Annotated in this window: 52 protein-coding genes, 1 tRNA gene and 2 pseudogenes (2 of these 55 only partly in view); 31 read left to right on the plus strand and 24 right to left on the minus strand. The window is 61.4% G+C overall.

Translation table 11 applies throughout. The features are described from left to right. The 3 genes from AC0L17_RS07260 to AC0L17_RS07270 form a co-directional block, all read left to right on the plus strand. Positions 1-501: the 3' portion of a DsbA family oxidoreductase gene (locus AC0L17_RS07260; RefSeq protein WP_473515309.1), read on the plus strand. It extends 180 nt beyond the left edge of the window; the window shows 501 of its 681 coding nt (coding positions 181-681); its start codon lies beyond the left edge, outside the window; the stop codon is at positions 499-501. A 516-nt stretch (positions 502-1,017) separates the two neighbouring features. Then, positions 1,018-2,922 carry an ABC transporter ATP-binding protein/permease gene (locus tag AC0L17_RS07265; RefSeq protein WP_473515310.1) on the plus strand — a complete coding sequence of 635 codons (1,905 nt, stop codon included), beginning with the start codon at positions 1,018-1,020 and terminating at the stop codon, positions 2,920-2,922. A gap of 422 nt (positions 2,923-3,344) precedes the next feature. Then, positions 3,345-7,733: a hypothetical protein gene (locus tag AC0L17_RS07270; RefSeq protein ID WP_473515311.1), complete on the plus strand. Its 4,389-nt coding sequence runs from the start codon at positions 3,345-3,347 to the stop codon at positions 7,731-7,733. A gap of 145 nt (positions 7,734-7,878) precedes the next feature. On the opposite strand, the gene gor is transcribed toward AC0L17_RS07270, so the two are convergent. From gor to rpiA, 3 genes are all read right to left on the minus strand, one after another. After that, positions 7,879-9,267 carry a glutathione-disulfide reductase gene (gene gor, locus AC0L17_RS07275; RefSeq protein ID WP_473515312.1) on the minus strand — a complete coding sequence of 463 codons (1,389 nt, stop codon included), beginning with the start codon at positions 9,265-9,267 and terminating at the stop codon, positions 7,879-7,881. A gap of 145 nt (positions 9,268-9,412) precedes the next feature. Continuing rightward, complete coding sequence (locus tag AC0L17_RS07280) at positions 9,413-9,979, minus strand: DUF2059 domain-containing protein (protein WP_473493217.1); 567 nt, start codon at positions 9,977-9,979, stop codon at positions 9,413-9,415. Further along, complete coding sequence (rpiA, locus tag AC0L17_RS07285) at positions 9,966-10,694, minus strand: ribose-5-phosphate isomerase RpiA (RefSeq protein ID WP_473515313.1); 729 nt, start codon at positions 10,692-10,694, stop codon at positions 9,966-9,968. Before rpiA ends, AC0L17_RS07280 begins: the two co-directional genes overlap by 14 nt. A 151-nt stretch (positions 10,695-10,845) precedes the next feature. Between rpiA and AC0L17_RS07290 the strand changes: the two genes are divergently transcribed. From AC0L17_RS07290 to AC0L17_RS07320, 7 genes are all read left to right on the plus strand, one after another. After that, entirely contained in the window at positions 10,846-11,529 is a 684-nt protein-coding gene (locus AC0L17_RS07290; protein ID WP_473493218.1) for a phosphoglycolate phosphatase, read from the plus strand. Positions 11,530-11,657: 128 nt separating this feature from the next. After that, positions 11,658-11,732: transfer RNA gene (locus AC0L17_RS07295), tRNA-Val, on the plus strand. Positions 11,733-12,179: 447 nt separating this feature from the next. Further along, complete coding sequence (locus AC0L17_RS07300; protein WP_473515314.1) at positions 12,180-13,442, plus strand: ABC transporter substrate-binding protein; 1,263 nt, start codon at positions 12,180-12,182, stop codon at positions 13,440-13,442. A gap of 69 nt (positions 13,443-13,511) precedes the next feature. Further along, on the plus strand, positions 13,512-14,579 hold the full coding sequence (locus AC0L17_RS07305) for a carbohydrate ABC transporter permease (protein WP_473515315.1): 1,068 nt from the start codon (positions 13,512-13,514) through the stop codon (positions 14,577-14,579). A 1-nt stretch (position 14,580) separates the two neighbouring features. After that, positions 14,581-15,456, plus strand: a complete 876-nt coding sequence (locus tag AC0L17_RS07310; protein ID WP_473515316.1) for a carbohydrate ABC transporter permease — start codon at positions 14,581-14,583, stop codon at positions 15,454-15,456. Positions 15,457-15,599: 143 nt separating this feature from the next. Continuing rightward, positions 15,600-16,679 carry an ABC transporter ATP-binding protein gene (locus tag AC0L17_RS07315; protein ID WP_473515317.1) on the plus strand — a complete coding sequence of 360 codons (1,080 nt, stop codon included), beginning with the start codon at positions 15,600-15,602 and terminating at the stop codon, positions 16,677-16,679. A gap of 128 nt (positions 16,680-16,807) precedes the next feature. Beyond that, positions 16,808-17,065 (plus strand): PepSY domain-containing protein, encoded by a 258-nt coding sequence (locus tag AC0L17_RS07320; RefSeq protein WP_473515318.1) that lies wholly within the window; start codon positions 16,808-16,810, stop codon positions 17,063-17,065. 93 nt (positions 17,066-17,158) lie between these two features. Here the strand turns inward: AC0L17_RS07320 and AC0L17_RS07325 are convergent, their stop codons facing one another. Then, a complete protein-coding gene (locus AC0L17_RS07325) occupies positions 17,159-19,051 on the minus strand; it encodes a L,D-transpeptidase family protein (RefSeq protein WP_473515319.1) in 1,893 nt (630 codons plus the stop codon). A gap of 344 nt (positions 19,052-19,395) precedes the next feature. After that, positions 19,396-20,307: an alpha/beta hydrolase gene (locus tag AC0L17_RS07330; RefSeq protein WP_473515320.1), complete on the minus strand. Its 912-nt coding sequence runs from the start codon at positions 20,305-20,307 to the stop codon at positions 19,396-19,398. 47 nt (positions 20,308-20,354) lie between these two features. Here AC0L17_RS07330 and AC0L17_RS07335 point away from each other — a divergent pair, with 47 nt between their 5' ends. Then, positions 20,355-20,807, plus strand: a complete 453-nt coding sequence (locus AC0L17_RS07335) for a MarR family winged helix-turn-helix transcriptional regulator (RefSeq protein WP_077378063.1) — start codon at positions 20,355-20,357, stop codon at positions 20,805-20,807. A 5-nt stretch (positions 20,808-20,812) separates the two neighbouring features. On the opposite strand, the pseudogene AC0L17_RS07340 reads toward AC0L17_RS07335, so the two are convergent. After that, a pseudogene (locus tag AC0L17_RS07340) lies at positions 20,813-21,423 on the minus strand (pyridoxamine 5'-phosphate oxidase family protein). A gap of 48 nt (positions 21,424-21,471) precedes the next feature. Here AC0L17_RS07340 and AC0L17_RS07345 point away from each other — a divergent pair. Further along, positions 21,472-22,002 (plus strand): nuclear transport factor 2 family protein, encoded by a 531-nt coding sequence (locus AC0L17_RS07345; protein WP_473515321.1) that lies wholly within the window; start codon positions 21,472-21,474, stop codon positions 22,000-22,002. Between the two features lie 23 nt (positions 22,003-22,025). Here AC0L17_RS07345 and AC0L17_RS07350 read toward each other — a convergent pair whose 3' ends face one another. Further along, positions 22,026-22,379, minus strand: coding sequence for a gamma-butyrobetaine hydroxylase family protein (locus tag AC0L17_RS07350; protein ID WP_292592261.1), 354 nt, complete (start codon positions 22,377-22,379; stop codon positions 22,026-22,028). A gap of 195 nt (positions 22,380-22,574) precedes the next feature. On the opposite strand from AC0L17_RS07350, the gene moaA reads away from it, so the two are divergent. The 9 genes from moaA to AC0L17_RS07395 all read left to right on the plus strand — a co-directional run bounded on the left by moaA (position 22,575) and on the right by AC0L17_RS07395 (position 30,115). Then, on the plus strand, positions 22,575-23,570 hold the full coding sequence (moaA, locus tag AC0L17_RS07355) for a GTP 3',8-cyclase MoaA (RefSeq protein ID WP_027151755.1): 996 nt from the start codon (positions 22,575-22,577) through the stop codon (positions 23,568-23,570). 147 nt (positions 23,571-23,717) lie between these two features. Next, entirely contained in the window at positions 23,718-24,638 is a 921-nt protein-coding gene (locus AC0L17_RS07360) for a DMT family transporter (protein WP_027151756.1), read from the plus strand. A 61-nt stretch (positions 24,639-24,699) separates the two neighbouring features. Continuing rightward, a complete protein-coding gene (gene mobB / locus AC0L17_RS07365) occupies positions 24,700-25,209 on the plus strand; it encodes a molybdopterin-guanine dinucleotide biosynthesis protein B (protein WP_473493228.1) in 510 nt (169 codons plus the stop codon). 214 nt (positions 25,210-25,423) lie between these two features. Continuing rightward, complete coding sequence (locus tag AC0L17_RS07370; RefSeq protein ID WP_473515362.1) at positions 25,424-26,206, plus strand: ABC transporter substrate-binding protein; 783 nt, start codon at positions 25,424-25,426, stop codon at positions 26,204-26,206. A 113-nt stretch (positions 26,207-26,319) separates the two neighbouring features. Beyond that, positions 26,320-27,033, plus strand: coding sequence for an ABC transporter permease (locus AC0L17_RS07375; RefSeq protein WP_287220749.1), 714 nt, complete (start codon positions 26,320-26,322; stop codon positions 27,031-27,033). After that, the gene (locus AC0L17_RS07380; protein ID WP_128172519.1) at positions 27,030-27,863 is read left to right on the plus strand and encodes an ABC transporter permease; all 834 of its coding nucleotides are present in this window, start codon (positions 27,030-27,032) and stop codon (positions 27,861-27,863) included. Before AC0L17_RS07375 ends, AC0L17_RS07380 begins: the two co-directional genes overlap by 4 nt. A 62-nt stretch (positions 27,864-27,925) precedes the next feature. Continuing rightward, positions 27,926-28,795 carry an NAD(P)-dependent oxidoreductase gene (locus AC0L17_RS07385; protein WP_473513588.1) on the plus strand — a complete coding sequence of 290 codons (870 nt, stop codon included), beginning with the start codon at positions 27,926-27,928 and terminating at the stop codon, positions 28,793-28,795. An 8-nt stretch (positions 28,796-28,803) separates the two neighbouring features. Beyond that, on the plus strand, positions 28,804-29,505 hold the full coding sequence (locus tag AC0L17_RS07390; protein WP_473515322.1) for a DNA alkylation repair protein: 702 nt from the start codon (positions 28,804-28,806) through the stop codon (positions 29,503-29,505). Continuing rightward, on the plus strand, positions 29,468-30,115 hold the full coding sequence (locus AC0L17_RS07395) for a GNAT family N-acetyltransferase (protein ID WP_473515323.1): 648 nt from the start codon (positions 29,468-29,470) through the stop codon (positions 30,113-30,115). Before AC0L17_RS07390 ends, AC0L17_RS07395 begins: the two co-directional genes overlap by 38 nt. On the opposite strand, the gene AC0L17_RS07400 is transcribed toward AC0L17_RS07395, so the two are convergent. After that, the gene (locus tag AC0L17_RS07400) at positions 30,061-31,416 is read right to left on the minus strand and encodes a DUF7986 domain-containing protein (protein WP_473515324.1); all 1,356 of its coding nucleotides are present in this window, start codon (positions 31,414-31,416) and stop codon (positions 30,061-30,063) included. The two genes, AC0L17_RS07395 and AC0L17_RS07400, sit on opposite strands and share 55 nt — an antisense overlap. 310 nt (positions 31,417-31,726) lie before the next feature. Between AC0L17_RS07400 and AC0L17_RS07405 the strand changes: the two genes are divergently transcribed. After that, positions 31,727-32,293, plus strand: coding sequence for a DUF3299 domain-containing protein (locus AC0L17_RS07405; RefSeq protein ID WP_473515325.1), 567 nt, complete (start codon positions 31,727-31,729; stop codon positions 32,291-32,293). A gap of 11 nt (positions 32,294-32,304) precedes the next feature. Here AC0L17_RS07405 and AC0L17_RS07410 read toward each other — a convergent pair whose 3' ends face one another. From AC0L17_RS07410 to AC0L17_RS07425, 4 genes are all read right to left on the minus strand, one after another. After that, the gene (locus AC0L17_RS07410; protein WP_006333679.1) at positions 32,305-32,796 is read right to left on the minus strand and encodes an Lrp/AsnC family transcriptional regulator; all 492 of its coding nucleotides are present in this window, start codon (positions 32,794-32,796) and stop codon (positions 32,305-32,307) included. A gap of 120 nt (positions 32,797-32,916) precedes the next feature. Continuing rightward, positions 32,917-33,534 carry a uracil-DNA glycosylase family protein gene (locus AC0L17_RS07415; protein WP_473515326.1) on the minus strand — a complete coding sequence of 206 codons (618 nt, stop codon included), beginning with the start codon at positions 33,532-33,534 and terminating at the stop codon, positions 32,917-32,919. Positions 33,535-33,550: 16 nt separating this feature from the next. Next, a complete protein-coding gene (locus AC0L17_RS07420) occupies positions 33,551-34,162 on the minus strand; it encodes a glutathione S-transferase (RefSeq protein ID WP_473515327.1) in 612 nt (203 codons plus the stop codon). Positions 34,163-34,254: 92 nt separating this feature from the next. Continuing rightward, positions 34,255-34,878 (minus strand): thermonuclease family protein, encoded by a 624-nt coding sequence (locus AC0L17_RS07425; protein WP_473515328.1) that lies wholly within the window; start codon positions 34,876-34,878, stop codon positions 34,255-34,257. A 75-nt stretch (positions 34,879-34,953) separates the two neighbouring features. On the opposite strand from AC0L17_RS07425, the gene AC0L17_RS07430 reads away from it, so the two are divergent. After that, a complete protein-coding gene (locus AC0L17_RS07430) occupies positions 34,954-36,474 on the plus strand; it encodes an ATP-binding protein (protein ID WP_473515329.1) in 1,521 nt (506 codons plus the stop codon). 20 nt (positions 36,475-36,494) lie between these two features. Here AC0L17_RS07430 and AC0L17_RS07435 read toward each other — a convergent pair whose 3' ends face one another. After that, on the minus strand, positions 36,495-37,490 hold the full coding sequence (locus tag AC0L17_RS07435) for a nicotinate-nucleotide--dimethylbenzimidazole phosphoribosyltransferase (RefSeq protein ID WP_473515363.1): 996 nt from the start codon (positions 37,488-37,490) through the stop codon (positions 36,495-36,497). 184 nt (positions 37,491-37,674) lie between these two features. On the opposite strand from AC0L17_RS07435, the gene AC0L17_RS07440 reads away from it, so the two are divergent. Beyond that, entirely contained in the window at positions 37,675-37,908 is a 234-nt protein-coding gene (locus AC0L17_RS07440; protein ID WP_473515330.1) for a DUF1289 domain-containing protein, read from the plus strand. Between the two features lie 7 nt (positions 37,909-37,915). Then, positions 37,916-38,620, plus strand: a complete 705-nt coding sequence (locus AC0L17_RS07445; RefSeq protein WP_473515331.1) for a TIGR02281 family clan AA aspartic protease — start codon at positions 37,916-37,918, stop codon at positions 38,618-38,620. A 124-nt stretch (positions 38,621-38,744) separates the two neighbouring features. On the opposite strand, the pseudogene AC0L17_RS07450 reads toward AC0L17_RS07445, so the two are convergent. Continuing rightward, positions 38,745-39,002, minus strand: a pseudogene (locus tag AC0L17_RS07450) (Tn3 family transposase); the annotation flags it as partial. Between the two features lie 134 nt (positions 39,003-39,136). Here AC0L17_RS07450 and AC0L17_RS07455 point away from each other — a divergent pair. Then, entirely contained in the window at positions 39,137-41,326 is a 2,190-nt protein-coding gene (locus AC0L17_RS07455; RefSeq protein ID WP_473515332.1) for an adenylate/guanylate cyclase domain-containing protein, read from the plus strand. A gap of 137 nt (positions 41,327-41,463) precedes the next feature. Here AC0L17_RS07455 and AC0L17_RS07460 read toward each other — a convergent pair whose 3' ends face one another. The 3 genes from AC0L17_RS07460 to AC0L17_RS07470 form a co-directional block, all read right to left on the minus strand. Continuing rightward, entirely contained in the window at positions 41,464-43,062 is a 1,599-nt protein-coding gene (locus AC0L17_RS07460; RefSeq protein ID WP_473515333.1) for an ABC transporter substrate-binding protein, read from the minus strand. Positions 43,063-43,612: 550 nt separating this feature from the next. Further along, positions 43,613-44,605, minus strand: a complete 993-nt coding sequence (dusA, locus tag AC0L17_RS07465; protein ID WP_473515364.1) for a tRNA dihydrouridine(20/20a) synthase DusA — start codon at positions 44,603-44,605, stop codon at positions 43,613-43,615. A gap of 241 nt (positions 44,606-44,846) precedes the next feature. After that, positions 44,847-45,773 (minus strand): LysR family transcriptional regulator, encoded by a 927-nt coding sequence (locus AC0L17_RS07470; protein WP_473515334.1) that lies wholly within the window; start codon positions 45,771-45,773, stop codon positions 44,847-44,849. Between the two features lie 131 nt (positions 45,774-45,904). Here AC0L17_RS07470 and AC0L17_RS07475 point away from each other — a divergent pair, with 131 nt between their 5' ends. Beyond that, entirely contained in the window at positions 45,905-46,441 is a 537-nt protein-coding gene (locus AC0L17_RS07475) for a phosphoribosyl-AMP cyclohydrolase (protein WP_473515335.1), read from the plus strand. 113 nt (positions 46,442-46,554) lie between these two features. Here the strand turns inward: AC0L17_RS07475 and AC0L17_RS07480 are convergent, their stop codons facing one another. The 3 genes from AC0L17_RS07480 to AC0L17_RS07490 are packed head-to-tail and all read right to left on the minus strand — an operon-like array spanning position 46,555 to position 48,095. Beyond that, complete coding sequence (locus tag AC0L17_RS07480; protein ID WP_473515336.1) at positions 46,555-46,926, minus strand: hypothetical protein; 372 nt, start codon at positions 46,924-46,926, stop codon at positions 46,555-46,557. Next, positions 46,919-47,182, minus strand: a complete 264-nt coding sequence (locus tag AC0L17_RS07485; RefSeq protein ID WP_473515337.1) for a hypothetical protein — start codon at positions 47,180-47,182, stop codon at positions 46,919-46,921. The genes AC0L17_RS07480 and AC0L17_RS07485 overlap by 8 nt, the downstream gene beginning before the upstream one ends. A 25-nt stretch (positions 47,183-47,207) precedes the next feature. Continuing rightward, on the minus strand, positions 47,208-48,095 hold the full coding sequence (locus AC0L17_RS07490; RefSeq protein ID WP_473515338.1) for a LysR family transcriptional regulator: 888 nt from the start codon (positions 48,093-48,095) through the stop codon (positions 47,208-47,210). Positions 48,096-48,270: 175 nt separating this feature from the next. Between AC0L17_RS07490 and AC0L17_RS07495 the strand changes: the two genes are divergently transcribed. From AC0L17_RS07495 to AC0L17_RS07505, 3 genes are all read left to right on the plus strand, one after another. Next, entirely contained in the window at positions 48,271-48,681 is a 411-nt protein-coding gene (locus tag AC0L17_RS07495) for a DoxX family protein (protein ID WP_473515339.1), read from the plus strand. 65 nt (positions 48,682-48,746) lie between these two features. Continuing rightward, the gene (locus tag AC0L17_RS07500) at positions 48,747-49,622 is read left to right on the plus strand and encodes a pirin family protein (RefSeq protein ID WP_473515340.1); all 876 of its coding nucleotides are present in this window, start codon (positions 48,747-48,749) and stop codon (positions 49,620-49,622) included. 209 nt (positions 49,623-49,831) lie between these two features. Further along, positions 49,832-51,067 carry an aminotransferase class V-fold PLP-dependent enzyme gene (locus tag AC0L17_RS07505; RefSeq protein ID WP_473515341.1) on the plus strand — a complete coding sequence of 412 codons (1,236 nt, stop codon included), beginning with the start codon at positions 49,832-49,834 and terminating at the stop codon, positions 51,065-51,067. Positions 51,068-51,155: 88 nt separating this feature from the next. On the opposite strand, the gene AC0L17_RS07510 is transcribed toward AC0L17_RS07505, so the two are convergent. The 4 genes from AC0L17_RS07510 to AC0L17_RS07525 form a co-directional block, all read right to left on the minus strand. Further along, positions 51,156-52,484 carry an aspartate aminotransferase family protein gene (locus AC0L17_RS07510; protein WP_473515342.1) on the minus strand — a complete coding sequence of 443 codons (1,329 nt, stop codon included), beginning with the start codon at positions 52,482-52,484 and terminating at the stop codon, positions 51,156-51,158. An 85-nt stretch (positions 52,485-52,569) separates the two neighbouring features. Next, entirely contained in the window at positions 52,570-53,757 is a 1,188-nt protein-coding gene (locus AC0L17_RS07515; protein ID WP_473515343.1) for a phosphotransferase enzyme family protein, read from the minus strand. 129 nt (positions 53,758-53,886) lie between these two features. Beyond that, complete coding sequence (locus tag AC0L17_RS07520) at positions 53,887-54,555, minus strand: haloacid dehalogenase type II (protein ID WP_473515344.1); 669 nt, start codon at positions 54,553-54,555, stop codon at positions 53,887-53,889. 192 nt (positions 54,556-54,747) lie between these two features. Continuing rightward, positions 54,748-55,644, minus strand: coding sequence for a LysR family transcriptional regulator (locus tag AC0L17_RS07525; RefSeq protein WP_473515345.1), 897 nt, complete (start codon positions 55,642-55,644; stop codon positions 54,748-54,750). A gap of 75 nt (positions 55,645-55,719) precedes the next feature. Here AC0L17_RS07525 and AC0L17_RS07530 point away from each other — a divergent pair, with 75 nt between their 5' ends. After that, positions 55,720-55,966, plus strand: partial view of a four-carbon acid sugar kinase family protein gene (locus tag AC0L17_RS07530; protein WP_473515346.1) — the 5' end (the start) only. 911 nt of this gene lie beyond the right edge of the window; the window shows 247 of its 1,158 coding nt (coding positions 1-247); the start codon lies at positions 55,720-55,722; its stop codon lies off the right edge, out of view.

Raw genomic sequence — 55,966 nt, forward strand, 5'->3', positions numbered from 1 at the left:
GAATACATGATGGCTAAGTTCGGCAGCGACGAACGCGTCAGCGAGATCCACGCCCGCATCGAGCCATTGGGGGAGGCCGAGGGCATCAACTTCGCCTTCGCCGCCATCAAGGTTGCGCCCAACACGCTGGACGCGCACCGCGTCATCCGCTGGGCTGGTGCCGCCGGCGAGGTCATGCAGAACCGGCTGGTGCGACGTCTGTTCCAGTTGAATTTCGAGGAAGGCGCCAATCTCGGCGATCATGTCGTGCTGATCAACGCCGCCCGCGAGGCCGGCATGGATGCGTCCGTCGTCGAGACGCTTTTGCCGACGGACGCCGATGTCGAGGCGGTGCGCACCGAAATCGCCACTGCTTCGCGCATGGGTATCACGGGCGTGCCGTGCTTTCTGCTTGAGGGCAAGTATGCGGTGATGGGCGCGCAAGACGTTGACACGCTCAGCGACGCCATTCGCCAGGTTGCGGCGGCGAAGGCGCGGGGCGAGTTGGAGAAAGCGACCTGATGGACGTCCTTCCATAGGCGCGTTTGGCGACATTGCCACAGCAGCCAACGCCCTCCGGGCCAACGCCCCTCCGGTCACTTTCCGGCTGCTGCCAGGTCGATAAGGCAACAAGGATGACGGCGTATCTTTGCGTCGATTCGTCTTCCGCAGCTTAAAAATCGGCCGATCGACCACGCTCTTGCCTCACAAAACTGTGCAAAAGCTTTCCCTTGGGGAAGATGCTGACGCTTGCATACGTGAAGCAGCAACTTCTTGAAATGATAGAGATAATCTGCGTCGAGAGCAGCATCGCATCGCGTTGCCGCTGTTGCTTAATGGCAACGGCCAGGGGTTCAATCCTCCACAAGCCCGAGAAAAGATAATTGAAAATGATCAATTGGTGTTACTGTCTGTAACAAAACTAAAAGAGGTTTGGGCGGGATTGTGATTCGGGTCGGCAGACCAGATCGACATTCAATATCGGAAAAATACCTCCGCGGCGCCGCAAGGTCGCCGCTCCTGACACCGGTTTCCTCGATGCGCAGCTTCTGGGGACTGATGCGGGCCTACTGGTTCTCGGACCGCTGGGTGGAGGCCTGGACGCTGACGCTGGTCATCGCGCTGTTTACCGCGTTGTCCAGCAAGGCTGGCGTCTGGTTCGCCGAAGCGTCCGGGGAACTGGTCAACTCGATCGCCTTCTACCACGATGCCGCAAACACCACGCCGCTCGCATCGCTGCTCACCAACGCCGGCGTGCTCATCCTTCTGGTCGTGCTCAAGGACGCGGGCTTTACCGGCATCCGCACTTTTGTTTCCGCGACACTGCATCGCAAATGGCGCGGTTGGCTGGACAGCCGTTTCAACGCAGCGCTTCTCGACACCAATCACACGCATTTCCATGCCCAGCACGGTTCCTCCGGCGCTGCTGCTCCCGACAACATCGACCAGCGCGTTCAAGAATCGATCAAGGACATGACCGGCGGAGCCATCGGCCTCGCCATGGGGGTCATGGCTGTCGCCACATCGCTGTTTTTCGTCGGCCAGAAACTGCTTGAAACCTCGGCAGAGGTGAAAGGGCTGGAGTTCCTCGGCAGCTATGGCAGCGCGGTCCTGGCTTTCCTGGCGGTCGCCATTTACGTGCCGCTGAACACCTGGATCGCGGTGAAGCTCGGCAGGTTGCTGGAACGGCTCAACATCCGGATGCAGCAATCCGAAGGCAGTTATCGCGGCGAGCTGACCACGTTCCTGCGCCGCAGTTTCCACGTCGCCGCCTCCCAGGGCGAGAATGTGCAGAGGACCATGCACGACCGGCTTTATGTCGACATCGACCGCACCTGGGCAAGGCTGAACATCGTCAACACCAGCTATCGTTCTTTCGAGCTGGTCTACACTTTCATCGGCGCCCGCATTGTCGCCTATGCGCCGGGCCTGGTGCCGTACATCCACAACCGTTTCGACCTCAAGGGCTACATAACCGGCTCCGAGATGGTCAACTCGCTCATCGGTCAATGTTCGTGGTTCATCCATGTCATGCCTTCCATTGCGGCGCTGCGCGCCAACAGCCAACGCGTGACCGAACTCGCCAACGCGATCGAAAACGTCCAGCACCCGCAGGAATTCTACAGTCTCACCGGCTGTTCCGATTTCCGCTACGACCGTCAGAACCCGGTTTTCGGCTTGACCATTCAGAAACTCGAGCTGAGCCATCAGGGCGAGGACGCCACGCCCTTCCTGAGTGCTGCGAATTTGCGCTTCCGGCGTGGCGAATGGACGTTCCTGAAGGGCGAATCCGGCTGCGGCAAGACATCGCTGATCAAGGCTATCAACGGTCTGTGGCCCTATGGCCGCGGCTCCATCGTCTTCCCGGAAGGGGTCGAAAGTTTCTACGCCGCCCAGGAGGTCAAGCTGCAGCAGGTCTCGCTGAAGCAACTGGTCTGCCTGCCCGGTTCAGAGCGCGATCACACCGACCCGCAGGTCGCATCGGCTCTGCACAAAGCCGGCCTCGGCGATTTCATCGAACACATGGCCGATGAAAGCCGTGACGGAATGAGCTGGGACCAGGTGCTTTCGGGCGGCCAGAAACAGAAGCTGGTTGTCGCTCGTATCGTGCTGCAGCAGCCGGGGCTGCTATTCCTCGACGAGGCGACCGGGGCGCTCGATCCGGAAGGTAAGATTGCCTTCCATCAAGCGATCAAGGACAATTGTCCAGATGTCACGGTGATCTCGATCATGCACGAGGCGGTGCCGCCAAGGTCGCTTTCAGGCGCCGAATTCTACCACAGCATCGTTGCCATCGCGGACGGCGTCGCGACCAAAAAGCCGCTGGCGCCGAGCCTGCCGGTCGAGCTCACCACCATCCTCGCGCACCCCAGGCCAGTCGCGGAAACAAGGCCGGTCGAGGAAAGATGGCTGCGCTTCCCGCGCCGCATCAGGCAGAAATGATGCATGTCGCGCAAAAGCATGCCCTCGGGCCTGACCCGCATCGGATTGGTGAACTAAAATTGCGATCGAGTGGCGCTGCACCATTGCAAAGGCGCTCGTGCAGAGCCTGTCTCGCGTGCGAAGCCCGCGCGACCGGTGAAGCCATGACAAGGTAGCGATGCCCATTTCCTGGAGGAGGTCTGAGTCGATCGATCTACTCCGAATGGTAGCGTTTGCCATCGGCACGCTAAACCCATTGAGCAGCTGTGCCCCGAACCGGAGGCATGTGAGAATAGCTGATTAGCTTGGGAATGACCGAGGCGTGCCGCGATGGCCACCAGCAACGGTTGCTACCGAATTTGGAGTAGACGACACCCCGCAAGCGGGCATTTGCCCCAGGGCCTTGGTTATTTCCATTTTCCGGCTTCAGCACGGGGATGGTGATGCGCAGATGGAATTCTGGTCTGGCGCCGGCAGAATCGCACCCGACCGCCAATGACGCCCAAAAGGGGCGATGGGAAGGGCGCTTAGCAACAGCCCTGCTCCGGACTTTCGGGATTGTCGTCGTCGGCCTATTCGTCGGCGCGCCTGGTCTAGCTCTGGCAGACGAGGTGCCGGGAGAGTTCCTGGGCAGGTGGAGCACACGATGCAGCGACACAAATGCGCCGAAGATCGAGATGGCCGCGAACAGCATCGCAATCACCGTCGGCGGCAAGACCTACCGATATACCGGGATTAACGCGAGCCGCACTTGGTATGGCGGCGTAAAGGCCGACGGCAACCGCGTCTGGCTCCCGACGAGCAAGCGGCCCGGACGGAACTTCGCCTTCGTAGCTGCCCCGCCCCCCTTTGGAGCTGAGGGCCCTATGGTGCTCGAGGAGGGAGTGCCGGAGGAGTCCGACGAGATCAGGTCCATATTTGGAGCACAATTCCGTCGCTGCAAGCTCGGCCTTCGGGCCTCGGCGCAGCAGCAGCTTATGCAGCCAGATGGGCCAGCGACCATCGCGGCCGGCGACGGTCAAATAGCAAACTGCAGCAGTGGCATCGTAAGGGGCTTGAAACCCGGAGGCGACGGGTTCCTGGCCGTAAGGGCCGGGCCGGGAACAAGCCACCGCATGCTGGACCGCCTTCACAACGGAGAATCGGTGTGGCTCTGCGACCAGCGCGGCGACTGGGTCGGGATCATCTACGGCCGCGAGGATTGCGGCACCGAAGGCTCGGGATACACCGGATCCTGTCGCGCCGGCTGGGCTCACGGGCGATGGATCGAACTGGCGGCGGGACCCACGTCCGTCGAGGCCGGGCGGGGACCGAGTTTCGACTGCGCTCGCGCGAGAACACCCCCTGAACAGGCGATTTGCGAATCGGCTGAATTGAGCCAGCTCGACGCGAAAATGTCGGCGGATTTTGAAGCCGCGCTTTTCGCAACCGTCAACGAGTCGGAAACTGACGCGGCCCGTAGTGCGCAAAGAGATTTTATGGCGCAACGTGATCGCTGTGGTTCCGACAGCGCGTGCCTGACGCAAGCATACAGTGAGCGGCTCTCTGCGCTGGCGGCCGCGGCAAGCCCGGTCCTCGGGCAGGAAGCTAACGCGAGCGGCTCGCCGTCTTCCCAAACCGCCGATCTTGCCGCTCTGCGCAGCCTTCCGGCGGGCATCCAGAGCATAAGCTTCGATGACTTCAATGGTATCCCGTTGTTCGGCCCTGCCGATCGGGCTTCCTTCCCCGTTTTCATGACCCTGGTCAAGCTCGGAACAATGCCTCAGTTTCTTGAGCAGAATGAGTGCACGGTCGTTCGCGCGCTTTTCACCCCTGAGTTCATTGGGCAGTTCGCCCGTCCCTATGAGTGCGCCGGCGACAGGCTCATCTGGCTCGGCGCGGACGAATTCGCCACCGCCGAGGCCAGGCGAAGCTTCCACGACAAGTATGGAAAGATGGTGCTGGCGCTTGCGCCGAAGCTGCCGCTGACCATTGCCTTCGTCGATGACATTGCGCTTGGCCTCTACGACGAGGCGAAGACGGCATTCCCTGTCGGTGGGTACAGCAACCAGTTCGGGTCGATGGGGCAACCCTCGAGCATCGCAGTCGATCTGAGCAGGGATGTCCCCACCTGGCTGAACGTTTCTTTCTTTCCCAATTTCGAGTGGCCGGAGCCATTTCTGCCTATGAAAAGCGCGGGCGCGGCGCGCGATTTCATTGCTGAAGTGAACTCCTGGCCTTATGCGGAACACAACTCTCCCATGCCTGCGGCGACCGGGCAACGTACGGTGCGCCGAGTTACGGTGCTTGAATTTGCTTCCTTCGACCCGAAAACCGCGCGCTTGGAGTTCAGTCTCAAGGCCATCAGCCTCCACAATCTCGATCTGACGCGAAAGCTTTATGATTTCCCGGTGACCAAGCCGATCGACTCTTTCTCATCGGGAGATATCCCCGAACGGCTCGTGGTCGCGTCGCCTGCGCCGCTGGACGAGTTCTATCTTAACCTCAGGATCGTTGGCGAAGCCGGCGAGAACGCGCCCGAAAAGGTATGGGCACGTTTGGTGGAACTGGTCGCGCAGCGCGACAGGGAGTTCTGGAGTCGGCCCGGGAAATCGAAAGAGGTTCTTTCCCACGACAACGCGCGGCGTCCGTTTTTCGGCAACGGTGAGGATGGCGCGGTTTCCATCGCCTTCAAGCGCTGGGCGATAGCCTACGTGGCTGGTTTACCCGACGAAATCGAACTTGTTGGCGACTATACGAATGGAAGCATCGATCGCGACGGGCATTATACTTTTCAAGCGCTGAAAGCCAACGGAGGTCCCGGAATCTACTCCGGTGCTATCGCGGCGATCGGGCTGCAATCCGACCAGGTTGTAAGCGTCGGCGGCTTCGACAATCTGCTTCTCACACTGCCCAATCGGCCTGATTTCTATGTCCTCGACGTGGACGGCGAGACCATGCTTCCGTTTGCTGGCCGCAGGCTGCTGTGGAAAGCCGTTTTCAAGACCGGTCCGCGGCAATCGGTCAGCGCCGAAGCAAGCAAGGCGCTGCTTCTTCATCTCGAGCCGATATCCCTGACTCTGGAGGAGCAAGGCGTCGAGATCGCGCGCCAGACCTTTGAAGCCGTTCCCCGGCTGGATGGCGGCTTTTCGGTTGATGCGCCCGCCTCGCCCGCCGGCGCGGCGCTGTTCGATGCTCCCGTCGCCCTTTCTGGCGGCTTGACCAATACGCTCGTTGCGGCCGCGCTTGATCCGACCCAGGCGGATGACGGCTTCGAGAGGCTGGTCATTCAGCGCTGGCACCTGGAACAGAAAGGTGAGCTGTTTGGCGGTCGGTTCTTCGTCGAAGGCAAGCGCCTTCCTGGCACGGAGGAAGCACGCGCCTTGTTTCCGGATCTCGCTGCTTGGGCCCGCGCCCGCATTCCCGCGTTTCCGATCCGGCTTACAATCAAGGCTGACGTGGAGCGTAGCCCTGGCGTCGAGTTCGCCGGCTGGCAGAGTTTGGCCTGCTTATCCGATGCATTGACACAGGATGACAGATTCCGCGTTGGGAGGGGATTAGGGGCCGCGATCGCTCAGAAGGGGCTCGCGATGAACGGAGTAGGGTCTTGGGGCGTGGAAGACGAGTTGCGCGTGGCGGCTCTTGGCCTTGAGCCGGTGGCATCATCCTTCGTTCATCAGGTCGGCTGTGAAGTTGGTTCCGGGCCTGATGCCGATCCAATGAAGATATTCGCCGTCACGGAAGCTTCCCTGCCGGTACCCCCGCCATTGGGGAAAGCGGAGAAACTGAGCGCTGAGGTCACGCTCCAGATCAACGCCATCGCGCCCGTCGACACCAAGCCAAACTATCTCGACCTCCTGCCCGACGATGTGGCCGCGCACCTGTTTTCGGGAGGGGCATCGAAGGATCAGACACCAGCAGAGACGTTCATCCGCATGGACGCCGATCTTGTCGAAGTCGCCTATCGCGATGCGAGCGGCCGGGAAATCGCCCGGCTGTCAGCCGATCCGGCGGCGACGCTTTCCGGCCTTCTTCGAAAGTTTGAGAAGAAATCCGCCGAAATTCTGCGCAAGCCTGAGGCGGGGGAGGCCTATGGACCCGATATGATCGGCATCCAACTTGGCATATCCTTTGACGAGGCTGAAGCGATCATTCAGAGGCACATGCGGGTTGGGCGGGTACTCACGGGAATGCGCGCCAGTCCGGGTGCCCAGCCGACTGGATCAATCACGCCCGCGACGTCGGGCAAGCTTTTCATTTCGGCCGACGAGCGCGAATTCGTCGCTATCTTCGATGATGCGCCAGCCGTCGAAGGACGAGTACTCGCCGCTTGGCGTCGAATCTATCTGGATCCGGAACAAATGCCGGAGACTGAGGTGATCGAAGGGTTGCGGAGCAAATATGGCACCCCAATCACGAGAACGATCGAGGCCGGCGTGCGCAATTTCTGGTCCACACCTGCTGGCAATGACTGCCAGGGATACTTCGACCATGGCGGCGCGCGTCCCGCTCTTGGCGCCTCCTGGCGCGAGAATGGCGTCCCCGCAAATCTCGCGTTGCCGGATGGTCGCCCGGTACCCGACGCCATGCTGCCGATGGCGATGGTGAACCCGCTCGATCCTTCGAATCAGCAACTCGCCAAATGCGGACCGGTCTTCACCGCCGAGTTCTCCTTCGATGCTTCCCGCAGCGTAAAGGCGGGCTATCCGACTACTGACCGGGATTGGATCGAACAAATTATCAGCGATGTCGGCCCCTATATGAAGGCATTCAGCGCGAGTAGGCTGGCTCTTCAGGGCGACGGGGCAAACGTGCCGGGAAAGGCCCAAACGGGTGCCGCGGTGAAATTCTGAGCGCAGTCGAACCTGAATAACTTTCGGGTCTGTCAAGTATGGCCATTTGGAGGGGCTGTTTGACAATTCAAAATTTGCGGTCGAGTGGCGCTGCACCATTGCCTTGGTGCATAGATGCATCATTGGTGACGATACGGGAAAAACGTCAGGCGCGCTCGCCGTCCCTCACCCGGTAGGTCGGCTTGTACATGGTGACGAGTTCTTCCGCCGCGGTCGGGTGCACGGCCATCGTGCGATCGAAGTCATCCTTGGTCAGCCCGGCCTTCAGCGGAATGCCGAGAAGCTGCGCCATCTCGCCGGCATCAGGCCCGAGGATATGGGCGCCGAGCACCTTTTTCGAGGCGCCGTCGACCACCAGCTTCATCAGCATCGTTTCGTCGCGGCCCGACAGCGTGTTGCGCATCGGCCGGAAGCTGGCGCGGTAGACCTCAACGTCGGCAAAACGCTTTATGGCCTCGTCTTCCGACAGGCCGACCGTGCCGATCTCGGGCTGCGAGAATACCGCGGTGGCGATCGTTTCATGGTCGGGCGCGGTCGGGTTGCCCTTGAAGGCGGTCTCGACGAAACACATCGCCTCATGGATCGCCACTGGCGTCAGTTGCACGCGGTTGGTGACGTCACCGATCGCCCAGATGTTGTCGATGCTGGTGCGCGAATATTGATCGACATGGATAGCGCCGGTCCTGGTCATCTCGATGCCGACGCCCTCAAGCCCCATGTTTTCGGTGTTGGGGAGACGCCCGATGGCGAGCATGACCTGATCGACCGTCAGCACTTTGCCGCCGGTGACGACTGCGTCGAGGCGCCCGTCCGGACGCTTCCTGACCCATTCGGATACGGCATGGCAGAGGATTTTTATCCCCTTCTTTTCCATCGTCTCGTGCAGCATGCGCCTGAGATCCATGTCGAAGCGGGAGAGGATCTCCTTGCCGCGATAGACCAGCGTTGTGTCGACGCCGAGGCCGTGAAAGATGTTGGCGAATTCGACGGCAATATAGCCGCCGCCCTCGATCATGATCGCGTCAGGCAATTCCTTGAGATCGAAGGCCTCGTTGGAAAAGATACAATGCTCATGGCCGGGCAGAGCCGGGTGCGGTGCCGGGCGGCCGCCGGTGGCGATGAGAATCTGGTCGGCGGTGACGGTGCGGTCCTCGCCGAGAAGATGCACCGCATGCGGATCGATCAGCATGGCGCGTGACTGAAACGTCTCGCCGCCGGCGCCTTGGACATTTTTCCTGTAGATGGCTTCCAGCCGGCTGATCTCGCGATCCTTGTTGGCAACCAATTTCTGCCAGTCGAAGCTCGCCTGCGGCACGGTCCAGCCGTAACCGGCGGCGTCGGCAAAGTGCTCGGGAAATTGCGAGGCATAGACATAGAGCTTCTTCGGCACGCAGCCGCGGATGACGCAGGTGCCGCCATAGCGGTATTCCTCGGCAATGCCGACGCGCTTGCCGAGTGCCGCCGCCATGCGCGCCGCCCTCACCCCGCCGGAGCCGCCGCCGATGACGAAAAGATCGTAGTCATAGACGGCCATGGCGCGGCTCCTTGCCCTTCAAAAATGTCTGAGACAGGTAGGCTGCAAACCGCCAAAAGAAAAGCCCGGACGCAGCCCATCCTGTCGGACGCGCAACGGAGGCGGGCTTTCCGGTCCAGCAGCGATGACGCCGCCGGAAACAGGCTCAGTTCTTCGGTGCTTCCGGCTGCGTGCCATCAGCAGGAGCCGCGGCATTTGCCGGTGCTGCGGCCTTTGCCGCCGCGGCCAGCGTTTCGCCGACCTGCTGGGCGAGATCGCGGGCGAGGCCGTTCTGCCATATCTCGGCGGCCTTGAGCAGCTCACGCGTCACGGCCTGGCCGCTGTCGAGCAGTTTCTTGCCGGTATCGGAATTGTAGAAAGCGGCGATTTCGGTAAGCTCTTTTTCAGAAAATACCTTGGCATAGGCCAGGGCCGCTTCCTTCTCGAGATCGGCGCGGCGCGAGGCCAGCGCCAGAGCCTTTTCGCTAACCGTTCTGCCGATCAGCTCCTGCATGTCCGGGTTCTTTTGAATAAGCTGCTGCTGAAGCGCGGCGGCGGCCTGCGGCAGGATGTTGTCGAACGGGTCCGTCGCGTCGATCGCCGCGACTGCGGCGCGGGCTGCCTTAAGATGCCCTTCGTTGACGTCCTGCGAGAACGCCGGTGATGAAAACGCAAAGACGGCTGAAGCTGCCAGAATTGCAGAAAAACGGCGAACCCGGTTATGCAACGTCATGATCGGTAGAACTCCCTGGTTTTCGGGCGGCATGGACGGTTTGGACGCCGTCGCCGGCTATGATGGCCGCTGATGCCAGCCCGATGAAAAGACCATGCTCGACCACGCCCGGAATGGCATGGAGAGCATTCGAAAGCGCTCTTGTATCCGGAATGCGGCCAAAAGATGCATCGAGGATAAAATGGCCGCCGTCTGTAACAAAAGGCTGGCTTGCCGTCATCCTCAATGTGACGGGGCCGGAAAGGCCGAGCCTTCCGGCTGCCGCGGCGACCGCGATTTCAGTGGCACGCAGGCCGAACGGGTTGACCTCGATCGGCAGTGGAAAACGGCCGAGCGTCTCGACCATCTTCGAACGGTCGGCAATGACGATCATGCGGGCGGAAGCCGCCGCCACGATCTTTTCGCGCAGCAGCGCACCGCCGCCGCCCTTGATCAATGTCAGCTCCGGATCGATCTCGTCGGCGCCGTCGATGGTAAGGTCGAGCTCGGGCGTTTCTTCGAGCGTCGACAGCGGCACGCCAAGCTCGCCGCAGAGGATGGCGGTGCGCTCCGAGGTCGGCACGCCGATAATGGTAAGTCCGGTGGCGACCTTTTCGGCGAGCAGCCGCACGAACTCGTCGGCCGTCGAGCCGGTGCCGATGCCAAGCCGCATGCCATCGCTGACATGGGCAAGTGCCGCCCGCGCGGCCTCGACCTTCAGTTGCCTCGCATCCATGCTTTGCCCCGGATTTCGCTTGTTTCGGCGCTCCTAGCACCTTTGCCCGTCCGGTCAAAGACTTTGCCCTGTGGATTGAGCTGGCACGGCTTGCCTGGATAGGCTGCAGCGGCTATCGCCTGCCGGCAGCGCAATCGTCACAGGACATGCCATGACCCGACCGATCATCGTGTTCGACCTCGACGGGACGCTGGTCGACACAGCGCCGGACCTGCTCGACAGCCTCAACCACAGCCTTGCCGCCAGCGAACTCGCAGCCGTCGACGAGGCCGGCTTCAAGCGCTTCGTCGGCCATGGCGGCCGGGTGATGATCGAGCGCGCGCACGCCGCGCAGCAGAGATCGCTGGTGGTGGAGGAACACGACCGATTGCTAAAACTGTTCCTCGATCATTACACCGACAACATCCCGGGCAAATCGCGCCCCTACCCCGGCGTCGTCGAGGCGATCGCCCGATTCGAGGCAGCCGGCTATCTCCTGGCCGTCTGCACGAACAAATACGAAGCCAACTCGGTGGCGCTGATCGAGGCGCTCGGCCTGGCGAAGCATTTCGCTGCGATTTGCGGTCAGGACACGTTTGCGTTCCGCAAGCCCGACCCGCGCCATCTGACCGAAACCATTTTGCTGGCCGGCGGCGATCCGCACCGCGCGCTGATGGTCGGTGATTCGCAGACCGACATCGATACGGCGAAGGCGGCCGGCATTCCCGTGGTGGCAGTGGATTTCGGCTACACCGACCGCCATGTGCGCGAATTCGAACCGTCGGCGGTGATCTCGCATTTCGATGCGCTGACGCTTGGTCTGGCCGAACGCCTGATTGCCGCTGCCGGGCACTGAGCGCGACGGCGACCGGACCGCTCCCGGCGGGGTTGCATTCGGTCTTCGTCGGAACGCCAGCACATCGCCTTGACTTCCCCGGCCGGCCTCCCTTATATCGCGGCGCGCTTGGCCTTCGGGCAACGAGCGGGCGATTAGCTCAGCGGGAGAGCACACCCTTCACACGGGTGGGGTCGCAGGTTCAATCCCTGCATCGCCCACCAATACCCGCTTCCCGTACAAAATTACCACCGCTTCGGAGCCGCCTACGCTTCGAACTTCCGCCTCATCGCAAGGTTTGCCATGACCCGGTTCATGCGATTCGCCAGGCAGCCGGGGACACATCACAAGGCGCTGTCTACCCTTGGAATCGCTCAGGCTGCACATTGAACGCGGCCGGGAGAAAGTTGACGGACGACAAAATCGTCCTAGGTGAACTGCTATCTCAGTGGCCCGCGAACTGACGAGGGGAAATCGCCGTCGACCTCCTGCTCCGATTAGTAAAACTGCGCAATTGCAAATGCGTCCGGCTTCCGCGAACATTGCTGGACCCCATCAAGGGCCCGTAGCGGCCGACCCGAAACTGAGCGCTGGCTTCCCGGCCCGCTGTCCTGGCGGCCTCGACCTTGGATCCAGCCGGCGACCTTAAAGTCGAAAGGGAGGAATAACCGATGAACCTGACAAAACACCTTGCCGGTGTGGTGATCGCGTCGACCTGTCTGTGTGCGCCCGCGCTAGCGCAGACCAAGTTGACCATGTGGTATCACGGCGCCGGCAATGAGGTGGAGTCGCGAATCCTCAACCAGATCATTTCCGACTTCAACACCAGCCAGTCCGACTGGACGGTGACCATCGAGAGCTTCCCCGAGAAGAGCTACAACGATTCCGTCGCGGCGGCGGCCCTGGCGGGCAACCTGCCCGACATCCTGGATGTGGACGGGCCTGTCATGCCCAATTGGGCCTGGGCCGGCTATCTGCAGCCGCTGCCGATCGACGAGAGCGAGTTCGCCGACTTCCTGCCCGGCGCCAAAGGCGTGTGGGATGGCAAGCTCTATTCGGTCGGTCTGTGGGAGGCGGCGGTGGCGCTTTTTGCACGCCAATCGACGCTGGATGAATTGGGCTTGCGCACCCCGACCCTCGACAAGCCTTGGTCGCGCGAGGAATTCATGGCCGCGCTCGACGCCGCCAAGGCCTCCGGCAAGTATGAATTCGCCCTTGATCTCGGCATGAACGACCAGGCCGAGTGGTATTCCTACGCCTTCTCGCCGTTCCTGCAGAGCTTCGGCGGCGACATTGTCGACCGTTCGACCTACAAGACCGCGGAAGGCGCCCTGAACGGCGAGGCTGCGCAGGCGTTCGGCAAGTGGTGGCAATCATTGTTCACCGGAGGCTATGCGCCTGGCACCAGTGAGGACCCGGCCGATCAGCAGACTGGTTTCATCGGCGGCAAGTTCGCCTTCCAGTGGAACGGCAACTGGCGCGCGGTGGCAACGATGGAAGCCGTGGATGACGTTGTCTTCCTTCCAGCCCCCGATTTCGGCGCCGGCAACAAGATCGGCGCGGGATCTTGGCAATTCGGCGTATCGGCCAAGTCAAAACATCCGGAAGGCGCTGCCGAGTTCATCAAGTTCGCCGCGCAGGACAAGTACCTGGCCGCCTTCTCCGACGGCATCGGCCTGATCCCGCCGACGCCCTCGGCGGCGCAGATGACGAAGAACTACAAGGATGGCGGCCCGCTCGCGGTGTTCTTCGACCTCTCCAAGGCACAAGCCCTGGTGCGCCCGGTCACCCCGGGCTACGTGGTCCAGGCCAAGGTCTTCACCAAGGCACTGGCCGATATCGCCAATGGCGCCGACGTGGCCGACACGCTTGACGCGGCGGTCGACGAGATCGACGCCGACATCGAAAGCAATGGTGGCTACGGTCACCGCTAGTTCTGTCGCGCCGGGGTCCTCGCCAGCCGCGGACTCCACCCTCTGTGGCTTGCTGGGCGGATACCGCGAATGGCGTCGAAACTAACCCTGTCGAACCGGGCGGGCTGGACATTCGCCCTGCCGGGCTTCGCACTTATCTTCACATTCATCGTGCTGCCGTTTTTCTTCGCGATCGGTCTGTCATTGACAAATCAGCGGCTGCTGTCGCCGAACCCGACCCAGTTCGTCGGGTTGGAAAACTATCAGCAGCTCCTGGGCCTTGCTGTGGTGACCCTCAAGCCAGAGCGCGACGATGCTGGCGAAGTGGTCCGAAACGCGGCCGGCGAAATCCAGTATCCGCGCCTGCGCGAGATCACCCGTAGCGACGACTATCCTCAGTATCGCGGCATGCGCGAGTGGTTTCGCTGGCAGTCCGGCGAGAACGTCATGGTCGTCATCGCCAACGACGTTGTGTTCATGAAGGCGCTGGTAAACACCTTCCTGTTCGTTTTGGTCGTGGCGCCGGTACAGGGCAGCCTCGCGCTGATGCTTGCTTTGCTGATCAACCACAAGGTCAGGGGCATCAACCTGTTCCGGACCATCTACTTCATGCCGGTGGTGGTCTCCATCGTCGTGGTCTCGCTCCTCTGGCGGTTCATCTATGACGGCCAGAACGGGCTGTTGAACAGCATCATCCAGGCCCTCACCTTCGGCCTCTTCCAGCCCGTCGACTGGCTCGGCAATCCCTCGACGGCGCTGCCCGCAGTCATGGCCATGTCGATCTGGCAGGCCGTCGGCTTCCACATGGTCATCTGGCTGGCGGGGTTGCAGACGATCAGCCCCACGCTCTACGAGGCCGCCGCCATCGAGGGGGCTTCGAGATGGCAGACCTTCCGCTATGTCACCTGGCCGGGCCTGCGCAACACCGCCGTGCTTGTCCTTGTCGTGATCACCATGCAGGGCTTCGCGCTTTTCGCCCAGATCGACGTGATGACCAGTGGCGGTCCGCTCGACAGCACCCAGACCCTCGTCTTCCAGGCGGTCGAGCGCGGCTACGGCAAGCAGGACATCTCCGGCGGCTCGACCATCTCGGTCATCCTGTTCGCGATCGTGCTGGCGATCTCACTCATCCAGCGCTGGCTGACACGGGAGCGTTAGGATGGCCTTCGATCCCGACAATTACGGCCTCAGGCTGTTCGTCCGCTATCTGGTGCTGTGCCTGATCGCGCTGATCTTCGTCTTTCCGCTCGTGTTCATGATCAACTCGAGCTTCAAGCCGGACAGTCAGCTTCTCGCGGACACTTCCAGCCTGCGTGCATTCCTGCCCATCGGCGACATCAGCCTCAACAACTATTTCGGTGCGTTCCGGCGGGCGCCGGTCGGCCTGTTCGTCCTGAACTCGGTTCTGGTCACCGGGGTGACCGTCCTTCTCTCGCTGCTGATCTGTTCGCTGGCCGCGTTCTCCTTTGCTTTCCTGCGGTGGAAGGGGCGCGATGTCCTGCTCTCGATCGTCATCGCGACGCTGATCGTCCCTTTCGAGACCATCGCTATCCCGCTCCTGCTCTTGGTCTCGAAACTGCCCTGGATCGGGCTTGATGGGCTGCATTGGGGCTGGCTCAATAGCTACCGGGTGCAGATCATCCCGTGGATCGCCGACGGACTGACGATCTTCCTGTTCGTGCAGTATTTCAAAGGGCTGCCGGGCGAACTGATTGAGGCAAGCCGGGTGGAGGGCGCGAATTGGTGGCAGGTCTACTATCGCGTCGTCATGCCGCTTTCAGGGCCGGTACTGGCGACTGCCGCCATCCTGAAATTCCTCGTCATGTACAACCAATATCTCTGGCCGCTGATCGTGGTGCAGCAGGAAGGCTATCGCCCGGTCATGGTCGGCCTCGGCTACTTCTTTCAACTCAACGTCGCCTGGGGCGAAGTCATGGCTTATCTCACCCTTATCACCGTCCCGGTGCTGGTCTTCTACCTGTTGCTGCAGCGCGCCTTCATCGCGTCGATCGCCTCGACCGGCGTGAAGGGCTGACTGCATGGCTCTCGCGCTCAAACGCCAATGGATCTGGCGCCAGTGGATCTGGGACGGCCGGTCAGCCCCATTCCTCAAGGCCGACCAATCGATCGGAGACCCCGAATTGCCGCACATGAATCAGGAAACGGGAGCCATCGCTCATGGCTGAGGTCTCACTCAAGGGCGTCAAGAAATCCTTCGGTCGCGTCGAAATCATCAAAGGCGTCGATATCCACATCAACGACGGCGAGTTCGTCGTCTTTGTTGGACCGTCGGGCTGCGGGAAGTCCACGTTGCTGCGCATGATCGCCGGACTCGAGGACATAACCGAAGGCACCCTCGAGATCGGAGGCCGGGTGGTCAACCAGCTGCAGCCCAAGCAACGCGGTGTTGCGATGGTGTTCCAGAGCTATGCCATCTTTCCGCACATGACTGTGCGCGAGAACATCGCGTTCGGCCTTACGATCGCGGGCGCTTCCAGGCAGGAAAAGCAGCAGAAGGTGGCCGAGGCCGCACGCATCCTGCAAATGGAACATTTGCTCGACCGCCGGCCAAGTCAGCTTTCGGGCGGCCAGCGCCAGCGCGTCGCCATCGGGCGCGCAATCACCCGGAAACCGGCCGTATTCCTGTTTGACGAGCCGCTCTCAAACCTCGACGCCGCACTGCGCATGGACATGCGCATGGAAATCGGCCGGCTGCGCAGGCAACTGGGCACAACGATGATCTATGTCACCCACGACCAAGTCGAGGCGATGACGCTGGCTGACAGGATCGTCGTGCTGAAGGACGGTCAAGTCATGCAGATCGGAGCGCCGATGGAGCTCTATCACGAGCCGGCCAACAGGTTCGTAGCCGGCTTTCTCGGAGCCCCGTCGATGAATTTCCTGAACGTCGACGTCCTCGCCCTCGATGGCGAAGCGGCAATGGTTGGCAACCAATCCCTGGAGCCGATCAGGGTGGCGACCAGAAGGCGCGCCTTCCGGAAAGACGGCAAGGCCATCCTGGGTGTCCGTCCGCAGCACCTCCGGCCGGTGCAATCTGGAAAAGGCTTGCTGCATGGCATCGTGGCACATGCCGAGCGATTGGGCAGCGAGACGGTCGTCGACCTGACACTTCGCGATAACAGCGAACTCATTGCCGCCTTCAATGAAGACAAGGTCTTTGAACCGGGTGACGCTCTGGAACTCACGTTCGACACGGCCTTGGCCCACCTCTTCCCCGACGAGTTGCAGACGCATTAGCGTGAGCAACGACAACAGGAAGCGTCGGCGCAATTCGCTTGTGTCCATTCCGGAACCCGGAACAAACCTGCCCGGAACAAACCAGCATGGCCGCGAGTTTCTACTTTTGCGAGAAGCGAGGGAAAGCCATGTTCAGACTTGTTTTGGCGACAGGCGTCGCAGTTCTCTTTTTCGGTGAACCGGCCCCTGCCGCAGACGGAAGTCCGTTGCCGCCGCAGAATGCCAGGAAACTGTCGGAGATAATCGCCAAGGTCGAGCAGCGCGACGACTTTCGTTACGTCGACGAGGTCGCCTGGGACACCGGCGCCTACACCGTTACTTATTACACGACCGACAAGGCGAAGGTCGAAATCACCTACGATCCGGTGACAGCCGAGCCCAAATAGATCGCCCCTCCAGGCAATACGTGCCCAGCTCGGCGACGCTCATGGCGGCGCGGCCGGCTTCCGGCGCCCGCTCTCCCCCGCGTTAGCCCGTCCTCAGATCGCCGGCGAGCGCACTGCTTGCGTGCTGTCGAGCGCCTGCTGCAGCCGCGTGTCGCGGTCGTAGACGTCGCTGAAATATTCGACCTTGCCGGACATATCAGGCCAGGCGGTGAAATAGGCGACATAGACCGGGATCGTGCGCGCTACCTTCTCCGTCGCATGTCCGTGCTTCAGCTTCTCCGCGATGTCATCGACCGAGGTGCCGAGCACCGCCGCTGCCATGCCGCGCGGATCCTGCAGGCGAACGCAGCCATGGCTGAGCGCGCGCATGTCACGCTCGAAAAACGTCTTTTGCGGCGTGTCGTGCATGTAGATGGCGTGCTTGTTGGGGAACAGGATCTTCAGTTCGCCCAGCGCATTGGCCTCGCTCGGCAGCTGGCGCACGCCATAAGGTATTTTTGCGCCATAGGCGCCCCAATTGACCGAGGAGGACGGAATGCGTTTGCCGCGCGCATTGACCACTTCGTAGCCGGCGCGGTCGAGATAGCCGGGATCCCTGCGCAGCCGGGGCAGCATCTCGTTGACGAGGATCGACTGCGGCACGCCCCAATAGGGATGGAAGTCGACCTGCTCGAGTTGATCGTAGAAGAAGGAAGTCTGGTTGGTGGTCTTGCCGATGACGACGCGGGTCTTCAGCTTCTCCTCGCCATTCTCGATGTAGCTCGCGGTAAAGGCCGGCTGGTTGATGAAGACACGCGGGCTGCCGAGATCGGATGGCAGCCAGCGCAACTCTTCCAGCGCGACATGCACCTTTTGAATCTTGTCGGCCTTGGACGTCCCGACCAGCGCCGCGACGGTGCGCGGACCGATGACGCCGTCGCCCTTCATGCCGGCCTTTTTCTGCACCGCCTTGATGACCGGCACCAGTTCCGGATCATAGACCTCGCTGGTGGCGAGCCTGGCCAATATCTCGCCATAGGCGGCGCCCATCTCGTCGTCGAGATTGCGCGCGATTTTCGCCAGAAGCTTCGGCAGTTCGGGGCTGCTCTCTTCCGGCTTCAGCAACAGCTTGGGATCGACGACGATCTCGTCGTCGACGCTGGCCTGAAGTGATTCCAGTTCGACGCGCAGCGCCTGGTATTCGGCGTTCTGCGGATGCCGTGATTCGAGATAGGTGCGCACTTGCTGGGTGCGCGTCAGCGTTTTTAGCACGCCTTCCATGTCGAGCGGCTTGGCCGGGAAATCATAGTAGCCGGTGATGCGATTGGGATCGACGCGGCCACTGTGCGCGTCGCGGACATAGCGCAAGACGCGCGCTGACAGCGCCATCTCGAAGCGGACGAGCTGCTTGAGCCGCGCATCGGCGCTGCCGGTCGATGCGCCGGCGGCAGGCACTTCAACCGTATAGTCGGCCGGCGTGAGGCCATAGCTCGTCGCCTCGCCAAGCACCCGCACCGCATCTTGCGCGCGGCTGTTGGCATTGGCTGCCGTCACCCAGATGAAATCCGGATTGGCCGCGTAATAGGCGACGAGCGCCTTGGCGATATCCTTCTCGGCGTAGAGCTCGTAATCGTGGAGTCCGGCAATCGCTTCGCGGAAGGCAGCGCCGGTGGCGGACGACGGCTGGAATGCGGCGTCCTGCGGCATTGCCGGCTCCGGCGCTGCCGTCAGCGTCGAGAAGTCGACGCGCACGAGCGGATCGCTCTTGTAGGTGTAATAGGACGGGCTGCGGATACGAGAGGCAGTGGGCGCCGTGGCATATGGCTTGTATTTCGGCCTCTGCCTTGATGGCGGCAGGGGGTAATCACCTCGCGGCGAATGCCTGACACCACCGCCGAAGAGCCTCTCGAAAAACCCTTGCGCGTCTGCCTGCGGCACGCCGAAGGCCAGCATTGCCGCGACCGCCGCAAGCGGCATCACGGTTGCCTTGTTTCCGAGGAATTTCATGGAATCACCCGCTCCGGCTGCAGCCGGCTCCCGTTCCGCATCGCTTGACGGTCTCGCCCACCGCATCATGGATGTAGGGCGCGACTACACCGATTCATACTGATTTCGTTAAGCTTTCATAAATTTCAGAACGTCTCTGTTGCAGAACAGTTTCACAACGGTGGCAGCCGAAGCGAATCGGCTCCGCTCCGGCTCCAGCGAATAGCACTGAGGCCGGGCGATGACGCCGCCGGCGATGGGAATCAACTCGACCAGCCGCATTCGGTTGCAAGGAAGCGCTCTTCCTCGAATCGCTCTTCCTTGAAGCGGTCGACTTTTGACACGCAGGTCGAAGCCGTCGCTGTTTAATGCAGCGATACCGGCTCCCGGTGCTCGGCAACGAAGCCGACCGCACGCTCGACCACGCCCTTGTCGGCGAGGATGCGGCGGTGGCCGAGCCCGTCGGCCCAGTACAGCCGCACATGGTCGCCGGCCCCGGCATAGAGCCTTGCATGGTCGGCGGACACCTCGCGGTCGTCCGGCGCATGGATGACCAGCGTTGGCACCGGCGTGCCGGCAAGCTGGCGGTCGCCGGTGAATTCGTGCAGCGGCCGGCCGGCGATGCGTTCGACCCGGTGGGCCATGGCGGCCTGCGAGCGTGGGCCGACACTGAGCATGCGGCTGAAATCGTTGAAGATCGCAGGCAGTGAGCTCGGCGCCGCGATCAGCACCAGCCGCCCGGCCGCCAGCGGCGGAATGGCCTTGACCGAACCGGCGACGGCATTGGCGGCGACGGCGCCGCCGAAGGAATGGCCGACGACCGCCACGAACGGGCCGAACCACTCGCCGGTCAGCCGAGCGGCCTCGACAGCGCTGACCAATGTCAGCCGGCGGCCCTGCGATTGGCCGTGGCCCGGCAGGTCGAGCGAGACAACCTTGTAACCGGCGGCACGATAGGCTTCGATCAGCGTGCGCATATATTCGGTGCGCGAACGCCAGCCATGGATGACGAGCACCGTGCCGGCGGCCCGCCTGCCCGGCTCTGGCCTGAATTCATGCACCATGACGCAGCCGTTTTTGGTCTTCAGCCGATGATGGCGCGCCTCGGCCATGAAGCCGGCGGCGCGGTCGACGGCGCGTCGCTCGCCGTCGCTGAGAATTTTGGCGTTCGGCGTGCGGCAGAACAGTTCGAATGCCGCGCGCCCGGTAAGGCGGGGAGCCACATGTTCGGCGGCGGCAAACACGCCCCGGATGACCTTCAATCCAAATGATGCCATAGTGGCGATCCATCCATTCGTTCAAGCATGAACATAATAGTTCAAACATGAACATTAAACAAGAGCTGCCCTGGGACAACCCGCGTTTTCGCAACTGGGTCGCGGTGGCGCGCGCCTGCCATGTCCTGGAGCGCACCCTGGCAGTGAAGCTTGCGCCGCTGGACCTGAAGCCGGCGCAGCTCGACGTGCTGATGAACCTTTACCGCCATCCCGGCATGTCGCAGCACGATCTCGCCCGCCGGCTGCTGGTCGGCCGTTCCAACATCACCATGCTGCTGCCGCAACTCGAGACACGCGGCCTGCTGCGCCGCGAAGGCGATCAGAAGGACAAGCGCGTGCTGCGCCTGACCCTGACCGAAGCCGGCACGGAACTGCTGATGCAGGCGCTGAAGGTTCATATGGCGCTGATCGAGAAAGCGATGAGCCAGTCGACGCCGGAGCAATGCGACATGATCGGCGAGCAGATGCGCAAAATTGCCGACGTGCTCAGGGAAGCGTGACCCGCTCACCACATCGACTTTTTCGCGCGCTCCGGCCATTCCCTGTCGTAAGCCTCGCCGTCGATGCCTTTCCGGCTGGTGATTTCCAGAATCTTTCCGGGCGTCGGCAGCGACTTCGGGTGGACATGCCTTGCCGGGTTCCACAGTTCCGATCGGACAATGGCCCGGGCGCACTGGAAATAGACCGAATCGACATCGATGACCGTGACCGAACGCGCCGGTCGGCCGTCGACGCTGAACGAGGCACACAGCGCGGCATCCGTGGTGATGTGGGCGCGGCCGTTGACGCGCAGCGTGGTGCCGCAGCCTGGAACCAGGAACAACAGGCCGACGCGCGGATCGCGAATGATGTTTTTTAGCGAATCGGCACGGTTGTTGCCGCGCCGGTCCGGCATCATCAGGGTTTCGGATCATGGATGCGGACGAAGCCGGCGAGATCGCCGCGCGGCGAGCAATCCAGCCCTTCCGGCCCGCTGGTCGCGAGCGCGGCAAAAGGCGAGGCCTCGATGAAGGCGGCGTATTCGGGAATGACATGGTCGAGTTCCTTGACCAGCGACGTCTCGCCGGGCAGCCCATAGAGCGCTTCGAGCTGTTCGACCGTGGTGATGACGGACATGTTTTCGCCTCCGAGCATCCGCAGCCGCTACTCCAATTCCGTGACGTCTTGACGACACGTGCTGCACCTCATTTCGACCGTCTGGAAACGGGTGTCGAACCCCCAATATTAAGGGGTAAGCCAAGCACGATCCTGAAACGGAGACGGAAAATGGATAAACCCTTCGATCGGCGACGTACCGCCTTGGAACTTCTCGAAAATATGTTCGAGGCTGAGATGCGCTTCCTGCAATCAGGGTCGGAGAGCCTCGATATCCTTTCCAGCGCGTTTCACGCGGAAGTTGTCGTGCATGAGCCGCAGTCTCTGCCCTATGCCGGCGACTGGAATGGCCTCGACGGCGTTGGCGCCCTTTTTCGCAAGATGCGGGAAATCTGGAGCGACGTGACCGTGGAAAGCCTTCAGGCCGCCCAAAACGATGACATGGTATTCATGAGCTGCACACTTGCGCTGACATCGCGGGCCAATGGTGCAACCATCAAACAGCCATTTGCCGAAGTCATGCGCTTCAAGGATGACCGGCTGATCGAAGGCACCCCGTTTTATTACGACACCAGCGAAATACTGGCGATCCTGCGTTGACCGGAGCGTCCCGCCCGAACCATTCAACGATCGCGGCTTAGCCCCTTCTCTTCCAGCTCGGCGAGATAGGCGGCCCAGCGTGCGTCCTTCTCATGACCCAGCGTATGCAGGTAGTTCCAGGTGAAGATGCCGGTATCGTGGAAATCGTCGAAGGTGATGCGGACGGCATAGTTGCCGACCGGTTCGATCTTCAGGATTTGAACGTTGCGCTTGCCGGGAACGGTCACGCGCTGTTCGGGCGAATGGCCCTGCACTTCGGCGGATGGCGAGGCCACCCGCAGCAGCTCCGCCGGCAGCTCGAACGGCTGATGGCCAGGGAACGTCACGGTTAGCAGCCTGCGGTCCTTCGAGACCCTGAGTTCCTTCGGCGCCGTCATGGTGATAGGTTCCGCATCATCTGTCCTTTCCCTACGCCGCTTCGCGCAGCGGGAAAAGGCCGCTTCGAAACTTCCGACACGATCTGTCGGCGCGATGTTGCCAGGATCGAAACTTCTTGTCTTGAATGGCAGGTTGGATCGTATCACATAGCCATATATAACGATGCCGTTCGCAACCACGGGAAACGCACCAGCATGGACATGATCGATCCTTTTGGTCGCACGATCAGCTATCTGCGCGTTTCGGTCACCGACCGCTGCGACTTCCGCTGCACCTATTGCATGGCCGAGGACATGGCGTTCCTTCCCAAGAAGGATTTGCTGTCGCTGGAAGAACTCGACCGGCTATGCACGGTTTTCATCGAAAAGGGCGTCAGGAAACTGCGTCTTACCGGCGGCGAGCCGCTGGTGCGCAAGAACATCATGCATCTTGTGCGCCAGATTTCGCGTCATCTCGAAAGCGGCGCTCTGGAAGAATTGACGCTGACCACCAACGGCTCGCAGCTTTCGCGCTTTGCCGCTGAACTGGCCGATTGCGGGGTCAAGCGCATCAACGTCTCGCTTGACACGCTGGACCCGGAAAAATTCCGTCAGATTACCCGCTGGGGCAATCTCGACAAGGTCATGGATGGCATCGACGCCGCGCAGGCAGCGGGACTGAAGGTGAAGCTCAATGCGGTGGCGCTGAAGGATTTTAATGACGCCGAACTGCCCGAGATGCTGCGCTGGGCGCACGGCCGCGGCATGGAGTTGACTGTCATCGAAACCATGCCGATGGGCGAGATCGACGCCGACCGCACCGACCAGTATCTGCCGCTGTCGCTGCTGCGCGCAGCACTTGAGCGGCAGTTCACGCTGACCGACATCCCCTACAAGACCGGTGGCCCGGCCCGCTATGTCCACGTCGCCGAGACCGGTGGCAGGCTCGGCTTCATCACGCCGATGACACACAATTTTTGCGAAAGCTGCAACCGCGTCCGGCTGACCTGCACCGGCACGCTCTATATGTGCCTCGGCCAGGAAGATGCCGCCGACCTGCGCGCACCGTTGCGTGCATCCGAAGGCAACGAACTGGTCGCCGACGCCATCGACGAAGCCATTGGCCGCAAGCCGAAGGGCCATGATTTCATCATCGACCGCCGCACCAACCGTCCGTCGGTATCGCGGCACATGAGCGTCACCGGCGGCTGATCTTCCTGGTCGCACCGCCGAAGTAAATCCTGCCGCTCTTGCGAGGAGGTTGTAACGAGCCGCCGAAGGCCGTGGACCAGCCCTTTGACGTTGCTGTCTTGCCGCCGGCTGGTAGAGGCTTGATGCAGGACCACAGTGGTAACGCCTTTGCTTTTTTCCCCAAATCTTCGCGGTGCACTGTTCATGGTGGTGGCGATGAGTGGTTTCACCCTCAACGACGCGATCACCAAAGTCGCGTCGGAATCCATGAACATGGCGCAGGTCATGCTGATCCGCGGCGCCTTCGCTTCGCTTTTCGTGGGCCTGCTTGCCTGGCAACGCGGTGCGCTTGCCCTGCCCGGCTCGATGCTGCAGCCGATGGTGGCGATACGCGTGATCGGCGAAGCCGGCGCTACCGCGTCGTTTCTCATCGCCCTTGCCCATCTGCCGATTGCCAATGTCTCGGCCGTGCTGCAGGCGCTGCCGCTGGCGGTGACGATGGGCGCAGCACTTGTGTTCAAGGAAGGCGTCGGCTGGCGGCGCTGGCTGGCCATCGCCATCGGCTTTGCCGGCGTGCTGATCATCGTGCGGCCCGGCTTCGAGGGGTTCAGCATCTATTCGCTGCTGGCGCTGGCCTGTGTCGCCTGTTGTGCGGTGCGTGACCTCGCCACCAAGCGGATACCGCAAGCCATTCCGACATTGCTGGTGTCGACCACCACGGCACTCGCCATGACAATGCTCGGCGCGGCGTTGCTTTTGCCGATGGGCGGGTGGACACCGATGACGGGGGAAAGCACGGCGTTCCTGGCATTGGCGGCAGTGCTCGTGGTCATCGGCTACCAGTTCATCATCATGGCGATGCGGGTGGGCGACATCTCGTTCATCGCGCCGTTCCGCTACACGGCCCTGCTCTGGTCGATCCTGCTTGGCCTGTTCATCTTCGGCGACGTTCCCGACCTGCCGATGATCCTCGGCGCCAGCATCATCGTCTGCTCCGGCCTCTACGCACTTTACCGCGAACGGATCGTCGGCCGGCGCAAGACAGCCGCCGAAAGCGCTGGACCTGATATGGCGCCGGACGGCATATAGGCTTGCCGTTCGCCACGAGTGACCTTGTCCGTGTCGAGGGTCTGTTGCTGAGCATGAAGCTATGATGAGACGCGTCTTCGGTATCACCGGCTGGAAGAATTCCGGCAAGACGACACTGACCGAAAAGCTGGTCGCCGAACTCGTCCGGCGTGGCTGGAAAGTCTCGACGGTAAAACACGCCCATCATGCCTTCGACATCGACAAACCGGGGGCGGACAGTTTTCGCCATAGGCAGGCCGGGGCCACTGAAGTCGCCATCGTGTCGGACAGGCGCTGGGCGCTGATGCACGAATTGCGCGGCGAGGACGAGCCGACGCTGGATGCGATCCTGTCGCGGCTCGGCACCGCCGACATCGTACTGGTCGAAGGCTACAAGCGCGAGGCGCACAGCAAGATCGAGACGCGGCGGATGGAGGCCAAGGACTGGGCACCGCTTTCGGCAAATGATCCGCACATCGTCGCCATCGCCGCCGACTTCGCCATAGCCGACGAAAGCCTGCCTGTCTTCGATCTCGACGACACCAGATCGATAGCCGACTTCATCGAGCGCGCGACAGGTTTGACGCGCTGAGGGTGCTGCCGAAGAAGCATCGGCCGCCCCCTGTTTCCTCGTTGCTATACCTGCCGCGACGTCAGCATTGTCCGGCAATGCGAAACCCGCAAGCAACGGTTTTACAGTTGCTTTTTCTTGGGAAAGAATGGGAGTATCGCGCCAGCGGGCGGTCAACAGAACCGCCCACAGAGCCGTTTGGAACGACGGCCGGGAACATACAGAGAGGACTATCATGCGTACTGCACTGCGTATAGCGCTCGCCGCATCGGCGGCGCTGCTGACATTGGGCGTTGCCCAGGCTCAGGAGAAAACCTTGAGGATCGGCTCGGAGGGAGCCTATCCGCCGTTCAACAACCTGACTGCTGATGGCCAGCTTGTGGGCTTCGACATCGATATCGCCAAGGCGCTTTGCGACGAGATGAAGGTGACGTGCACTTTCGTCGCGCAGGATTGGGACGGCATCATCCCGGCGCTTCAGGCCGGCAAGTTCGACGCCATCGTTGCCTCGATGTCGATTACGCCGGAGCGTGCCGAGAAGGTCGACTTCACCAACAAATACTACAACACGCCGCCGGCGATCGCCGCGCCCAAGGACAGCGATATCAAAGGCGTGACCAAAGAGGACCTGGCCGGCAAGACGATCGGCGTGCAGGCGGCCACCACCCACTTCAATTATTCAACCAAGACTTATACCGACAGCACGGTCAAGCCGTACCCGACCGCGCAGGAATACCAGCTCGATCTCGCCAATGGCCGCGTTGATGCGGTCAACGACGACATCACTGTCATCGAAGGCTGGCTTGCCACGCCGGACGGCGCCTGCTGCAAGCTGATCGGCGCGATCACGCCCGACATCGAGATCCATGGTCCGGGCGCCGGAATCGCGGTACGCAAGGGCGATACCGCGTTGGTCAATCAGTTCAATAAGGCGATCGACGCCATCCGCGCCAACGGAAAGTACAAGGAAATCAACGACAAGTACTTCAAGTACGACGTCTACGGCGGCGAGTCCTGATCCTTCCGGGTTGACGGCGAACGGCGGGACATCCCCGCCGTTTGCGCAAGGCGCGGCGCGCCAGGGCTGACGCCGCGCTCTCAAAAAAAGCATAGAGGAGAACAGGCAGGCGGATGCAAAGCGTTTGGACGCTGCTCAGTTGGGGACCCGAAGGCTGGCTCGACGACATCGCCTATGGTGTTTTCATCACCGTTTCGCTTGCAGCCGCGACCCTGCCTCTCGGTCTGGTGATCGGCTTTCTGGTTGCGCTGGCCAAGCAATCCAACGAGCCGTCGCTGCGGCTGGCCGGCAATATCTACACCACGATCTTTCGTGGATTGCCTGAGTTGCTGACCCTGTTCATCATCTTTTACGGCGCGCAAATCGGCATTCAGCAATTGATGCGCCTGTATGACCCGACCGCCGCGGTCGAAGTGAATGCTTTTGTTTCCGGCATGATCGCGCTCGGCGTCGTCTTCTCGTCCTACGCCAGCGAGGTCTTCCTCTCGGCATTCCGCGCCATCCCGAAGGGACAGTATGAGGGCGGCTATTCGGTTGGCCTGTCTGGCTGGCACACGATGCGCCTTGTGGTGCTGCCGCAGCTTATCCGCATCGCACTGCCGGGTCTTGCCAATCTGTGGCTCATCCTTCTCAAGGATACCGCCCTGGTTTCCGCCATCGGTCTTACCGACATATTGCGGCAAGCGGGCGTCGCCGCCCGGGTCACCAAACACGCCTTCCTGTTTTTCGGTGTTGCCGCGCTTATTTATCTGCTCCTCGCCATCATATCGTCCTTCGGCATCAATGCGATCGAACGTGCGGTCGGCCGCCAGCAGGTGCAGCGATGAGTGCGGCAGCAGCCGACGTGGCGAGGAAGGTCGAAAAACCGCCAGCAATCCCGCACGGCTGGCCGCGCCAACGTATTCTCGGCTACGCGCTGGTCTGTATGTGGATAGCTTTTCTTGCCGGGATTGCTGCCTACCTCATCGTCGCCTGGAACGGCGAGCTTTTCGCGAAATATGCGCCATCCTATGTGACAGGGCTAGGTGTGACGCTTTTGCTGGTCGCCATCTCGATCGTGCTTGGCGCGGTCCTGTCGGTGCCGATCGCCTATGCCCGCATGTCGAAGAACCGGTTTCTTTCGGGTCTTGCCTACGCCTATGTCTATTTCTTCCGCGGCACGCCGCTGCTGGCCCAGACCTTCCTTGTCTATTACGGCGTAGGCTCATTCCGGCCGCAGCTCGATATGATTGGCCTCTGGGGTTTTTTCCGGGAGGCGTTCAACTGCGCAATCTTCGCCTTCTCGCTCAATACTGCCGCCTATCAGGCTGAAATCCTGCGCGGCGCGATCGAGAGCGTGCCCAGGGGCCAGTGGGAGGGCGCCGCCTCGCTCGGCCTGCACAAATTGCAGACGATGTGGAAGATCATCCTGCCGCAGGCACTGATCGTGGCGCTGCGTCCCTACGGCAACGAGATCATCCTGATGATCAAGGGCTCGGCGATCGTAGCCATCATCACCGTCTATGATCTGATGGGCATCACGAAGCTCACCTATTCGCGCACTTTCGACTTCCAGTCCTATGTCTGGGCGGCGATCATCTATCTGATCATTGTCGAGATACTCCGCCACGCGGTCGAATGGATAGAACGGCGCATTACCATACATCTGCACCGCTGACTCCCATAGCTTTGCCTGATCCGCTAAGAAGGCCGGAAACAGGATTGAAGGGATTCGAAAACATGGCTTCGGTGGCATTTCTCGGTCTTGGCGTCATGGGCTATCCAATGGCCGGACATCTCCGGAACAAGGGCGGCCACGACGTCACCGTCTACAACCGCACCAAGGCAAAGGCCGAGCAATGGGTTGCCCAGCATGGCGGCAGTGTTGCCGACACGCCGGCTGAGGCCGCCGACGGCAAGGATTTTGTCTTTTGCTGCGTTGGCAATGACGACGATTTGCGCGCGGTGACGATCGGAGCCGAGGGTGCGTTCCAGTCGATGAAGAAGGGAGCCATCTTCATCGACAACACCACGGCCTCGGCTGAAGTCGCGCGCGAACTGGCGGAGAAGGCGCAAGTTCGCGGTTTTTCGTTCCTCGACGCACCGGTCTCCGGCGGTCAGGCCGGCGCCGAAAACGGCATCCTGACCGTCATGGTCGGCGGCGAGCAGAAAGCCTTCGAGCAGGCGAAGCCTGTCATCGATGCCTATGCCCGCATGGTCGGGCTGATGGGCCCGGCCGGCTCCGGCCAACTCACCAAGATGATCAACCAGATCTGCATCGCCGGCCTTGTCCAAGGGCTGGCCGAAGGCATTCATTTCGGCAAGAAGGCCGGGCTCGACATCGAAAAGGTCATCGAGGTGATCTCCAAGGGCGCGGCCGGCTCATGGCAGATGGAGAACCGCCACAAGACGATGAATGCCGGCAAATATGATTTCGGCTTCGCCGTCGACTGGATGCGCAAGGATCTCGGCATCTGCCTGGCGGAGGCCGACCGCAACGGCGCCAAGCTGCCGGTGACGGCACTTGTCGACCAGTTCTACAAGGATGTGCAGGGGATGGGCGGCAAACGCTGGGACACGTCTTCGCTGCTGGCGCGATTGGAGAAGTAGGTTTTGTCGTGGCCGAGCTTTCGCCTCACTCCAGCGCCGAGGAGATTGTCGCCCATCTGCGCTCGATCGGCTCGCAGGAGAACCGCCTTGGCATGCTGCGCTACGGCATCAAGATCGAACGTGCGCTCGGAGTCTCGCATGGCGTGCAGAGGCAGATTGCCAAGAAAATCAAGCGCAACCATGAGCGTGCCTTCGAACTATGGCAGTCGGGCATCATGGAAGCGCAGTTCATCGCTTCCGTCACAGCCGATCCGAAGCGGTTTTCTGGCGCGGATGCAAGACGATGGGCGGCGACTTTCGACTCGTGGGATATCGTCGACGGCGTCTCCGACCTCTTTGTCGATACGGATTGCTGGAAGGAACTGATAGAAGAGTTCGCGGCCGACGAACGCGAGTTCGTTCGACGCACGGCCTTTGCCATGATGGCCTGGTCGGTCGTCCACCGGAAGAAGGAGCCAGAGGCGACCTTCCTCGACTTCCTGCCGATCATCGAAGCGCACGCCAGCGATGCCCGTAATTTTGTGAAGAAGGCAGTGAACTGGGCGCTTCGCTCTATCGGCAAGCGATCGGTGAATTTGCACGGCGCTGCCCTTGCCTTGGCACAGAAGCTTGCCGGTTCGACCGACAAGACGGCGCGCTGGATCGGCAAGGACGCTGCACGGGAGCTTTCCGATGCCAAGACGCTCAAGCGGCTCGCCAGGAAAGGCTGACCGGAGCCAGATCCGCTTCACCGAGGTGACGCGATCCACGCGCGCCGATTTCGAGAACCTGTTCGAGCAGCCTGGCGGCCCGAAATATTGCTGGTGCATGGCCTGGCGCCACCTCGAAAACCGCGAGCATGCGTCCAACGATGAGAGGAGACGGGCCATGATGGCGCTCATCGAAGCCGGCACGCCGGTCGGTATCGTCGCCCATGCCGAAGGCAAGACCGTCGGCTGGTGCTCCGTGGCGCCACGCGAGACCTATCGCAAGCTGTCGCAGGAGCAGGACGACAGCGAGTCAGGCGTCTGGTCGATCGTTTGCTTCTATGTGCCGAGGGCGTCGCGCGGCCGTGGACTGGCAAGCGAGCTGCTTGACGCGGCCATCGATCACGCCTTCGCCAAAGGCGCCAGGACCATCGAGGCCTATCCGGTCGACCAGGCGTCGCCAAGTTACCGGTTCATGGGCTTTCGCGAGATGTTCGTGGCCCGCGGCTTCCACGAGATCGGCATGGCCGGCTCGCGCCGGCATGTGATGCGCCTGGAGCGCGTTGAGGGCGCCAGACGCTATCGGCGCAGGTCGCGAACGCCGAGTTCCGTCCACATCCAATCAAAACTGTAAACGGCCATAGGATGGGAGCGGTCAGGCTGCTTGGCGGTCTGGTTTTCCAGATGTTTGAGCCATTCGGCCACCTTTTGCCGGCCTGTTTGGGTCTTGACGGCCTGACGCGGTGTCTTGCCATCAAGAACTTGGACCGGCTGATCGAGGGTATCCCGATAGTGTTGATCTAAGTATTCGTGAATGACCTGTTCAGTGACTTCCGGAGGAATCTTCGATGAGGGCGTCCTGCCCTCCTTGGCTGGCCGTTCAGCCATCATCTGCTTTACGGTACGGATTTCGGTAAGAGGTGTTCGGACCAGATCGCCGAGGGCTCGCTGGATCAGGGCCGTTCCTTTTTCCGCCCGCGCGGCGGAATTGGCGAATAGACACAGGAAACCGCCTTTCAACTCGACATTGCCCAACACGCGCAAACCGCTGTCCATTGTGGTGTCCAGGGAAAGCGTGCCCGCCTGCTTGGGTCTGTCCTCGCCTTGCGGCGAGTATTCCAGCCAGTTCCAGAACTGCGCATTTTCCTGCGACATGCCCGCTATGCCGTTCAGCCGGGCGGTGATGTCCTCCTGCGACGCGCCGGCGGCCAAGGGAAAGCGGACATCATGAAACATGAATTCGTCGCCTTCGGCATTTTGGACCCTCGGCATGTTCATCACCTTGTCAAGGGCGTCGAACACCCATACGAGCGTGAACATGGACGCCACCGCCCGCAGGTCTTCATCCCTCATGGCCGGCAGCTTTCTTGCGTTCTTTTTGCCGAACACGTCCAACAGGCCATCGAACAAGGATTGGGTGGCCTCGCGGGTGAAGGGAAGAACACCGCCGGCAAGGATATTCTTTCCGAGGACGGGCACGATTCTCGCCGCGATCTTGTCCCACTGCTTCAACGTCTTGGTGGCGGTGCCCTCTTTGACGGCGATCGGCTCGCCACCGCGGAGAAGATCGCGCGCCATGAACGATTGTCCTGCAACGACGTCGCTCACCTCATACAAGCTCATGACGGAGGTACGCAGCGCGCTCATATAGGCTCTCGTTTGCGCATTTTCCTTCCAGCCTCTGCGCTTGAGATACTCGTCGACGATGTTGCTGGGTTCGCCCTCGAAATCCTGGGTCAGGAAATCCTCGAAGGCGCAGCCCCAAAGATTCATGACTCTTTCGTCACCCAGGACTTCGGCGAGTTCTTCGAATTCCGTGTCCCCGTCGCCGAGGATCTGGCCGAAATGATCGTCGAACACTTCCGCGAAACATTCGCTCCATTCGTCACGGTTGAGGAATTTCATCAGCCCGCTGAGATCATGGCTGGTCGGCATTTAACTTCTCCAGGTTCAGGCGATATTCGAAGATAGGGTCTCTGTCTTGGTCGGGTTATTCTGCGCCGCTGAGCCGACTGGGCAAGACGCTTTCGGCGATTTCCTTGCCTTTCTTCGGATCGAGCTCCCCGCGCCGGCGCCGCTCTGGCCCATCAGTGCGGCTTGAAGCCTCAACGACGGTTTGCCCCGGTTAGCCCACGGGCATGGCACTCGATGTTGCATTCTGCGATAACAAGCGGATCACCCCGTTTGCCGATACTTCACGACGGGTTTACCCGATCCAGCCACGGACTGGCGAAGCATGAAGCCAATGAACAATTGTCTCAAATCAGGCGCGGCCTTGGCTGTCGCACTCGGCCTCTCCATTGCCACCGCTTCCGCCGAAACCGCGCGCATATTCTGGAAGGACCTGCGCCCGGCGACCCAGCCCGCTGCCGAAAGTGTCGGATTGCCGATGGTCGCGGCAAAAATGCCTGACCGTGGCGAGACGCTGTCTGTCAATTTGCGAGACAAGGCCATCCAACTGGCGGGCTACGCGCTGCCGCTCGATCGGGACGGCGATCTCGTCTATCAGTTCCTGCTGGTGCCGTGGACAGGGGCGTGCAGCCACATGCCGACGCCGCCGCCCAATCAGATCGTCCTCGTCACGCCCGCCCGCCCCTACAGAATGTCGAAAGCCTATCAGCCGGTTGCCGTGACCGGCGCCCTGCAGCCCGGCATGGAGAAGAGCCAGCTCTTCATCCTCGACGGTGTCAGCGTGATCCAGTCAGGATATACCCTGCGCAAGGCAGAGGTGACGGATGTCGATCGCGTGCCGGACACGATTACGCAGCCCGCAAACTCGCCGTGGAGTTTCCTCAACAAAAAGAACAACTAAGCAAAAACTCCTCAGGCGGCGTTGGCGCCCGATTCCTTGTCCAGAACCATGTAGTCGAGCGGCATTTCTGTCGTGTATTTGATCTGTTCCATGGCAAACGACGACGAGACGTCGCGGATCTCGATCTTGGCGATCAGCCGCTTGTAGAAGGCGTCGTAAGCAGCGATGTCGGGCACCACCACGCGCAAGAGATAGTCGACGTCGCCGCTCATCCGGTAGAACTCGACCACTTCCGGAAATTCCTGGATGACCTCCGAAAAGCGCCGCAGCCACTCATGGCTGTGCGAATTGGTGCGGATCGACACGAACACGGTGACGCGCACATTGACCTTTTCATGATCGAGGATGGCGACGCGCCGCTTGATGACGCCTTCCTCCTCGAGCTTCTGGATGCGCCGCCAGCAGGGCGTGGTCGACAGTCCGACTTTCTTGGCGACATCGGCGACCGCGAGCGTCGCGTCCTCCTGCAAGAGGCGGAGGATTTTTCTGTCAAGCCGGTCCATTTGGGTGCTCCCACGGGGATAGATCAGGAATAGATTGGCTATAGTCCTTCTTATTTGGGCCATTCACAAGAAAGAAATTCTGTCAGATGGCGCAAAAGCGAGTGATTTCTTGCTTACGCTTCAGTCGAGGCGATAGCGGATTTCCGATCTCAGAAACGGCAGCAAATCCATTTCAAACCACGGATTGCGCTTCAGCCAGCCGGTGTTGCGCCACGACGGATGCGGTAGCGGCAGCACTTTCGGGGTGGTGGGCGCATCCCAGATGGTGCGCCAATCCATCACTGTCTCCGTCAGCGAGGGCCGGCGCGCGGCGCCCATGTGCCAGGATTGCGCATAGAGGCCGATCGTCAGCACCAGGTCGATATGCGGCATCAGCGCCATCAGCGGCGCACGCCAGGCCGCTGCACATTCGCGGCGCGGCGGCAGGTCGCCGCCCTTGGCATCCTGGCCGGGAAAGCAAAAGCCCATCGGCACGATGGCGAATTTTGTCGTGTCGTAGAATTCTTCGCTGCTGACGCCCAGCCAGTCCCGCAACCGATCGCCGGAAGCGTCGGTGAACGGCATGCCTGACATATGCACCTTGGTGCCCGGTGCCTGGCTCGCAATCAGGATGCGGGCGCTTGATGACGGCCTGAGCACCGGGCGCGGCTCATGCGGCAGCGGCCGGCCGACCGGGTTGTCGACGCAGATACGGCAGGCGCGCACCCTCGCGGCGAAGTTTTCCAGCTCTTCGCTCATTCTGGGGGGCTCATTCTCAGGCGGCGGCGCTCGGCCGGCTGGAGATCGCCTGATGCCAGCGCAGCACGTTGGCACAGTCTTCCGGCACCTTGATGCGCGCCGGTTTCATGAAGTCGATGGCAATCAGCCCGGTGATGTCGGCGATCGAATAGGCGTCGCCGGCGACGAATTCCCGGTTCGCCAACTCGTTGTCGAGCAGTTTCAGGAATGCAACGGCTTTCGGCTTGTTGGCCTCGCCCCATTCGGGAATTTGCGGGATCTCCCATTCCTTCATCGCCGGATGGACGTGTCGGAACGCGGCGCTGACGCAATTGAGCAAGTTGAGCTCCATCCGTCTTTGCCACATCTCGACCAGCGCTTTGCCGAGCGCGCCGCGGCCGAACAACGCCGGTTCCGGGTGCAGTTCCTCGAAATAGCGGCAGATGGCGACGGATTCGGTGATGACGGTGCCGTCGTCGAGTTCGAGCACCGGCAGGCGCTGCAGCGGGTTGCGCAAACTGACCGGCTGCTCTTTGTGCTCCAGCGCGCCCATGTCGACGGGCACCAGCGGAACCTCAAGCCGCTTTTCAGCGAGGAAGACGCGAACCCGCCGTGGATTGGGCGCCCGGCCGCCGTCGAAGAGTTTCATTCCATCCTCCAATTGCATCTGCCCAAAATCGAGGTCCGAGTGAACGCACGTCCCACCGATCAGGCCTGTTGCAACGACTATAGGGTTGGCCATCACCAGATGCGAAAAATTTCTCGCAAGCCATCGCCGATCGAAGCCAAGCGGCCGTGCTTTCTTTCGACCACGTCGTGATCGTGGCTCTCGCGCCAATCGTGCGGCTCGTCGAAAGTGCCGGCCCAGATGCCAGCCTTGCCTGATCGGGCAGCGGCCTCCTCGGTTTCGAAATCGCCATAGGCAACTGCCCAGCCGGCCTCGACCTGGGCGCGGTTGAGATCCTTGCCGCCGACGCTGCAATCGCCGAGCAGCCGGCGGTATCGATCGCGCTGCCAGCCGGTGCAGGAGACGGGTCTGCCTGATATCAGACGCACCAGCGACTGCCGCGCCAGCTTGCCGCAGGGATAGCCGGCGCCGTCCTTGCGGCAGATCTGCGAATATTCTGGCGCATCAATGCCGCGCATGCGGATGCGCTCGGTACCGAGCGTGATCGTATCGCCGTCATTGACGACGGCGGCACCCTCAGCCTTGCGCGTCTCGATCCGATCAAGGCGCGCCGCCAGAAGGATCAGCAGACCGAGGACAAGCACGGCCAGTGCATAGTCCACCAGCCGGCGCCAAAGGCTTCGCGGCTGCGGCGGGACGTATCGCAGTCCCGGCCGCCGCGACCACGAACGGCTCATATGGCAAACCGTTGGTTAATCATTCGAACGTAGCTTAACAATTTGAAAGCGCTGCCCGCATAAATTGAAGTCTCCATGCCCTCGCAACGTTCGACCACAGCGGACAAGTTTATTGTGGACCGCCGGAAACCCCATCGCAACAGCGATGTGGCGCGCGCGGTGCGCAAGACGCGCGACCGTCTTTCGCAGCAGGCCGGAAATCCTGATTTCGACCGGGAGCTTTTGAAACTCCACGCCCGTGCGATGATAGGCGGCGCGATCATAGTTCCGCTTCTCGTCCTGGCGACCGCCGCGACCGGTCTGTTTGCTGGCGTCGGAAAGGCAATTGGCGTCTGGGCGCTTCTTATACTCATCTGCTACGCCATCGTCGTGTTCATGGCGAGGCGCGTCGACCGAACGGAAGCTGCCGAACTCAACCCGTTGCAAACGCACCGTGATTTCCTGATAGGCCATTTCCTTTGCGGCCTGGGCTGGGCCTGGTTTGCCTGGCTCGGTTGCGACACCTGCCAGCTCGACCAGTTCCAGTTGATCAAGGGTGTGGTGCTGCTGCTTGCCATGGCGGCGACGGCGATCACAGCGTCATCGTTGCGCGGTGCGTTGCTGGCGACTTTCGCCGTTCCGGTGGCCGCCTATGCCTATGCCGGCGCCAGGCAGTGGATGCCGGTCGAGTTGATCATGGCCGGGTTGCTGATTGTCGCGCTGCCCTTCTTCGCCTATGTGGCGCGCCGCCTCAATCGCTCGTCCTTGATGCTGCTCTCGTTCCGCTCCGAAAAGGACGCGCTGATTGCCGAATTGGATACGGCGAAATCGATGTCGGATGAAGCGCGCCGACGGGCGGAGGACGCCAACCTGGCAAAGTCGCGGTTTTTGGCCTCGATGAGTCATGAGTTGCGGACGCCGCTCAACGCCATTCTCGGTTTCTCCGAGGTGATGGCGAACGAAGTGCTCGGACCGATGAGCAATCCGACCTATCGCGACTATGCTCGCGACGTCCATGACTCTGGCCAGCACCTGCTCGACCTGATCAACGAAATCCTCGACCTGTCGCGCATCGAAGCGGGCCGCTACCAGCTCAACGAAGAGCCGATGCTGCTGCTTTCCGTCGTCGAGGATTGCTGTCACATGATGGAGCTGAAGGCGCGCAACAAGGACATCCGTATCGTCCAGGATTTCGAAAACGCCTTGCCGCGCCTGTTCGCCGACGAACGCGCGGTGCGACAGATCGCGCTCAATCTTTTGTCGAACGCCATCAAGTTCACCGGAACAGGCGGCGAGATCCGCGTGCGCGTCGGCTGGACGGCGGGCGGCGGCCAATACTTCTCCGTCAAAGACAATGGGCCCGGCATTCCGGAAGACGAGATTCCGGTCGTGCTGTCTGCCTTCGGCCAGGGCTCCATCGCCATCAAGAGCGCCGAGCAAGGCACCGGGCTTGGCCTGCCGATCGTCCAAAGCCTGCTCGCCATGCATGGCGGCGAGTTCGAACTCCATTCCAAACTGCGCGAAGGCACCGAGGCGATCGCCATCTTTCCGTTGAGCCGGGTGATGGAGGAATTGCCGGCGCTGCCGACCAGGGCCGTTGCTGCGCGCCGGCGATAGACGCTTCCGGCGATAGACGCTTAATGCAGCGCCGCTGCCATGCCCGAGGCGGTGAGCGCAGCGGCCTTGACCAGGCCGGCCGCAAGTGCCGCCCCTGCCCCCTCGCCGTGGCTGACGCCGAGATCGAGCAGCGGGCGCATGCCGAGCCGCTCGGCGGCCCGAGCATGCGCAGGCTCTGGCGACAGGCTGGCGAGCAGGCAATGGTCGAGCGCAGTGGCGTCGGCAGCATGCAGCGCCGCCGCAGCGGCTGTCGCCACCAATCCATCGAGCAGGACGGGGATCTTCTGCGTCCGGGCGGCGAGGATGGCGCCGGCAATCGCTGCGAACTCACGGCCGCCAACCCGGCGCAACGCTTCCAGCGGGTCCCTGAGACCTGTGCCGTGGAAGGCTAGCGCGGCATCGACCACTTCCGCCTTGCGCACCCGCATCGATGCATCGGCGCCCGATCCGGATCCGACCCAATCTGCGCCACTGCCGCCGAACAGTGCGGCAAGCAAGGCCGCGGCGACGGTGGAATTGCCGACGCCGAGGTCGCCAAGGCAAAGCAGATCGGCGCCGCCGGCGATCGCCTCCATGCCGAAGGCCATGGTGGCGGCACAGCCGCGCTCGTCGAGTGCCGCGTCCTCGGTGATGTCGGCGGTTGGAATGTGCAGCGCAAGATCGAACACTTTCAGCCCGAGATCATTGGCGATGCAGATCTGGTTGATCGCCGCACCCCCGGCCGCGCAAAGCTCGACGGCGTTCGCCGTGGCAGCGACAGGCCGTGGCGAAATGCCGTGGCGAGCGACGCTGTGATTGCCGGCGAAGATCGCCACCAGGGGCCGGTTCACTGCGGGCGGCGCGCGGCCGCTCCAGGCGGCCAGCCAAGCCGCGATGTCCTCGATGCGGCCGAGCGAACCTTTGGGCTTGTCGGCCTTGGCAAACAGCGCACGGACGCGGGCTTCGGCTGCCGTGTCGGCCCGTGGCAGGGTCGCCAGAAGATTGCGAAAATCGTCGAAGGGCAGCGCGCTGGTCATGTCGTTGATGATCATTCCCTAAAGTTGGTGAGCGGCATAGCCGCCTTGCTCGGCCGGCACAACTGCCTGCATTGACGCGAAGGCGGCTGTCGGCGGCGCATTCCGGAGGGCTTGCATTGGCGTTGCCGTTACACCATGTGGAGGCGAGACGAGGGATTCCTGACGGAACCCTGAGAGAATAAACATGACGGCCATCGAATCCCCATGCGTCCTGGTCTGTTCGATCGATATGAAAACCGGCTTCTGCTTCGGTTGCGGCCGCACGCGCGAGGAAATCAGCGCCTGGATCGAGATGACCCCTGAAATCCGCCGCAGCGTCATGGCCGAGCTGCCGGCCCGGCTGGAAACGGTTGAGCGCAGACCGCGCCGCGAAACCCGCCGCACCCGCCTCGCGCGCGAACGCGACGCTCTCTCGTGAACCACATATGAGCCGGGTTTTCTGGGTTTTGATGATCCTGATCGGGGTAGGCGTTGTCCTGCTCATGCTCAACGATTCCGCCGGCAGCACATTCGGCGTCGAGAATGACGATTTCAGCCGGCTGATCTGGCTTGCCGCACTGGTCGCGCTGATCGGCGCCGGCCTGCTCAGATCAGGCAGGCCCTTGGGCACGATGGCCCGCAGCCTGGGCACCTGGGCCGTCATCGTGCTCGCACTGATCGCCGGCTACCAGTACCGTTATGAATTGCAGGATTTCGCCAGCCGGGTGACGGCCGGCCTTGTTCCCGGCAGTCCACTGGCGTTGGGCCTCGACGACGGCCATGCCACGGTGACCCTGGACAAGGCCGGCAATGGCCATTTCGAAGCGCGCATCCTGGTCAACGGCAGGCCGGTCCGGGCTGTGGTCGATACCGGCGCAACCAGCACCGTCTTGACCGCGCAGGACGCGCAGGCGGCCGGCTTCAACCCAGCCGCTCTCAATTTCACCATACCGGTTTCCACCGCCAACGGCATGGCGCGCGCCGCAGTCGTGAGAACCGACGAATTGGCGATCGGCGGGATCGTGCGCAAGGACATGCCGGTCATGATCGCCGCGCCCGGCATGCTCGGCCAGAGCCTGCTCGGCATGAATTTCATCGGCTCACTGTCCGGTTTCGACGTGCGCGGCGACCGAATGATCTTGCGCGATTGAACAGTCAGGCGTCGGCCTGCCACTCAGCGGCACGAAGGCCAGGCCTGACGAGACATTGACGATCACGGCATTTTGCCGGTTCGCCAGATGGTCGATCAGCGCGTTGGTGAGACGGATTGGCCCCAAACTGCCCATCCGAGCTCGACGTCGTGCCGTCGCCCCACACTGCAGCAATCGGCAGGCGATGCTGGGCATTGATGATGGTGGCAAGCGCTGCCCTATGCGTGTCTTCGCGGACGTAGGCATCCTGCGTCCAGACGAGTTGGTCACGGGTGACGCCTTGACTGGCGGCGGCCATGCGGGACAGGCCGAGATTGGTGGCGTCCGCAAGGATAGCTGCCAATAGTGCGCTCTCGTTTGGACAGTCGGTCAGCGTAGCGAGCATCTCCGACACTTTGCAAACGCTCGATCTGGGAACTTCAAGGCAAATCGTGACCCAAAGCCGACCAGAGCAGGACTAGGCTCCGAAGCGATACTCTTTTATCATGGTACAGTTGCCCAGCGCCGGAAACTACCATGGAGCGCAGGCTTGCGGCGATACTTGCCGCTGACATCGTTGGCTACAGCCGCCTTATGGAAGCCGATGAGGCGGATACCCTCGCGCGCCTGAAGAGCACCCGCGAGAACCTAATCGATCCGAAGATCGCCGCTCATAAGGGGCGCATCGTGAAGCTCATGGGCGACGGCGCGCTCATAGAATTCTCCAGCGTGGTCGACGCGGTCGGTTGCGCCGTCGAAATCCAGCGGACGATGGCGGAGTGCAACGCCGAACTGCCGAAGGAAAAACAACTCGAATTCCGCATTGGCGTAAACCTTGGCGATGTGATTGTCGAAGGGCAGGATATCTATGGCGACGGCGTGAATGTCGCAGCGAGACTGGAAGGATTGGCCGAACCCGGGGGCGTCTTTATTTCAGGAACGGCGTTCGATCAGGTCGAGAGAAAGCTGGATTTTGAGTTCGAATTCTTGGGTGAACAAAAGCTCAAGAACATCGAAAAACCTATTCGTCTGTATCGGGCAGGCCCGCGGGCACGCGCCGCATCCGGAACAGTTCCAGCAAAACGCAAGCGCTATATCGAATGGCGCCGGCCGGCGGTCGCGGCGACGGCGCTGATCCTGATCGCCGGAGGTGTAGCACTTTGGAAGGTCGTTGGGGACGGTTCAGGACCGCCGGTCGAGGTGGCCTCCAGGGAAAGAATGGCGCTCCCGCTACCTGACAAGCCATCGATCGCTGTATTGCCATTCACCAACATCTCGAGCGACGCCGGCCAGGAGCACTTCGCCGACGGCATGACCGATGACTTGATCACCGACCTTTCCAAGCTTTCCGGCCTTTTCGTGATCGCGCGAAACTCGACATTCGTTTACCGCGGCAAGCCGGTAAAAATCAGCCAGGTCGCCGAAGAACTTGGCGTGCGTTACGTTCTCGAGGGAAGCGTACGGCGAGCCGGCGAGCAGGTGCGAGTCAACGCCCAGCTCATCGATGCCCTCACCGGCGGGCATGTGTGGGCGGACAGGTTCGATGGAAACGTCGCCGATATTTTTGCGGTCCAGGACATTTTTGTCGCAAAGATCGTCGAAGCGTTGAAGGTCAATCTCACCACCACCGAAAAAACGGAAATTGCCCGCGCCAAGCCGGACAATATCGCAGCCAAGGAAGCTTTCGAAGAGGGTTGGAGCCTTTATCTCCGTTACAACGCAAAGGACACAGCTGCCGCCATCACTTCCTTGAAAAAAGCAACCGAACTTGATCCCGAATATGGGCGAGCTTATGCCGCCCTGGCGCTGGCCTACTTCCGCGTCGTTGACTCACTTTGGGGTAAAGAACTCGGTAGGGACGAACCATATTTCTGGTGGGGAGCTCACGATTACGTAGAGCTGGCCAAGAAATATCCAACGTCACTGTCTTATACGGTCGAGGCATTGCGGAACGTTTATCAAGGTCTGGCCAAAGATGCACGCAGGAATGCCGGTCGAGCGATTGCATTGGATCCCAACGACCCCGAAGCACACATCGCAATGGCTTGGGCGCTGACGATCTCAGGCGAACCTGCCGAGGCGCTGAATTTCGTCGCGACCGCCATGCGGCTCAACCCGACCTATCCAAGCCACTATGTTCTCGCTCGTGGATTGGCGCTTTTTGCAATGGGCGATCTGAAACAAGCGGCTGAGGTGTTCGGAGACGGCGTCAGGCGAAACCCAGACGCAACTGCGCTTTTTCTACCACTCAGTTCCGTGCTGGCGCAGCTCGGGCGCCGGGAAGAAGCCAGGCAAATGCTCCTGAAGTTCCGACCGGGTGCAGACCAGAAAGGGCTCGAAAATCTTCCCGACACCTATATCTTCTCGTTCCAATGGGATTATGAACACGCAGGCGTGCGGGAGCGCCTGTATGATGGTCTCCGTATCGCTGCGCTGCCGCTGGCCATCACCGTTACGAGCCTGGAAACAGAGCTTGAGACCGGCAATCCCTTTTCCCAGCAATATGCGGCAGAGCGACTGGGCTGGTTTGGACCAGCGGCAGCACAAGCCGTTCCGGCTCTGGTTGAAGCGCTTAAGGTTGAATATCTCCGCCGGGATGCCATCGAGGCGCTGGGAAAGATCGGGCCTCCGGCACGAGCTGCGATACCTGCGCTCGTGGCACTCCAGAATGAAGCTCTAATTGGCATTCACGCAAAGGACGCACTGTCCAAAATCAGAGGCAATTGATCGACCCTGGACACGCGCCCGGGATTTCCGCTTGTGGTCCAACGCGGACCTGCTGCGATGTCCGCTCGGGACCCGCTGGTGGGGGCAAGAGACATTAGACGCGTCCAGTCCGCCATCCCAGTTTATGAGTAGACGGCCTAGGCGAACCACCAGCGTTCGGCGATCTTAAGCCCGTCCATCGGCCAGTTCGACGCCACCTCGCCATGGGCGAGAGCCTTGGTGTGGGCATCGACATAGGAGTTGAAGACGACATTAATGAGCCCGCCGTCGTCATGCAGCAATTGCTGCATTTCGGCATACATGCCGGCACGCTTGGTATCGTCGGTCTCCGAACGGGCGGCGACGAGCAGCTCATTAAAGCGCGGATTTTTCCAAGACGTTTCGTTCCACACCGCTTCCGCCGCATAGGCGGTGGTGAACATCCAATCGCACGTCGGCCGGCCGGCCCAGTAAGAGGCGTAGAACGGCTTCTTGAACCAGACATTGTCCCAGTAGCCTTCATTGGGCTCCCTGATCACATTCAGGTTGAGTCCGGCCGCCCGGGCATGCTCCTGCCACAGGAGAGCCGAGTCGGTCGCACCCGTGAACCCGGCATCCGCGACCGACAGGTCGAACTGGGTGTTCTCGGCCCCCGCCTTCTTGAGAAGGCTCTTGACTATATCGGGGTCGTAGACATGCTTCGGCTGCGGATCGATCGCGAACTTGACGGTCGGTGCGATCGGATTGTCGTTGCCGACGGCGCCGTGGCCGAGAAACACCTTCCGCACGATCTCGTCGCGATTGAGCGAGTACTTGATCGCATTGCGCACATTGGGATTGTCGAAGGGCGCCTTCTGGACGTTCATGACATAGACGTAGTGGCCGTAGCCCGTCGTCTCCGAGATCACGAGATCGGGGTTCTGCCTCAGGATGTCGAGCGTCTTCAGATCGCAGCGATCCATGTAGTGGACCTCGCCGGTGTTGAGCGCGTTGGTGCGCGCCTTCACATCGTTGATCGCCAGGCATTCGACACGGTCGAACCAGCCCTTGTCGGATTTGAAGTAGCTCGGGTTCTTGTTAAAGGTGGCGATGACGCCGGGCTCGAATTTCTCGAGCATGTAGGGGCCGGTGCGGATGCCCGACTCCCAGTCGACGCCGCCCTCTTTCGCCGGCATGACCGGGATGTCCGACATGATGTAGGGGAAGTCGGCATTGCCGCCGTCGAGTTCGAACACCACCGTCTCGGCACCGTCGGCGACGACATTCTTGACCGAAGCCAAGAGCGATTTCATCACCGATTTCGTGCCCTTGACGTTATGGTGCCTGACAGAGGCCACGACATCGTCGGCGGTAACCGTCTTGCCATTGTGAAAGGTGGCTCCTTTCCTCAGTTTGAACACCCACTTCTTGGCGCCGTCTGACGGCTCAAAGCTCTCGGCGAGGTCGGGGACCACGTTGCCCTTGGAATCGATCTCGGTTAGGCCATTCGACAAGGTTCCGAATAGCGCGGTGCCGGTGAACGGGTTGACGCTGGTACTACCCGGGTCCAGTGAATCGGTGGCGGCGGCATCGCCGATGCCGATCTTCAAGGTGCCGCCCTTCTTGGGCTCGGCGCGCACCGCCTGGACGAACATCGCATTGGCGGCCGTGGCGGTAAGGCCGGCGGCGAACGCCAGCTGAACAAAGTCGCGACGCGAAATGCTGCCTTTCGCGGCAAGCTTGGCGGCCAACTTCAGTTTCGTTGCAAATTCCGTCACAGATGCTCTCTCCCTCGAACGGGAAGATCATGCGAGACCCTCGGCGGCCCGAGAGACTTTAGGACGATAGCACAACAGGCATTCCCGACCTAACGAGGAACCTCCGGCAGCGCACGGTCGGACTCGTGTCCTCTCGCTTGCTCCCGCGTGGACTTGGGCCTCACCCGGGGCGGATGGATCGGTCGATATCCAGTTCGTTGGCTGCGACGGAAAGATTGCCAACTGTATTTCGATTACACCTGGCTGGAGTTGCTGGGTTCGCCTCTATCACCCGCGCACGCAAATTTTAGATCACACATGGGTATTCCCGGAGCCGAAGCTGATGAATTGATATGAGGATGTCGAATGTCCGCTCTTCCAAAGCTGCCCTGGAATCGCTTTCGCTAATGGCGCTACTTGCCCGTTCAGGTGGCCGCTACTGTTGATTGCAAGCGACCCTGGGCAGCCTTTCGAAATGGGGGCCCAACAGAATCATCATTTGTTCTGGCTTAGCGTTGTTTGGCGTACCTTCAACGCGATGCCCTCCACATGGCCTTGCGCGATTGGACAGTCAGGCTGCTTCGGAGTCCGTCCTGCTAAAATCGACTCCAGCGAAAGCCGCCTTCAGCACATCCGGTCCGGCGCCGGGCCTTGTCGCATCGGTCGAAAGGATCTGCCGGTAACGGCGCGCACCCGGCTGACCGTGGAACAGGCCGACCATGTGACGGGTGACATGGCCAAGCCGCCCGCCCCGCTCAATATGGCGTGCCGCATAATCCGCCATCGCATCGATCAGCGCGGCAAAATCGAACGTTTTGGGCTTCTCGCCGTAAAACGCCGCGTCGACGCCTGCCAGAATGCCCGGCGTATGATAGGCGGCGCGGCCGAGCATGGCGCCGTCGACATGATCAATGTGGTCAAGCGCCTCTTCAAGGGATTGAATTCCGCCGTTGATGCCGATGAATTTGTTTGGTTTTTTTGCCTTCAGTCGATACACTCTGTTGTAGTCGAGCGGCGGGATGTCGCGGTTCTCCTTCGGGCTCAGCCCTTCCAGCCACGCCTTGCGGGCATGCACCCACAGCGCGTCGGCGCCGGCCGCGAAAACCCCGTCCGCCAGCGCATCGAGCGCCGGCTCAGGATCCTGCTCGTCGACGCCGATGCGGCATTTGACGGTGACGGGGATGCCGGCAGTGGCTTTCATCGCCGCGACGCAATCGGCGACCAGGTCAGGTGCTTTCATCAGGCAGGCGCCGAACGTACCCGACTGGACGCGGTCGGATGGGCAGCCGACATTGAGGTTGATCTCGTCATAGCCGAAGGCTTCGCCGATGCGCGCCGCCTCGGCAAGCTTCTGCGGATCGGAGCCGCCGAGCTGCAACGCGACCGGATGTTCCGTACCATCGAAACCAAGCAAGCGCTCGCGCTCGCCGTGGATGACCGCGTCGGCCACCACCATCTCGGTGTAGAGCAAAGCCCGGCGCGTCAACTGGCGATGCAGGAACCGGCAATGCCGGTCCGTCCAGTCCATCATGGGCGCTATGGCGAATTTTCTATATTTTTCCATCATTTACACACAGATTTTTAAACCACGAGATTGGTCAGACTGACATCGCCGGCCACTATAATATGTGACCCATTTCATTCTATTTTCAAAGCGTAACCATCTATGTCACTCAACACCGCTTTTCTGCTTGAGGGGATTTTTCCTGTTGCCCGATAGCACGGCTGCTGAGGTTTTCGGAGGGAAGGCCGGTCCCGGCGCTCACCAGCAAGTACAGGAGGCAATCACTCAAGGCAAACGGGGTCTAGGGAAACTGCTCTCCGCGGGCTGCTCGGATCTCCTCCTTGACCGCCACAAGTGCGGTGGTCAGCTTCTCGAAAGCCGAATTCATGGGCGAGGTACGACGCCAATGAAGGGCGATCTCATGTCGCGCTTCTGGATGATCAAGACGGCGGAGGATGAATTCCGGGTCCCGGATCGCCTCTCCCAACGCATAAAGCGATGGCAACACCGCGACACCAGCGCCCATGACAGCCATTTGGCGAACGGCGTCAAGGCTCGCGCCCTGATAGTCCCGGCTAACCTGCGTTCCCGCCAGTGCGGCAAGTCGCTCGACGATCTCGGTGAGCCGGTATCCCGGGCTCAGGGACAAAAGCGGCTTCGCGGCAAGATCCGCAAGCGTAACGGGGCCGTCTGACGATGAGAGGGGATCATCGGCCGCAGCGCAGATCCACAGAGTTTCAGTGAACAACGGGCGGGTGCGAAACTCGGGGTTTTCCGTCGGGGAACCGATAACCGCATCCAACCGCCCCTCACGCAAATGGTTCAGCAAATCGCGCGTTGCACCCTCCTGAACGGCTAGCCTGAGATCGGGAAAAGACGCATGCAGTCGGCGGGTCGCCAATGGCATGTAGTAGGCTCCGACCGATGGCAGCACGCCGATGTTGAGGCGCAGGTTCAGCTTGCCATCGGCGTGTCTGGCCAAGCCCCGGAACTCTTCCAGATCCCGCAAGATCGCGCGCGCTCTGGGCAAAAGGATTTCACCCAGTGGCGTGAGCTGCACACGCCGGGAGGTGCGCTCGAACAGGGCAATGCCAAGTTCTGCCTCCATGGTCGCGAGCTGTTTGGACAAGCTGGGCTGGCTGACGGCCAGCTCCTGAGCGGCTGCGCCAAATGCGGACTGATCGGCGACCGCCACAAAATACTGAAGCTGGCGGAACGTGGGGCGCATGATGAATGTTCCTCTGATTGATAGCTGGAAGCTATCGATTCAACAGAAAATTACCATTGGTTTCATCGATCTCCGGTCACCAACTCATCCCCGTGGGCGGCGACGCCCGTGTAGCAAACGGAGAAAACAGAATGCTCAACAAGATAGCGATGTCAGCCAGCGTAATTGCCCTGATGGCCGTGGGATCCGCGCAAGCCAAGGGAATGACTCCGGTTACGGCGGACGAAGTCGTAGCGCTTCAGAAAGCCTGGGGCGAGGGTATTGTCGACATCGGGCAGGTCTTCACTGATGGCGGCGACTACAGAGCTGCTGCCGAGGAGCATCTCAAGAAATTCTATGCCTACGGAAAGGAAGAAGTTCTGTTCAAGCCCACCCTTGCAAACGAAGACCAGTTCCGCGGCACTTTCGAGGAAGCATTGTCATATTTCGTTACCGGAACCGTGAGCGAAGACAAGGGATTTGCGATTGCGCCCTACACCAAGGTGCGCTGGGAAAACGAAGGCACGATCGTCGACAGCGATAGTGCCATGTCGATGGGCAACTACTATTTCACGAAGACGGACGGTTCCGAGACCAAGGTCGAATACTCTTTTGGAATTGAGCGAATGGGTGACGGTCAGCTGAAGATCGTCCTGCACCACTCGTCGCTGCCTTATTCGCCAAACTGAACTGGGACGAGAACCTCTTCAGGTTGCGGCAGTAGGCGAGCAGGGCCGGATCGACCGGCCCCGCTTCGCTTTTAGGGTGCCCGCACCTTGTCCGGCGCGGCCTGTGCCGACCGTTAGTTCCGCAGGATCCTCACCCAACTGCGTATCCCCTTGCGGAGTCGTTCGACATCGTACCGCTCGTTAGGGGCATGAATGGCATCGTCGGTGAGGATGAAGCCCGTCACTATGCAATCGACGCCAAGGCGGTCGGCAAGCAGTCCCACCAAGGGAATCGTGCCGTCCGTTCCTTTGATCAGGGTTGGCTCTGGCCATTCTGCGTCAAGCGTCCGCACCGTGGCTGCAATGTAGGTGCTGGCTTCGTTCACCGACACCGCCGAGTTCCCGCCGGCTCCCTCGAACACGACGCGGCAATCGGCAGGAAGCTGAGCCTCGACGAAATGTCGAAACAACGCGCGGATGTGTTCCGGTCGCTGCCCGTCAACCAAGCGGAACGACAACCGAGCCGAGGCCGATGAGGGAAGAACCGATCGTTCGCCCGGGCCTGTATTTGCGGACGAGGCTACATCCCGCCTCGACCCGGTCAGCCAGAAGCAGGTGATCGATTTTCTGATTCAGACAGTGCGCGAAACCGGGCTTGGGATTCTTCTCGTCACGCATGACCGCGCGTTGGCTGAACGAATTTCTACAAGAACGATCAATCTGGCCGGGCACGACTAAGGTTGCTGGCTCCGCGGCAGACATGCCCAAATCCGCTAGGTGAACGCTCTCAGCCGGATTTGCGACTGGCCGCCTCGCCGTAATATTCGAGAAGGATGTCGATCAGGACCCGCACCTTGCGGGAAGGGAAAGCCCCCGGCGGGCGTACGACGAACATGCCGAGCTCAGGGGTTGTATATCTCTCCAGCAGCGGCACGAGACTGCCCGCTGCGACATGCGTTTCGGTTAGAAAGTCCGGCAGCGCGGCCACCCCCACACCCGCCAAAGCAGCAGCCAGTACGGCCTCTCCGTTGTCGGCGGTAAAGCGCCCGCGCGGCCGCACTGTGACGGTTTTGTCGCCATCCAGGATTGGCCAGACCTCACCCTTCCTGGTCACGGCCTGATGATGCGCCAGATCCGCTAGGGTCTGTGGCGTGCCGTGGGTTGCGATATAGGCAGGGCTGGCAACGAATCGCGCCCGGAATGCGCGGATCCGCCGGGTGATAAGGCTTGAATCGCGAAGCATCCCGAGCCGTATGGCGCAATCGAACCCTTCACCGACGAGGTCGACGAAGCGATCGCTGTAGGACGTGTCGAGATGCAGCAAAGGGTGACGGCGCGCGAGTTCGGCAAATATCGGGGGCAGCCTTGTTATGCCGAACGACAGAGGCGCGGCGATGCGCAGCAAGCCGCGCACCTCGCCTTCCGGCGAAAGTGTCTCCTGTGCGGCTTCCAATTCGGCGACGACGCGCATGGCGTGTTCCCGGAAGGCTGCGCCGGCTTCAGTTAGAGCTGAGCCGCGCGTGGTGCGGGAAAGCAGTTGGGCGCCAAGCGCTTCTTCCAGCCGGGTCAGACGCCGGCTGACGATCGACTTGGCCAGCCCCAACCGGCGCGCCGCGGGGGCGACGCCACCCGCATCCGCCACCTCTACGAAGGTCCGCAAATCATCCAGAACCATGTCGTTCCTATTTTAGCAACTCAGAAACCGGCTTCTTGCGCCTAGTAGAGCGAATTTTGGAACGCTAACATGTCTCCCGACTGACTACCATCCGTTCGGAGGCCCTGGAGGCCGCCACCGTTGAAATCAAAAAGCTGGCCGCATGACGCGGCCTGATCAAGAAGGAAGACAATCAATGAGCACGAATTCACTCACGACAGCGGCCGTTCCGGCCGGAAAGGTCAAAATCGCTGCCTGGGTCCTGCGCGGTCTCGCCGCTGCCGCATTCCTGGCGGCCGGCGGCGCGAAGCTTGCGGGTGTGCCGATGATGGTCGGCATTTACGAGCAGATCGGCATCGGTCAGTGGTTCCGGATCGTCACCGGCGTCGTGGAAGTCGCCGGCGCCATCGGCCTGCTTTTTCCGGCGACCGCGGGACTGGGCGGGCTTCTGCTCGCCGTCACCATGGCATGCGGCGTGATCACCCATCTCTTCGTCATCGGCGGCAGCGCGGTGCCGGCCCTTGTGCTGATGGTCATCACCGGCACGGTCGCCTGGCTGCATCGGGCCAGCATTGCCGGCGTGCTGAACAGCTTGAAACAAATCTGAAAACAGGAGCAATACCGATGGCACATCCTGCTTTAAAAAACGCGTCACCGATACCAAGACGCATCGTGCAACAGACGCGCGGCCACGGCCAAGGGTTCATCACCCGGCTGATGAGTCCTAGCGACCTCGGACAGGCCCTGAAGCCATTCGTCTTTCTCGATATCTTCGATGCGGACCGGGCAATGCTTCAGGCCGTGGAGAGAAGCGGCGGGATGCCGATCCATCCCCACTCCGGCGTCGCCACGGTGACAGTCATCACCGAGGGTCACGCGCGCTATGATGATCCGGCCATCGGTGCCGGCGAGATCGCCTATGGCGGCGTCGAATGGATGCGCGCCGGCGGCGGCGTCTGGCACGGCAAGGAGATGACGGCGGGAGATGTCTCGCGCATGCAGGGTTTTCAGCTCTGGCTGGCGCTGCCGCCCGAACTGGAAAACGGGCCCGCCGAAAGCCGCTATATCGATGCCGGCGACATGCCCTATGCCTGGCCTGCCCATATCATCGTTGGCAAGTACGAAGACGTCCGGAGCCCCGTGCCGGCGCCGGACGGCATCAACTATCTGCTGGTGACCTTGCGGCCCGGTGAAAGCTGGAGCTATGCGCCGCCGCCGGGCCACAGCGTCGGCTGGCTGGCGCTCGCCAAAGGAACGCTCGATGCGGGCTCGACGATCAGCGCGGGCGAGATGGCGATCTTCGAGAATGGCGAGGCGCCGATTTCCGTCCAAGCAACAGGTGGGCAAGCAACCGGTGGCGAAGACGCCGTTTTCGTCCTGGGTTCGGCGGTGCCGCACCCGCATCCGCTCCATCTCGGTTATTATTCCGTGCACACTTCTGCCGAAGCGCTTGCGGCGGGCGAACGCCGCATTGCCGAGCTGGGCCAAAAACTGAAAGAGGCAGGCGACCGGCAAACGGCGTCAGGGTCGGTTCCGGTGTTTCGATGACGGGAATGGTCGGCAAAATTCGGGAATGGGAGCATGGCAAAATATTCTGAAACTTGCCGGGCTTTCGGCACGATAGTGCCGATCTGAGGCTGGATTGGCATCCATTCGGGCAGGCCGGCTTGTATGGTGATGGCCACCAGACTCGCCGGCCTGCCCTTTTCTCTTGGCAGCTGGAGGACTGTAACGCGCGGGATCTGAAAGGCAGGAGCATGAACTTCATCGACGTGGATTCTCCGACTTCCGACACCCCGGAAGCGTTTTGGCAGGGGGTGCGGGCGGCCTATCCGCGGCAGGAGCCGCTCTTGAACCTGAACAATGCCGCAGTCAGCCCACCGCCACTGGAGGTCGAGCAAGCGGTCGTCGACGCCTACCGGCTCATCAGCCGCAATCCCGACGTCAATATGTGGAGCAAGCTCGACGCCGCGCTGCCCGATATCAAGGCGGAACTTGCGCAGCTGATCGACTGCGCGCCTAGCGAAATCGCGCTCAATCGCAACTCGTCAGAGGGTCTGTCGACGGCGATTTTCGGCATTCCGCTTCAGCCGGGCGATGAGGTGCTGATTTCGCCCTGGGATTACCCCAGCGCACGCGCCGGCTGGCTTCAACGCCGGGAACGCGAGGGTATCCAGCCAGTCGTCTGTCAATTCGGCCTCCTCGACGACGACGAGGCGATCATCGAAGCCTATTCGCGCGCGATCACGCCGCGCACGCGGGTCATGCTGCTTACGCATATGTTTCATTGGAACGGCCGCCTCCTGCCGGTCGAGCGCCTGTGCGCGCTGGCGCGTGAGCATGGTATCGTCACCGTGGTCGACGGCGCGCAGACTTTTGCACAGATGCCGGTCAGCTTCCGCAAGCTCGGCTGCGACATCTTCATTACGAGCCTGCACAAATGGCTCGGCGCACCTGTGGGCAACGGCATGCTGGTCGTCAGGGAAGGCCTGATCGACGACACCTGGCCGCTGCTTGCGCCCTTCGATCCGCCGCCGCTCAGGATCGACAAGTTCGATCACTGGAGCCTTGGCACCTATAATTCGGCCATCCAGGCTGGCGTCATGCCGGCGATCCGCCTGCATCGCCGGATCGGCGTCGAGAGGATCCAGCGGCGCCTCAGCGAACTCACGCGGTACTGGATCGAGCGCGCACGCGACATTCCGGGCTTTCGCCTGCATACGCCGCTTGATGCCGGGCCCCTGGATGCCGGACCCTTGGGCGCCGAATCCTTGGGCGCCGTGGCGCTCTTTTCCATCGACGGCGTGGATTCGCGCCAGCTCGAGAGCGTGCTGCGCGAGCGACACCGGGTCCATGTCAAATATCGCCGGGTCGAGGATATCGCGGGGATGCGCGTTTCCCCGCACATCTACATGCGCAAGGACGAACTCGATCTGTTTGTCGACGCGCTGCAAGCGGCCGTCAGCAGCTGCGGAGCGCGCGCGTCCCGCTGAGCCAGCGCATCGGCACGTACCGTCAAGCGGCGACATGCTCGACGACCAGTAGCGGAATCACCTGGCCACCTGGTCGCAGGCATGCGGTCTAGCCCGCGACCTTGATGAGCGCCCGCTCCATGGCTGCAAGGAAGAGGTCGACATGCTCGGCCTGGCAAACGAGCGGCGGGCGCACTTTGAGCGAATCCTCGTTGGCCCCTGTCGTGCTGACAAGGACGCCGTCGTCGCGCAATGCGTTCACGACATCCAGCGCCATTGCCCGCCGGCTTGCCGCCGGGGCACCCTCACGCCCGATGTCGATGCCAAAGAACAGACCGGCGTTTCGGATAGCGCGAACTCCGTATGGCTGCTGTGCGATTTTCTCCAGCCCGGCTCGGAGGCGCTGGCTCATGGCAAGCGCTTTCTGGGGGATCTGGTCGCGCTGCAGGATCGCCAGCACGGCGTCGGCGGTCGCTATGCCAACCGTATTTCCGGCGAACGTGTTGGAGTAGCGAGCGGTTGCGCCAAATTGCTCCATCGGTGCTTTGCGACCAACGACCGCGCCAATTGGAAATCCGTTGCCCATCGGCTTGCCGAGGGTAGCGAGATCGGGAACGATCCCGTGCCGTTCAAAGCCCCACATATGAGCGCCGGTTCGCCCAAAACCCGGCTGAACTTCGTCGGCGATGACGAGACCACCTGCCTCCCGCACCGCCGCAACTCCACCGGCGATGAAGCCGGGGGGATCGACCCATACGCCATCGCTGGAAAAAATACTGTCGATGAGCAGGGCCGCAACGCCGATGCCACGACGGTTCAGATCTACGATGGCCGCGCGTACTTGCGCCTCGAAAAAGTCCGCAGCCTGGGCTTCCGGCACACCCTCCGGCCCCGGCAGGGAAACCATGCGCACGAATGGGCTGAGCTTGACGGCGTCGCCCAGGTTCGGGGAAACCGCGGCGACAGCCGCGCTGGTGCCGTGATAGGCGTAGCTCGAGACGATCACGCCTTCATTGCCGCTCGCAAATCGCGCGATACGCAGGGCCAGATCGTTGGATTCACTCCCCGTGCAGGTAAAAACCACCCGGTCGAGCTCGCTTGGGAAAGTGTCGACCAGTCGCTCGGCATAGTCGATAAGTTTTGGCTCGAGATAGCGCGTGTTGGCGCTTATCCGGCCCGCCTGTTCAGCCATTGCGGCGTTTACTTCCGGGTGGCAATGGCCGAGCGACGGCACGTTGTTGTAGAAATCAAGATAGGCACGCCCGTCAGGGTCGTAGAGCCACATGCCTTCGCCGCGAACGAAGTGCACGGGCCGGCGGTACTGGAGCCGATAGGAGGCCCCAAGTACTTCGTCGCGGCGAGCAATGAGTTCGGACTCGCGCCTCGGAAGATCGGATTCGCCGGGCCTGTAGCGATTAGGCATGAGATCTGTGGACATGTGCTGCTGCCTATCTGAAAGAGTACCTTGATCAATTCGCGGTTCGTCTTTTGGCTAGCGTGCCGGTCGAGCGAACCGAGATGCGTTACGGCTGAAACGACGACATTGCCGCCAGGACGGCTGCCTCGCCCGATGCGACACCAAGAGGCGCCAGGATGGAAAGTCCGTGCTCGGCACGCGAGACATTCTTTTCGATGTATTGGGCATCGGCCGGAAAAAGGTGGGACCGCCAGTAGTTGACCAGGATCAACGCGCTTTGTCGCGCCCGCATCAGTCCGACGAGCAATTTTGCTTCCAGTGCCGAAAGTGCAATGACAGAGGCATAGCCGGCAATAAGATGCTCGGCTCCACCCAAAGGAAGTGTCGAATCCCCTACGACGTGACTTGCTGCGATCGCCAGGTCCTGGATCCTGGGGCTCCAGCAGCCGTCGCCGAAATCGATGAAACCCATCCCCTGGCCTGTCACCATCATGTTGAACGGGCTGGGATCATTATGAGTAACCTGCCACGCCACGTCAGAGATTTGTGGCTCAACGAATTCCGCATACTCCGACATCGCGACGCGTACGTTATCGGCAACGCTCTGGGATGGCAGGTATTGCTCCAGTTCCATCAGCCTCGACCAGCAACCGACATGCCAAAGAACGGGACGGTGAGCCGCGGGCTCACTGACCAGCTCAAGAGCCAGGTCCAGCTGGGCGAGAGCACTGCCGGTTCGAAAAAGCAGGTCGGGAGTTGGCGCCGCCTGGTGCAGCGGAATGCCCCCGATCCGGGTCTGCAAGTACCCGCACACCCCCTCTTGCTCGAACATCCCCTCTTGCTCGAACATCAATGCGCCGCTGGTCGTGCGGAGCACTTCGGGTGCGACGAAGCCGGTGAACCCTTGCAATCCGGCCATAGCGGCGGTTTGAAAACGAAAGCTGTCGACCGCCTCCGCTGTTGCCGACGTCTTCAGGATCAACCGGCGGCCGTCCGACAGCTTGACCCCAACGGTGCGCTCAACCTCGGACGACAATGTCGCGACCGACCCCGTCAATCCGTAGTGGCGCTTCAGCAGTGCCGCGGACATGTCCGGTTCGGAAGCGCCCGGCCGCATCGCCATGCTTGCGGCAGCAGCGCGAAAATAGGCTTCGGTCGAAGCTGCCGCGTAAGCCAGACGGTCGCGTCCTGCCGTCATGGAGCCATCGAGCTGACCAGCTTCTTCATCGGGGACCAGATCACCATAAGCGCCCAATTCGAAAGATCCTCGCCTGTTGGGACGGATGTTGTTCATGGTTCGACAGATGGAGCGCTCCAGCGATGGCGCCCCGCAGTTCTATTTCTCGCGGTCGTTGAGACGGCGCCGCTGGCCGCCCTCGCAAATGGGCGCAGTGCTCTGCGGGCTCCGGCCTATCCTCGCCCCTCAAAGTCCGAAAACGCCGGGCAGCTGCGTTACATCGCGGATTTCGGTGTATTCGTAAAAGGGATTGGCCGGCTCGTGGCCGCGATTGACCCAGACCTTGCTCTTGATCCCCAGATCATAGGCGGACATCAGGTCGTGGCGGAAAGACGAGGACACATGCGTGATATCCTCCGGGCCGCAACCCAGCATATCGAACATATATTCGAACGCCTTGAAGTGCGGCTTGTAGGCACCCGCCTCTTCAGCGGTCAGGACGGCATGAAAGGGCGCACCGAGCTTTGCCACGTTCGACGGAATCTGGGCCACCATGGAGTTCGTCAGGGTGACCAACGGAATTTCCTTGGCCAGCTTGGCCAATCCCTCGGGGACGTCCGGATGCGGCCCCCAGGTCGGGATGCGATTGTAGATCGTTTCGGCGTCTTCGGCACGGAATGCGATGCTGTTGCGGCGGCAAGTGCGATCGAGCGCGTTGTGAACGACATCCGCATAGGGCTTCCAGTCCTGCATTACCTCGTCGAGGCGGTAGCCCTGGAAGTTTTTGATGAATTCGTCCATGCCCGGCCCATCCAGAAGATGACCGAACAGGTCCCTGGCGGCTTCCGCCATCTGGAAATTGATGAGCGTGCCGTGGCAATCAAACGTCACGTATTTCGGCCGGAAGCGATCCATATCCCTGGTTCCTGTCAATCTGCCCTATCAGCAGAGCATAATCGCAAGCCCCTGGCAGAATGTGCCGCAATGCAGGGTCATTCAGCAGAAGGCCCTCCGGTCGACCGAAAAACCAGCACGCCCTTTCGCAGTGCTGTCTCGTTCGACGTGCCTGAGCCGATAGGGGCGCAAAGACGACCTTATTTTCTTGGTTCAGCTGTTCTCAAGCACCTGCCGCTTGAACGATCTCTCGGACTCTGCGGTCAGCCAATCGCGCAATGCGGAGAGGCCGGTTGAAACAATGACCGACTTCGGATGGATCAGGCCGTAGTCCGTCCCGTCGCGATCAAAGCCAAGTGGTGCTTCCAATCGCCCATTCGCGACGTCATCCGCTGCAATCGCCTGGGGGGCAAGAGCAACGCCAAGACCACCCAGGGCCGCTTCTGCCATCAGGAAATGATGATCCAGCAATCGGATCGTTCGAGGACGCGGCGCGTTCATGTGCGCGTCGAGCCACGCTTCCCAGGCATCCGGTCGCGTCCGTGATCCGAGCGCCACATAGTCGCCACTCTCGAACCGCTTGCGCAGGGATGGCAGCATGACCGGACCAACCCGTTCCGGCATCAGCCTGATGATGGTCCATTCCGGGTCGACCAGAAAATCGAGTCGGCGGATCGCAAGCGTCACCCGGTCACGCGCGAAGTCGAGCCCTCCGCCGCCGGTCGACAGGTGCACCTCGACATCCGGGTACCGATCCTGAAACCCGGACAGGCGCGGGATCAGCCAGCGCATCGCCAGCGAGCGCTCGCAGGACAGGATGATCGGAATGGGCGTCGAGCTGGATCTGATCTCTGCCAAGGCATCAGTGATTAAATGGAACGCCTTGCCGGTTGCCTCCGCCAGCTTCGCGCCATCGGAGGTCAGACGCACCCCTCGCCCGTCCGCTTCGAGCAAACGCAGACCAAGATCGGCGGCCAGTTTGGAGACGCGGCGGCTGACTGCACCATGCGTCAGAGCGAGTTCGGCTGCCGCAGCACGCACAGACCCCAGACGCGCCACTGTCTGGAAGGCGCGCAGATCGTCCAAAGAAGGTACGTCAGATCGTTTCATTGGTGATCACATATCACTACTAGTCGTCAGATCATATGGATAATCGATGCCGATCGTTCTGCTATTATCACCGACATGAAGCGGAACACATCTCTCCTGGTCGGGATAATCGCCGACGACCTGACCAGCGCTACCGACGGCGCGGCGGCCTTTCTCGCGAGAGGCTATGCACCCGTGATCAAGCGACAAGTCGACGGCACGGAGAATGGCGCTATCGCTTCGATCGATACCAACAGCCGCGCCTCCGATATCTCGCAGGCAAGAAAGGCTACGGCCGACGCCGTGTCTGCCCTCTCGAATGCCCGCCTTCTGTTCAAAACGA

It is taken from the genome of Mesorhizobium sp. WSM4829, from assembly GCF_055811475.1.

What these genes read in the sequence shown, in the direction of transcription:
- AC0L17_RS07265 (WP_473515310.1), top strand. Translation starts at nt 1,018, where the DNA reads ATGCGCAGCTTCTGGGGACTGATGCGGGCCTACTGGTTCTCGGACCGC.
- AC0L17_RS07270 (WP_473515311.1), top strand. Translation starts at nt 3,345, where the DNA reads ATGCGCAGATGGAATTCTGGTCTGGCGCCGGCAGAATCGCACCCGACC.
- gor (WP_473515312.1), bottom strand. Translation starts at nt 9,267, where the DNA reads ATGGCCGTCTATGACTACGATCTTTTCGTCATCGGCGGCGGCTCCGGC.
- AC0L17_RS07280 (WP_473493217.1), bottom strand. Translation starts at nt 9,979, where the DNA reads ATGACGTTGCATAACCGGGTTCGCCGTTTTTCTGCAATTCTGGCAGCT.
- rpiA (WP_473515313.1), bottom strand. Translation starts at nt 10,694, where the DNA reads ATGGATGCGAGGCAACTGAAGGTCGAGGCCGCGCGGGCGGCACTTGCC.
- AC0L17_RS07290 (WP_473493218.1), top strand. Translation starts at nt 10,846, where the DNA reads ATGACCCGACCGATCATCGTGTTCGACCTCGACGGGACGCTGGTCGAC.
- AC0L17_RS07300 (WP_473515314.1), top strand. Translation starts at nt 12,180, where the DNA reads ATGAACCTGACAAAACACCTTGCCGGTGTGGTGATCGCGTCGACCTGT.
- AC0L17_RS07305 (WP_473515315.1), top strand. Translation starts at nt 13,512, where the DNA reads ATGGCGTCGAAACTAACCCTGTCGAACCGGGCGGGCTGGACATTCGCC.
- AC0L17_RS07310 (WP_473515316.1), top strand. Translation starts at nt 14,581, where the DNA reads ATGGCCTTCGATCCCGACAATTACGGCCTCAGGCTGTTCGTCCGCTAT.
- AC0L17_RS07315 (WP_473515317.1), top strand. Translation starts at nt 15,600, where the DNA reads ATGGCTGAGGTCTCACTCAAGGGCGTCAAGAAATCCTTCGGTCGCGTC.
- AC0L17_RS07320 (WP_473515318.1), top strand. Translation starts at nt 16,808, where the DNA reads ATGTTCAGACTTGTTTTGGCGACAGGCGTCGCAGTTCTCTTTTTCGGT.
- AC0L17_RS07325 (WP_473515319.1), bottom strand. Translation starts at nt 19,051, where the DNA reads ATGAAATTCCTCGGAAACAAGGCAACCGTGATGCCGCTTGCGGCGGTC.
- AC0L17_RS07330 (WP_473515320.1), bottom strand. Translation starts at nt 20,307, where the DNA reads ATGGCATCATTTGGATTGAAGGTCATCCGGGGCGTGTTTGCCGCCGCC.
- AC0L17_RS07335 (WP_077378063.1), top strand. Translation starts at nt 20,355, where the DNA reads ATGAACATTAAACAAGAGCTGCCCTGGGACAACCCGCGTTTTCGCAAC.
- AC0L17_RS07350 (WP_292592261.1), bottom strand. Translation starts at nt 22,379, where the DNA reads ATGACGGCGCCGAAGGAACTCAGGGTCTCGAAGGACCGCAGGCTGCTA.
- moaA (WP_027151755.1), top strand. Translation starts at nt 22,575, where the DNA reads ATGGACATGATCGATCCTTTTGGTCGCACGATCAGCTATCTGCGCGTT.
- mobB (WP_473493228.1), top strand. Translation starts at nt 24,700, where the DNA reads ATGATGAGACGCGTCTTCGGTATCACCGGCTGGAAGAATTCCGGCAAG.
- AC0L17_RS07370 (WP_473515362.1), top strand. Translation starts at nt 25,424, where the DNA reads ATGCGTACTGCACTGCGTATAGCGCTCGCCGCATCGGCGGCGCTGCTG.
- AC0L17_RS07375 (WP_287220749.1), top strand. Translation starts at nt 26,320, where the DNA reads ATGCAAAGCGTTTGGACGCTGCTCAGTTGGGGACCCGAAGGCTGGCTC.
- AC0L17_RS07380 (WP_128172519.1), top strand. Translation starts at nt 27,030, where the DNA reads ATGAGTGCGGCAGCAGCCGACGTGGCGAGGAAGGTCGAAAAACCGCCA.
- AC0L17_RS07385 (WP_473513588.1), top strand. Translation starts at nt 27,926, where the DNA reads ATGGCTTCGGTGGCATTTCTCGGTCTTGGCGTCATGGGCTATCCAATG.
- AC0L17_RS07395 (WP_473515323.1), top strand. Translation starts at nt 29,468, where the DNA reads ATGCCAAGACGCTCAAGCGGCTCGCCAGGAAAGGCTGACCGGAGCCAG.
- AC0L17_RS07400 (WP_473515324.1), bottom strand. Translation starts at nt 31,416, where the DNA reads ATGCCGACCAGCCATGATCTCAGCGGGCTGATGAAATTCCTCAACCGT.
- AC0L17_RS07405 (WP_473515325.1), top strand. Translation starts at nt 31,727, where the DNA reads ATGAACAATTGTCTCAAATCAGGCGCGGCCTTGGCTGTCGCACTCGGC.
- AC0L17_RS07410 (WP_006333679.1), bottom strand. Translation starts at nt 32,796, where the DNA reads ATGGACCGGCTTGACAGAAAAATCCTCCGCCTCTTGCAGGAGGACGCG.
- AC0L17_RS07415 (WP_473515326.1), bottom strand. Translation starts at nt 33,534, where the DNA reads ATGAGCGAAGAGCTGGAAAACTTCGCCGCGAGGGTGCGCGCCTGCCGT.
- AC0L17_RS07420 (WP_473515327.1), bottom strand. Translation starts at nt 34,162, where the DNA reads ATGAAACTCTTCGACGGCGGCCGGGCGCCCAATCCACGGCGGGTTCGC.
- AC0L17_RS07425 (WP_473515328.1), bottom strand. Translation starts at nt 34,878, where the DNA reads ATGAGCCGTTCGTGGTCGCGGCGGCCGGGACTGCGATACGTCCCGCCG.
- AC0L17_RS07430 (WP_473515329.1), top strand. Translation starts at nt 34,954, where the DNA reads ATGCCCTCGCAACGTTCGACCACAGCGGACAAGTTTATTGTGGACCGC.
- AC0L17_RS07435 (WP_473515363.1), bottom strand. Translation starts at nt 37,490, where the DNA reads ATGACCAGCGCGCTGCCCTTCGACGATTTTCGCAATCTTCTGGCGACC.
- AC0L17_RS07440 (WP_473515330.1), top strand. Translation starts at nt 37,675, where the DNA reads ATGACGGCCATCGAATCCCCATGCGTCCTGGTCTGTTCGATCGATATG.
- AC0L17_RS07445 (WP_473515331.1), top strand. Translation starts at nt 37,916, where the DNA reads ATGAGCCGGGTTTTCTGGGTTTTGATGATCCTGATCGGGGTAGGCGTT.
- AC0L17_RS07455 (WP_473515332.1), top strand. Translation starts at nt 39,137, where the DNA reads ATGGAGCGCAGGCTTGCGGCGATACTTGCCGCTGACATCGTTGGCTAC.
- dusA (WP_473515364.1), bottom strand. Translation starts at nt 44,605, where the DNA reads ATGGAAAAATATAGAAAATTCGCCATAGCGCCCATGATGGACTGGACG.
- AC0L17_RS07470 (WP_473515334.1), bottom strand. Translation starts at nt 45,773, where the DNA reads ATGCGCCCCACGTTCCGCCAGCTTCAGTATTTTGTGGCGGTCGCCGAT.
- AC0L17_RS07475 (WP_473515335.1), top strand. Translation starts at nt 45,905, where the DNA reads ATGCTCAACAAGATAGCGATGTCAGCCAGCGTAATTGCCCTGATGGCC.
- AC0L17_RS07485 (WP_473515337.1), bottom strand. Translation starts at nt 47,182, where the DNA reads ATGTCTGCCGCGGAGCCAGCAACCTTAGTCGTGCCCGGCCAGATTGAT.
- AC0L17_RS07490 (WP_473515338.1), bottom strand. Translation starts at nt 48,095, where the DNA reads ATGGTTCTGGATGATTTGCGGACCTTCGTAGAGGTGGCGGATGCGGGT.
- AC0L17_RS07495 (WP_473515339.1), top strand. Translation starts at nt 48,271, where the DNA reads ATGAGCACGAATTCACTCACGACAGCGGCCGTTCCGGCCGGAAAGGTC.
- AC0L17_RS07505 (WP_473515341.1), top strand. Translation starts at nt 49,832, where the DNA reads ATGAACTTCATCGACGTGGATTCTCCGACTTCCGACACCCCGGAAGCG.
- AC0L17_RS07510 (WP_473515342.1), bottom strand. Translation starts at nt 52,484, where the DNA reads ATGTCCACAGATCTCATGCCTAATCGCTACAGGCCCGGCGAATCCGAT.
- AC0L17_RS07515 (WP_473515343.1), bottom strand. Translation starts at nt 53,757, where the DNA reads ATGAACAACATCCGTCCCAACAGGCGAGGATCTTTCGAATTGGGCGCT.
- AC0L17_RS07520 (WP_473515344.1), bottom strand. Translation starts at nt 54,555, where the DNA reads ATGGATCGCTTCCGGCCGAAATACGTGACGTTTGATTGCCACGGCACG.
- AC0L17_RS07525 (WP_473515345.1), bottom strand. Translation starts at nt 55,644, where the DNA reads ATGAAACGATCTGACGTACCTTCTTTGGACGATCTGCGCGCCTTCCAG.